This window comes from Spongisporangium articulatum (assembly GCF_044465595.1).
In the GTDB taxonomy this organism is placed as follows: domain Bacteria; phylum Actinomycetota; class Actinomycetes; order Actinomycetales; family Kineosporiaceae; genus Spongisporangium; species Spongisporangium articulatum.
Map to the genome: position 1 here is coordinate 55829 of NZ_JBITLV010000001.1, position 57339 is coordinate 113167.

The 57339-nt window shown below is 71.5% G+C and carries 52 protein-coding genes and 1 pseudogene (2 of these 53 only partly in view); 17 read left to right on the forward strand and 36 right to left on the reverse strand.

The features are described from left to right. Both ACIB24_RS00295 and ACIB24_RS00300 read right to left on the reverse strand, forming a co-directional pair. Positions 1–69, reverse strand: the start of a protein-coding gene (locus ACIB24_RS00295) for a DUF427 domain-containing protein (RefSeq protein ID WP_398273459.1). Its footprint begins 393 nt before the window's first position; only the first 69 of its 462 coding nucleotides appear in the window; the start codon lies at positions 67–69; its stop codon lies beyond the left edge, outside the window. A 16-nt stretch (positions 70–85) separates the two neighbouring features. Beyond that, positions 86–664, reverse strand: coding sequence for a TetR/AcrR family transcriptional regulator (locus ACIB24_RS00300; RefSeq protein WP_398273462.1), 579 nt, complete (start codon positions 662–664; stop codon positions 86–88). A gap of 162 nt (positions 665–826) precedes the next feature. Here ACIB24_RS00300 and ACIB24_RS00305 point away from each other — a divergent pair, with 162 nt between their 5' ends. Next, on the forward strand, positions 827–3109 hold the full coding sequence (locus tag ACIB24_RS00305; protein WP_398273465.1) for an MMPL family transporter: 2283 nt from the start codon (positions 827–829) through the stop codon (positions 3107–3109). Between the two features lie 106 nt (positions 3110–3215). Continuing rightward, a complete protein-coding gene (locus ACIB24_RS00310; protein WP_398273468.1) occupies positions 3216–3782 on the forward strand; it encodes a helix-turn-helix domain-containing protein in 567 nt (188 codons plus the stop codon). Here the strand turns inward: ACIB24_RS00310 and ACIB24_RS00315 are convergent. Genes ACIB24_RS00315 through ACIB24_RS00325 form a run of 3 tightly spaced genes read right to left on the reverse strand, consistent with a single transcriptional unit; the run spans position 3746 to position 7262 of the window. Then, positions 3746–4696 carry an aldo/keto reductase gene (locus ACIB24_RS00315; protein WP_398273471.1) on the reverse strand — a complete coding sequence of 317 codons (951 nt, stop codon included), beginning with the start codon at positions 4694–4696 and terminating at the stop codon, positions 3746–3748. The genes ACIB24_RS00310 and ACIB24_RS00315 overlap by 37 nt on opposite strands. Then, complete coding sequence (locus ACIB24_RS00320; protein WP_398273474.1) at positions 4693–5382, reverse strand: hypothetical protein; 690 nt, start codon at positions 5380–5382, stop codon at positions 4693–4695. Before ACIB24_RS00320 ends, ACIB24_RS00315 begins: the two co-directional genes overlap by 4 nt. Positions 5383–5405: 23 nt before the next feature. Then, entirely contained in the window at positions 5406–7262 is a 1857-nt protein-coding gene (locus ACIB24_RS00325; protein WP_398273476.1) for an aminotransferase class I/II-fold pyridoxal phosphate-dependent enzyme, read from the reverse strand. A 52-nt stretch (positions 7263–7314) separates the two neighbouring features. Between ACIB24_RS00325 and thyA the strand changes: the two genes are divergently transcribed. The 3 genes from thyA to ACIB24_RS00340 are packed head-to-tail and all read left to right on the forward strand — an operon-like array spanning position 7315 to position 9177. After that, positions 7315–8211 (forward strand): thymidylate synthase, encoded by an 897-nt coding sequence (gene thyA, locus ACIB24_RS00330; protein WP_398273479.1) that lies wholly within the window; start codon positions 7315–7317, stop codon positions 8209–8211. 10 nt (positions 8212–8221) lie between these two features. Beyond that, positions 8222–8731 carry a dihydrofolate reductase gene (locus ACIB24_RS00335; protein WP_398273482.1) on the forward strand — a complete coding sequence of 170 codons (510 nt, stop codon included), beginning with the start codon at positions 8222–8224 and terminating at the stop codon, positions 8729–8731. Further along, entirely contained in the window at positions 8728–9177 is a 450-nt protein-coding gene (locus tag ACIB24_RS00340) for an HIT family protein (protein WP_398273485.1), read from the forward strand. The genes ACIB24_RS00335 and ACIB24_RS00340 overlap by 4 nt, the downstream gene beginning before the upstream one ends. Here the strand turns inward: ACIB24_RS00340 and ACIB24_RS00345 are convergent. The 15 genes from ACIB24_RS00345 to ACIB24_RS00415 form a co-directional block, all read right to left on the reverse strand. Then, complete coding sequence (locus tag ACIB24_RS00345) at positions 9155–10009, reverse strand: deoxycytidylate deaminase (protein ID WP_398273488.1); 855 nt, start codon at positions 10007–10009, stop codon at positions 9155–9157. The genes ACIB24_RS00340 and ACIB24_RS00345 overlap by 23 nt on opposite strands. After that, on the reverse strand, positions 10006–10626 hold the full coding sequence (locus ACIB24_RS00350; RefSeq protein ID WP_398273491.1) for an adenylyltransferase/cytidyltransferase family protein: 621 nt from the start codon (positions 10624–10626) through the stop codon (positions 10006–10008). The genes ACIB24_RS00345 and ACIB24_RS00350 overlap by 4 nt, the downstream gene beginning before the upstream one ends. 10 nt (positions 10627–10636) lie before the next feature. Beyond that, a complete protein-coding gene (locus tag ACIB24_RS00355) occupies positions 10637–11875 on the reverse strand; it encodes a hypothetical protein (RefSeq protein WP_398273494.1) in 1239 nt (412 codons plus the stop codon). 74 nt (positions 11876–11949) lie between these two features. Continuing rightward, positions 11950–12738, reverse strand: coding sequence for a phosphate ABC transporter ATP-binding protein (locus ACIB24_RS00360; RefSeq protein WP_398276670.1), 789 nt, complete (start codon positions 12736–12738; stop codon positions 11950–11952). Between the two features lie 256 nt (positions 12739–12994). Further along, positions 12995–13918, reverse strand: a complete 924-nt coding sequence (locus ACIB24_RS00365; RefSeq protein ID WP_398273497.1) for a sortase — start codon at positions 13916–13918, stop codon at positions 12995–12997. Beyond that, a complete protein-coding gene (locus tag ACIB24_RS00370) occupies positions 13915–15741 on the reverse strand; it encodes an Ig-like domain repeat protein (RefSeq protein ID WP_398273500.1) in 1827 nt (608 codons plus the stop codon). The genes ACIB24_RS00365 and ACIB24_RS00370 overlap by 4 nt, the downstream gene beginning before the upstream one ends. Next, a complete protein-coding gene (locus ACIB24_RS00375) occupies positions 15738–18389 on the reverse strand; it encodes a beta strand repeat-containing protein (RefSeq protein WP_398273503.1) in 2652 nt (883 codons plus the stop codon). Before ACIB24_RS00375 ends, ACIB24_RS00370 begins: the two co-directional genes overlap by 4 nt. Continuing rightward, positions 18386–20338 (reverse strand): WxL protein peptidoglycan domain-containing protein, encoded by a 1953-nt coding sequence (locus ACIB24_RS00380; protein WP_398273505.1) that lies wholly within the window; start codon positions 20336–20338, stop codon positions 18386–18388. Before ACIB24_RS00380 ends, ACIB24_RS00375 begins: the two co-directional genes overlap by 4 nt. A gap of 113 nt (positions 20339–20451) precedes the next feature. Next, a complete protein-coding gene (locus ACIB24_RS00385; protein WP_398273508.1) occupies positions 20452–21999 on the reverse strand; it encodes a hypothetical protein in 1548 nt (515 codons plus the stop codon). Positions 22000–22088: 89 nt separating this feature from the next. Beyond that, positions 22089–23192, reverse strand: a complete 1104-nt coding sequence (locus ACIB24_RS00390; protein ID WP_398273511.1) for a hypothetical protein — start codon at positions 23190–23192, stop codon at positions 22089–22091. Between the two features lie 64 nt (positions 23193–23256). Then, positions 23257–25830, reverse strand: a complete 2574-nt coding sequence (locus tag ACIB24_RS00395; RefSeq protein ID WP_398273514.1) for a hypothetical protein — start codon at positions 25828–25830, stop codon at positions 23257–23259. Continuing rightward, the gene (locus tag ACIB24_RS00400; protein WP_398273517.1) at positions 25827–27419 is read right to left on the reverse strand and encodes a phosphate ABC transporter substrate-binding protein PstS; all 1593 of its coding nucleotides are present in this window, start codon (positions 27417–27419) and stop codon (positions 25827–25829) included. The genes ACIB24_RS00395 and ACIB24_RS00400 overlap by 4 nt, the downstream gene beginning before the upstream one ends. Then, on the reverse strand, positions 27416–28600 hold the full coding sequence (pstA, locus tag ACIB24_RS00405; RefSeq protein WP_398273519.1) for a phosphate ABC transporter permease PstA: 1185 nt from the start codon (positions 28598–28600) through the stop codon (positions 27416–27418). The genes ACIB24_RS00400 and pstA overlap by 4 nt, the downstream gene beginning before the upstream one ends. A 4-nt stretch (positions 28601–28604) precedes the next feature. Further along, positions 28605–29648: a phosphate ABC transporter permease subunit PstC gene (gene pstC / locus ACIB24_RS00410; protein WP_398273521.1), complete on the reverse strand. Its 1044-nt coding sequence runs from the start codon at positions 29646–29648 to the stop codon at positions 28605–28607. Further along, entirely contained in the window at positions 29648–30154 is a 507-nt protein-coding gene (locus tag ACIB24_RS00415) for a hypothetical protein (protein ID WP_398273523.1), read from the reverse strand. Before ACIB24_RS00415 ends, pstC begins: the two co-directional genes overlap by 1 nt. A 425-nt stretch (positions 30155–30579) precedes the next feature. On the opposite strand from ACIB24_RS00415, the gene ACIB24_RS00420 reads away from it, so the two are divergent. From ACIB24_RS00420 to ACIB24_RS00430, 3 genes are all read left to right on the forward strand, one after another. After that, positions 30580–30786: a hypothetical protein gene (locus ACIB24_RS00420; protein WP_398273529.1), complete on the forward strand. Its 207-nt coding sequence runs from the start codon at positions 30580–30582 to the stop codon at positions 30784–30786. A 98-nt stretch (positions 30787–30884) separates the two neighbouring features. Continuing rightward, positions 30885–31166: a hypothetical protein gene (locus tag ACIB24_RS00425; RefSeq protein WP_398273532.1), complete on the forward strand. Its 282-nt coding sequence runs from the start codon at positions 30885–30887 to the stop codon at positions 31164–31166. Continuing rightward, positions 31163–31651 carry a DUF3995 domain-containing protein gene (locus tag ACIB24_RS00430; protein ID WP_398273535.1) on the forward strand — a complete coding sequence of 163 codons (489 nt, stop codon included), beginning with the start codon at positions 31163–31165 and terminating at the stop codon, positions 31649–31651. The genes ACIB24_RS00425 and ACIB24_RS00430 overlap by 4 nt, the downstream gene beginning before the upstream one ends. Here the strand turns inward: ACIB24_RS00430 and ACIB24_RS00435 are convergent. Both ACIB24_RS00435 and ACIB24_RS00440 read right to left on the reverse strand, forming a co-directional pair. After that, positions 31589–33067 (reverse strand): amidase, encoded by a 1479-nt coding sequence (locus tag ACIB24_RS00435; RefSeq protein WP_398273538.1) that lies wholly within the window; start codon positions 33065–33067, stop codon positions 31589–31591. The two genes, ACIB24_RS00430 and ACIB24_RS00435, sit on opposite strands and share 63 nt — an antisense overlap. 27 nt (positions 33068–33094) lie before the next feature. Then, entirely contained in the window at positions 33095–34678 is a 1584-nt protein-coding gene (locus ACIB24_RS00440) for a GMC oxidoreductase (RefSeq protein ID WP_398273540.1), read from the reverse strand. A gap of 108 nt (positions 34679–34786) precedes the next feature. Between ACIB24_RS00440 and ACIB24_RS00445 the strand changes: the two genes are divergently transcribed. Continuing rightward, positions 34787–35341 carry a TetR/AcrR family transcriptional regulator gene (locus ACIB24_RS00445; RefSeq protein WP_398273543.1) on the forward strand — a complete coding sequence of 185 codons (555 nt, stop codon included), beginning with the start codon at positions 34787–34789 and terminating at the stop codon, positions 35339–35341. Here the strand turns inward: ACIB24_RS00445 and ACIB24_RS00450 are convergent, their stop codons facing one another. From ACIB24_RS00450 to ACIB24_RS00465, 4 genes are all read right to left on the reverse strand, one after another. Next, a complete protein-coding gene (locus ACIB24_RS00450; protein WP_398273546.1) occupies positions 35342–35941 on the reverse strand; it encodes a hypothetical protein in 600 nt (199 codons plus the stop codon). A 10-nt stretch (positions 35942–35951) separates the two neighbouring features. Beyond that, the gene (locus ACIB24_RS00455) at positions 35952–36728 is read right to left on the reverse strand and encodes an isocitrate lyase/phosphoenolpyruvate mutase family protein (RefSeq protein WP_398273549.1); all 777 of its coding nucleotides are present in this window, start codon (positions 36726–36728) and stop codon (positions 35952–35954) included. A gap of 20 nt (positions 36729–36748) precedes the next feature. After that, positions 36749–38455 (reverse strand): aldehyde dehydrogenase family protein, encoded by a 1707-nt coding sequence (locus ACIB24_RS00460; RefSeq protein ID WP_398273552.1) that lies wholly within the window; start codon positions 38453–38455, stop codon positions 36749–36751. A gap of 71 nt (positions 38456–38526) precedes the next feature. Continuing rightward, complete coding sequence (locus ACIB24_RS00465; RefSeq protein WP_398273555.1) at positions 38527–39465, reverse strand: hypothetical protein; 939 nt, start codon at positions 39463–39465, stop codon at positions 38527–38529. A 68-nt stretch (positions 39466–39533) separates the two neighbouring features. On the opposite strand from ACIB24_RS00465, the gene ACIB24_RS00470 reads away from it, so the two are divergent. The 3 genes and pseudogenes from ACIB24_RS00470 to ACIB24_RS00480 all read left to right on the forward strand — a co-directional run bounded on the left by ACIB24_RS00470 (position 39534) and on the right by ACIB24_RS00480 (position 42013). Next, positions 39534–40520 (forward strand): CHAP domain-containing protein, encoded by a 987-nt coding sequence (locus ACIB24_RS00470; RefSeq protein WP_398273558.1) that lies wholly within the window; start codon positions 39534–39536, stop codon positions 40518–40520. A 16-nt stretch (positions 40521–40536) separates the two neighbouring features. Beyond that, a pseudogene (locus tag ACIB24_RS00475) lies at positions 40537–40764 on the forward strand (hypothetical protein); the annotation flags it as partial. Between the two features lie 142 nt (positions 40765–40906). Further along, positions 40907–42013 carry an HNH endonuclease gene (locus tag ACIB24_RS00480; RefSeq protein WP_398273561.1) on the forward strand — a complete coding sequence of 369 codons (1107 nt, stop codon included), beginning with the start codon at positions 40907–40909 and terminating at the stop codon, positions 42011–42013. On the opposite strand, the gene ACIB24_RS00485 is transcribed toward ACIB24_RS00480, so the two are convergent. The 5 genes from ACIB24_RS00485 to ACIB24_RS00505 are packed head-to-tail and all read right to left on the reverse strand — an operon-like array spanning position 42014 to position 48410. After that, positions 42014–42451, reverse strand: a complete 438-nt coding sequence (locus tag ACIB24_RS00485) for a hypothetical protein (protein WP_398273564.1) — start codon at positions 42449–42451, stop codon at positions 42014–42016. It lies immediately after the preceding gene. Between the two features lie 3 nt (positions 42452–42454). Beyond that, on the reverse strand, positions 42455–43513 hold the full coding sequence (locus ACIB24_RS00490) for an aldo/keto reductase (RefSeq protein ID WP_398273567.1): 1059 nt from the start codon (positions 43511–43513) through the stop codon (positions 42455–42457). Between the two features lie 10 nt (positions 43514–43523). Next, entirely contained in the window at positions 43524–45044 is a 1521-nt protein-coding gene (locus ACIB24_RS00495; protein WP_398273570.1) for a S41 family peptidase, read from the reverse strand. Beyond that, the gene (locus tag ACIB24_RS00500; RefSeq protein ID WP_398273573.1) at positions 45041–46633 is read right to left on the reverse strand and encodes a hypothetical protein; all 1593 of its coding nucleotides are present in this window, start codon (positions 46631–46633) and stop codon (positions 45041–45043) included. The genes ACIB24_RS00495 and ACIB24_RS00500 overlap by 4 nt, the downstream gene beginning before the upstream one ends. Positions 46634–46640: 7 nt before the next feature. Further along, positions 46641–48410, reverse strand: a complete 1770-nt coding sequence (locus tag ACIB24_RS00505; protein WP_398273575.1) for a uracil-DNA glycosylase family protein — start codon at positions 48408–48410, stop codon at positions 46641–46643. A 94-nt stretch (positions 48411–48504) separates the two neighbouring features. Here ACIB24_RS00505 and ACIB24_RS00510 point away from each other — a divergent pair, with 94 nt between their 5' ends. Beyond that, on the forward strand, positions 48505–49530 hold the full coding sequence (locus ACIB24_RS00510) for a YihY/virulence factor BrkB family protein (RefSeq protein ID WP_398273578.1): 1026 nt from the start codon (positions 48505–48507) through the stop codon (positions 49528–49530). Here ACIB24_RS00510 and ACIB24_RS00515 read toward each other — a convergent pair. Beyond that, a complete protein-coding gene (locus tag ACIB24_RS00515; protein ID WP_398273581.1) occupies positions 49505–50353 on the reverse strand; it encodes a ketose-bisphosphate aldolase in 849 nt (282 codons plus the stop codon). The genes ACIB24_RS00510 and ACIB24_RS00515 overlap by 26 nt on opposite strands. 78 nt (positions 50354–50431) lie before the next feature. Between ACIB24_RS00515 and ACIB24_RS00520 the strand changes: the two genes are divergently transcribed. From ACIB24_RS00520 to ACIB24_RS00535, 4 genes are read left to right on the forward strand one after another with little or no spacing between them, the layout of a single operon-like run. After that, positions 50432–51712: an FGGY family carbohydrate kinase gene (locus ACIB24_RS00520; RefSeq protein ID WP_398273584.1), complete on the forward strand. Its 1281-nt coding sequence runs from the start codon at positions 50432–50434 to the stop codon at positions 51710–51712. Next, on the forward strand, positions 51712–52521 hold the full coding sequence (locus tag ACIB24_RS00525; RefSeq protein ID WP_398273587.1) for a DeoR/GlpR family DNA-binding transcription regulator: 810 nt from the start codon (positions 51712–51714) through the stop codon (positions 52519–52521). The genes ACIB24_RS00520 and ACIB24_RS00525 overlap by 1 nt, the downstream gene beginning before the upstream one ends. Further along, positions 52518–53498, forward strand: coding sequence for a 1-phosphofructokinase family hexose kinase (locus ACIB24_RS00530; RefSeq protein WP_398273590.1), 981 nt, complete (start codon positions 52518–52520; stop codon positions 53496–53498). The genes ACIB24_RS00525 and ACIB24_RS00530 overlap by 4 nt, the downstream gene beginning before the upstream one ends. Continuing rightward, positions 53495–54541, forward strand: a complete 1047-nt coding sequence (locus ACIB24_RS00535; protein ID WP_398273593.1) for a zinc-binding dehydrogenase — start codon at positions 53495–53497, stop codon at positions 54539–54541. Before ACIB24_RS00530 ends, ACIB24_RS00535 begins: the two co-directional genes overlap by 4 nt. Here ACIB24_RS00535 and ACIB24_RS00540 read toward each other — a convergent pair. From ACIB24_RS00540 to ACIB24_RS00555, 4 genes are all read right to left on the reverse strand, one after another. Then, positions 54507–54755 (reverse strand): hypothetical protein, encoded by a 249-nt coding sequence (locus ACIB24_RS00540; RefSeq protein WP_398273596.1) that lies wholly within the window; start codon positions 54753–54755, stop codon positions 54507–54509. The two genes, ACIB24_RS00535 and ACIB24_RS00540, sit on opposite strands and share 35 nt — an antisense overlap. 10 nt (positions 54756–54765) lie before the next feature. After that, positions 54766–56475, reverse strand: coding sequence for a sodium:solute symporter family protein (locus tag ACIB24_RS00545; protein WP_398276673.1), 1710 nt, complete (start codon positions 56473–56475; stop codon positions 54766–54768). Between the two features lie 75 nt (positions 56476–56550). Next, positions 56551–56970, reverse strand: coding sequence for an SRPBCC family protein (locus tag ACIB24_RS00550; RefSeq protein ID WP_398273599.1), 420 nt, complete (start codon positions 56968–56970; stop codon positions 56551–56553). Between the two features lie 80 nt (positions 56971–57050). Beyond that, positions 57051–57339, reverse strand: partial view of a DNA topoisomerase IB gene (locus ACIB24_RS00555; protein WP_398273601.1) — the 3' portion only. 734 nt of this gene lie beyond the right edge of the window; only the last 289 of its 1023 coding nucleotides appear in the window; its start codon lies off the right edge, out of view; its stop codon occupies positions 57051–57053.

Here is a 57339-nt window from a genome sequence, read left to right on the forward strand (position 1 = left end):
CTCGACGACGACGTGCTCACCGGAGGGGTCGAGCGACGGGGGGCGGGGATAGTCCCAGACGGACTCCACGCCGGGTCGATGGGGTTCAGGGGACACGTGCGACCTCCTCGGTGAACAGCAGGCGTTCGGCCGCACCGCGCAGCTCACGGCGCAAAGTGCCGTCGTCCAGGCCGGCCAGGTTCGGATCGCCGCCCACCGACACGAGCCCACCGCCGAAGACTGCGACCGACACCAGGTCGGTCGGGCTCGGTGTCTCACCGACCACGAGCACGGTCAGTCGGTCGGTGTGGCCGCTGGTCTCGACATGCGACTTCAGCAGTGCGTCGACGTACGGGTCCCCGAACAGGACGCCGAGCAGCCGCCGGTGCGCCAGCACCAGGTCGATCAGCCCGTGGACGACGAACCGTCGGCGCTCCTGCGAAGCCGGCCGGGCGCCGGCCTCCTCGAGCAGGACGAGGAGCCGTTCCATCACCGGACGGACCACTTCGAGGACGATGTCGTCCTTCGTCCGGAACTGGTGGTATACGGCCGCTTTCGTCACCCCGAGCCGGTCGGCGATCATCTGCAGCGAGGTGCCGCTGACCCCCTGCTCGGCGAACAGCTCGAGCGCCGTGGCGAGCACCCGCTCCCGGGTCTCCCCACGCCGCCCCACGGGCTTCGCCATCGAAACCGCCTCCGACTCAATCTCCGCCGCCTGGGCGCCGACGCACATCGTGACGTCGACCACGACGCCGTTGCCAGATGCTAGCCGATCGGCTAACTTCTGCATGGCTAGCCGATCGGCTAGCTATGAAGAACCGGCTCACCGCCCGGAGGCACTCTCCTCATGGCCACCTTCCTGTACCGCGTCGGCCGTTTCTCCTACCGCCGTCGCGGCCTCGTCGCCGGCGTGTGGCTGCTGCTGCTCGTCGCCACCGGGATCGCGGCGGCCACCCTGTCGGGCCCGACGTCGTCGACGTTCTCGATCCCCGGCACCGAGTCGCAGAAGGCGCTCGACCTGATCACCGAGCGCAACCCGGGCGCGAACGCCGACGGCGCTTCGGTGCGGGTCGTGTTCGTGGCCGGAGGCAACGGCACGCTGACCTCCGACGCCTCGAAGGCGGCCGTCGAGAAGGCGATCACCCAGCTGAAGGCGGTCGACGACGTCGCAGCCGTGAGTGATCCCTATCGATCACAGGCCGTCTCGCAGGACGGCACCACCGCCTACGCCACCGTGAGCTACTCCGTCCCGGCCACCCAACTGACCTCGGCGACCAACGAAACCCTGCAGACCGCGGCCCGTTCCGCGGTCGGGCCGGGGATCACCGTCGAGTTCGGCGGTGACGTCGTCAGCAGTGACGGGCCGGCCGGAGCCACGGAAGGCATCGGCATCGTGATCGGGGCGATCGTCCTCGTCATCACCTTCGGGTCGTTGCTGGCCGCCGGGCTGCCGCTGCTGACGGCGCTGATCGGCGTCGGGTTCGGCACGCTCGGCGTAGCGGTCGCCACCGGTTTCACCGACATCTCCGACACCACCAGCGTTCTCGCCACCATGCTCGGCCTGGCGGTGGGCATCGACTACGCGCTCTTCATCGTGTCCCGGTACCGGCACGAACTGCTCGTGGGTCGCGACGGCGAGGAGGCAGCCGGGCGGGCCATCGGCACCGCCGGGTCGGCGGTCGTCTTCGCCGGGGCGACCGTCGTCATCGCCCTCGCCGCGCTCCTGGTGGCCGGTATCCCGTTCCTGTCGTCCATGGGGCTGGCGGCCGCGGGCACCGTGGCGATGGCCGTGGTCATCGCCCTCACGCTGGTCCCGGCCCTGCTCGGGTTCCTGGGACGTCGGGTGCTGGGTCGCAGGGGCCGCGCGGCGCTGGACCCCGAGGCTCCCGGCGGCGGGGACGGCAATCTCGTCCACGGTGAGCCGATGGGTGCTCGCTGGGCCCGGCTCGTGGTCCGGGGCCGGGTGCCGGTCTTCATCGTGCTGGTGCTCGCCCTCGGGGCGATCGCGCTGCCGACCCTCGACCTGCGCCTCGGTATGCCGACCGACGAGACCGCGTCGCCCAGCACCACCCAGCGCCGGGCGTACGACGCGCTGGCCGCCGGGTTCGGACCCGGCTTCAACGGCCCGCTGATCGTGGCCGTCGATCTGGCCGGGATCACCGGCGAGGACAGCGGTTTCGCGCGGGACGCCGCGACCACGGACATCCAGGCCGACCTGGCGAAGGTGCCCGGGGTGGCCGCCGTCGCGCCGGCCACCCCGAACGCCGCCGGTGACCTCGCCCTGATCACCGTCATCCCGACCACCGGCCCCTCGACCGATGCCACCGAGACGTTGGTGCACACCATCCGCGCCGACGCGCAGAAGTGGCGGGCGGAGCGCGGGGCCCGGGCCTACGTCACCGGGACAACGGCCATCGGCATCGACATCTCCGAGAAGCTCGGCGCCGCCCTGGCCCCGTACCTGATCGTCGTGGTGGGGCTCGCGTTCCTGCTGCTGATGCTGGTGTTCCGCAGTCTCGTCGTGCCGCTGAAGGCGACGCTCGGCTTCCTGCTCAGCCTGGCCGCCACGTTCGGCGCGCTGGTCGCGGTGTTCCAGAAGAGTTGGGGCGCAGGCCTGGTCGGGCTCGACTCGTCGGGGCCGATCCTGAGCTTCCTGCCCATCCTGGTGATCGGCATCCTGTTCGGCCTGGCGATGGACTACGAGGTGTTCCTCGTGACCCGGATGCGCGAGGAGTTCGTGCACGGGGCCGACGCCCAGTCGGCCGTGGTCAGCGGATTCCGACACGGCGCACGGGTCGTCACCGCCGCCGCCGTCATCATGACCAGCGTGTTCGCGGGCTTCGTCATCACGGACGACCCGATCGTGAAGTCCATCGGCTTCGCCCTGTCGGTGGGCATCGTGTTCGACGCCTTCGTCGTCCGGATGACGCTCGTCCCCGCGATCATGTCGCTCCTGGGCCGCAGCGCCTGGTGGTTCCCGAGCTGGCTCGACCGCCTCCTGCCCGACGTCGACGTGGAGGGCGAAGGGCTCACCGCCGCGCTCGCCACCGCGCAGACGCCGTCCGCGCGCGTCCCGGCCCAGGGTTCGCTGTCGGAAGCCGACGCAGCCACGCACTCCTCCAGCAACTGACCGCGCCGCGGGGCACACCAACAATCGTTGATGTGCGCCGTGAGTCGCGGCCGGGGCTGTGGACAACTCAGGAAGATGCACTCCCGCCGCACCTACGATCGTTGATGTGCGTCGCAAAGATGCCGTCCGGAGGGACAGCCAGGGGCGAGAGATCGAAGGCCCGCCCGACACCCGCGCCGCCCGACTACTGGCGGCAGCCCGCCGCCGGACTCTCCAGTACCAGTCGGAGGTGGCCGAGAAGGCCGGCATCGCGCCGAGCGCGATCAGCGCCTACGAGACCGGCACCCGCCAGCCGACGCTGCCGATGCTCAGCAAGCTGCTCGAGGCGACGGGGCACGAGCTGGTCCTGGACATCCGGCCGCTGCCGAGCGAGTTCCGGCTGGTGACCTCGGAGTTCGGCGACGCGATCCGCCGACAACGGGAGGCGATCGTCACGCTCGCCGGGCGGTACGGACTGCGCGACCTTCACGTCAACCGCAACGGGAGGGAACTGTTCGTCGACGTGAGTGTCGCGACCATGATGGAACGGCGCCTGTTCGCGGCCGAACTCGAGGCGCTGCTCGGATTCCCGGTGCGAGTCACACCCGTCGCACCCGAGCAACGGGACGAGTTGCGGGGCTGGACGGTTCGGCTCGGTCAGGACCAGGGGCGAGCGGAGCGCTCGGACCAGTAGACCTCGGGCGGCTGCGCCAGAGCGGCCAGGGACTCGACGAAACCGGTTGGCAGGGTGAGCTTCTCGCCCTGCAGATTGAACGCGAGTTGGTCGGGGGTGACGGCGCCGGAGAGCACCTGCCAGGCCCACGGCTGTTCGAGGGCGGCCGCGTAGGCGACGGCGTCCAGGCTCGCGCCGAGCGACTCGGCCACCCGGCTCGCCTCGGCCACGACCGGCGACGCGTCCCCGCTGCCGGGGGCGAGCCGCCCGTTGGCCACGACCTCCTTGACGATCACGGTCGCGCCGACGACCGCGGCCTCGGTGAGCGCCTCGGCGGCCGACGGTTCGAGCAGGTTCCAGGTCGACTCGACCGACGAGAAGAGCGGCTCGCCACCGGCGCGCACCGCCAGAGCCGCGCGCACGACGTCCGCCTGGGCCGGGCCGGACGTCGAGAACCCCACCCGCACACCGGAGTCCCGCAGCTTCGCGAGCGCCCGGTGCAGCTTCTGGTCGGTCAGGGCCGGTGAATCGGGGGTGAGCGAGTGGATGTGGTAGATCGCCAGCCGGTCGCCCAGCAGCGAACGCGACTGCGTCGACTGCTCACGGAAGGCTTTCACCGTATGGTCTTTCACCTCGTGCACCGGGGCGTCGAGGGCCCAGTCGCCGACGTAGCGGTAGCCCCACTTCGAGCCGACGACGACGCGGGCGTCGGGGTGCTGCTCGAGCCAGCCGGCCAGGAACTCCTCGGCCCGCCCGTACGAGCGGGCGACGTCCACGTACCGCACACCGGCCGCGTAGGCGGCGTCCAGCAGCTCCTCGCACCGCGACCGCAGGTCGTCCACCGAGCGGCCGCCGGCGAAGGCGGCCGCCCGCCCGGTGGTGATGTACGCGGGACGCCCCGCCGCGGCCAGCCCCAGCCCGATGCGCGAAGTCATGCGGCCCGCACCCGGTCGACGGCGGCGCGGACGGCCTTCTCGAGATCGGCCTGGGTGAGCGAGTTCCCGAGGCTGATCGAGTCGAAGCGCAGCAACTGCGGCCCGACGGCGACCTGGACGACGAGGTCGCTGACCGCCATCATCGCGCCGCTGTACTGCAGCAGGACGGCGTACGTGCCGTCGCCGACGGCCGGGAACGTGGTCGTCGACGTCTTCACCTTCGTGACGACGTCCCCGCGCGTCACCTGGTAGCTCGCACAGTCGCTGACCGCCGAACGCATCGCCGCCAGCGCCTCGGCGGGCGTGCGGCCCGCGGGCCGGTACGTGGTCTGCACCAGCGAACCGCTCCGGTCCCCGCTCTGCGTGAAACCGACCCGGGCCAGGGGCAAGGCGCCCGCGCCCAGGGCGAGCACGGCGCAGGTCTTCGGGTCGTAACGGTCGTGCGTGGCGTCGTCCAGCGTGTCGGCGCTGACCGCCCAGCCCGCGGGCAGGGCGTCCGCCCCGATCAGGGCCCGCTCGGCCTGCGCGGCGGTCAGCCGCGGGGCCGGGACGGTGGGCGACGACGCGGACGACTGGTCAGCGGACGGCGCGACGGACGGGGTGCCGGTGGGCGCGGCGGCGCCGCTCGACCCACCGCTGCAGCCGGCCAGCAGGACGGCGGTCAGCGCCAGCGCAAGGGTCCTCACCCGAGCATCCTGCCGTAGGACCGTCAGAGCGTGCCCAGCCGGGACGCCCGGGCGGCGAGGATCCGCTCGCGCAGGGCGGGGGCGACGTCCATCAGGCGCAGCAGGTCCTCGGCCGGGACGACGATCAGCTGGGTCGGTTCCTCGGCCACCACGTCGGCGGTGCGCACGTAGCCGTACCCGCTGCCCCAGTCGGTGGCCGCGATCTCGCCGAAGAACTCCCCCGGCCCGAGCCGGCGCACCACCACCCCGTCGATCAGCACCCGCACCGCGCCCGAGACGATCGCGTAGAAGTCCCGGTCACCGGCCCACCGGGACACGACGGTCGCCCCGGCCGGCGCGACCAGGCGGGTCGAGCAGCGGGCCAGCTCCCGCCGTCCGGCCTCGTCGAGCAGGTCGAGCAACGGCCCCGCCGGCACGGCGGCGTCGGGGACGGCGGCCGCGAGCACCTCGGGTGGGACCGGCGTGCGGGCCAGGAAGTCGAGCACGAACCGCACGTCCTCCTCCCGCGAGCGGTGGTTCAGGACGCACAGCCGCAGGGCGTACCGGCCGTGCAGCCGCGTCGAGGAGACCATCGCCCGGCCCGTCGCCTCCAGCGCCGCGGCCAACCAGGCGTTCGCGGCCGCGAGTTCCGGCTCGCCCAGCCCGGGCAGGGTGCGGCGGAAGCAGACGATGCCGAGCCGGGCCGCGCTGAGCAGCTCGAGGTGAGGGTCGTCGTCCACCAGCGTCGAGGCGAGCGCAGCGAGGTCGAGTCCGGAGTCGATCGCGGCGCGGAAGGCGTCGGTGCCGAACGTGGCGACCGATGCCCACAGCGAGACCGAACGGGCCCGGCGGGTCAGCTGGAGGCCGCGGTCGCTGAAGTTGACCTCGCCGCCGTGCGTGGCGGAGTCGGCCAGGTAGTCGGGCAGCACGGTGAAGGCGCGTTCGAGGGCGCCGGACTCGCGGACCAGGAGGGCGCCGCATTCCATCGGCTGGAAGAACCACTTGTGCGGGTCGAGGGTCACCGAGTCGGCCCGGCCGATCCCGGCCAGGGCCCGGGCCCCGCGGGCCGTGACGGTGGCGAACCCGCCGTAGGCGGCGTCGACGTGCAGCCAGAGGTCGTGCTCGGCGCACAGGTCGGCGATGTCGTCGAGCGGGTCGACGGCGCCAGTGTTGGTGGCCCCGCCGGACGCCGAGACCAGCAGCGGCACGCGGCCGGCGACCCGGTCGGCGGCCACGGCGGCGGCCAGCGCGTCGACGCGCAGCCGGAACCCGTCGTCCGAGGGGATGACGTGCACCTGGTCGGAGCGGAAGCCGAGCACCCGCGCGGCCCGGCCGACCGAGGAGTGGGCCTGGTCGGAGCAGTAGATCATCGCATCGGCGTGCATCGCCCCCAGCAGCTGCTCGCGGGCCACCGCGAAGGCCATCAGGTTGGCCGCCGAACCGCCCGACGTGAGCACCCCCTCGGCCCCCTCGGGCAGGCCGAGCCAGGCCCGGAACCAGTCGAGGACGACGAGCTCCAGCCGGCTGGGCCCCGCCGACTCCGCCCACGACCCGGCGTAGACGTTCGCGACACTCGACATGAAGTCGACCAGCGCCGCGGGCCACGTGGTGGAGCCGGGGATGTAGGCGAAGTAGCCGGGGTGCGCGACCCGGCTGGCGTGCGGGTACACGTCGTCGACGAGCGTGCCGAGGACGGCGTCGAGGCCGAGCGGTGCCTTGGGCTCGTCGCCGGGCAGCAGGTCGGCCATGGCCTGCGGCGTCGCACGGCGGATGACGGGCCCCGGCTCGGCCATCCACGCGACCATGCGGTCGACCACGGCGTAGCCGGTACGGCGCATCTCTTCGGGCGTCATGCTCAGGTCCACGAAGATCAGGATGCCGACGGCGTCGGTCAGATACATGCCTGCTGGCTCACCCCGGATACCCCGTGCTGGCTCACCTAGAATCCGTGACGTGGAGTACTTACCGTTCGAGCGGCGCACGGCCTCGACCGCGTACCGGCAGGTGCTGGAGAACATCCGCACCTCCGGCATCCGGGTACCGACCCGGCAGGGTGTCGAGGCGCTCACGCTGATGCAGCAGACGATGGCGTTCCCGCTCGAGCAGGGTTTCCCGGTGATCACCGAGCGCAGCATCGGCTCGTTCTGGTCGAAGGCCATCGGCGAGCTGTGCGCCTTCATCAACGGCGCCACCACGTTGAAGGAGTTCGAGGAGTTCGGCTGCGACTGGTGGGGGCCCTGGGCCACGCCGGAGAAGACGCTGAAGAAGGGCATCGAGCCGGGCGGCATCGGGCCCGGGTCGTACGGCGGCGCGTTCCACGACTTCCCGACCAGCGAGGGCCCGGGCTTCGACCAGTTCGCCCACCTGGTCGAGCAGCTGCGCGAACTGCCCCGCGACCGCACGCATTTCGTCTCCCCGTGGATCCCGCAGTGGAACGTCCGGGGCGAGGGCAAGACGCCCCGGACGACGATCGCCCCCTGCCACGGCTGGGTGCACGTGCGCGTGCTGGACGGCCGGTTGCACCTGCACATGTTCCAGCGCTCGGGGGACGTGCCGGTGGGGGTGCCGTCGAACATCGTCCAGTACGCGGCGCTCACGCTGATGTTGGAGCACCTCACCGGTTTTCCCGCCGCCGGGTACTACCACACGATCTCCGACGCCCACATCTACGTCGACCAGCTCGACGCCGTCGGCACGATGCTGGAGCGTGAGCCGCTGCCCTACCCGACGGTGCAGCTGACGGAGGCCGGGCGCGCCGTCACCGACATCCACGGGTTCCGGGCCGAGCACTTCGAGCTGTCCGACTACCACCCGCACAAGGGCATCCCACGCATCCCGGTGGCGACCTGATGGCGGCCCGGTGAGCGTGCGCCTGCTGGTCGCCGCAGCCGAGAACGACGTGATCGGCCTCGACGGCGACCTGCCCTGGCACCTGAGCGCCGACCTGAAGCGGTTCGCGGCGCTGACCCGCGGGCACGTGGTCGTGATGGGCCGGCTGACCCACGAATCGATCGTGGCCCGGCTCGGGAAACCGCTGCCCGGGCGGCATGCGGTGGTCGTCACCTCGCGCGCGCTCGAACCGCACCCGGACGTCGAGCCGGTCGCCACGGTCGAGGCGGCGCTCGAGCGGGCCGCCAAGGCCACCGCGGCGCGCGGGCTGGACGACTGGTTCGTGATCGGCGGCGCGCAGCTCTACACCGCGTTGCTGCCGGTGGTGGACGTGGTCGACCTGACCCGCGTGCACGCCGAGGTGGCCGGGGATGCCGCCCTGCCCCCCGGCTGGCTCGACCCGTTCGAAAGAGTCTCGGCGGAGAGGCATAGCGACGCCTCGGGCCTGGAGTTCTCGTTCGAACGCTGGGTGCGGCGGTGAGCCTGTACTTCGTCGGCAACGCCCGGCACGCGGAACAGGCCGAGCGCATGCGCGCCCTCGAAGCGGCCGGCGTGTGCCTCTTCTGCCCCGAGCAGCTCGACGCCGAGCCGGCCGCCGGTCTCGTGGCGAGCACCGACGAATGGACGGTGCGGCGCAACGACTTCCCGTACGCGGGGACGAAGCTGCACCTGCTCGTCGTCCCCCGGCGGCACGTGACCGACCTCGTCGACCTGCCCGACGCCGTCCTGGCGCAGTTCTGGCCGCTGGTGCGGTCCCTGCGTGAGGAGTTCGACCTGACCTACTACGGGTTGGGTGCCCGTTGCGGCGACCCGGCGTGCACCGGCGGGACCATCGCACACGTGCACGTGCACCTGCTGGTCGGCGACGTCGACGACCCGGGGCACGAGCCGGTGCGGCTGAAACTCAGCTCTCGTCGTTCGAACTGAGGTCGACGGCGATCAGCTCGACCCCGGCGCCGCGCATCACCTCGGCCCCCGCCAACACCGAGTAGCCGCCCGCGAAGTAGCAGCGCGCGAAACCGACCTCGGCGATCAGCCGTGAGCAGGCCGGGCACGGGAACGTCGTCACGTGCAGGTCGGCACCGGCCAGGCTGAACCCCTCGCGCGCGGCCCGGGCGATCAGGGCCTGCTCGGCGTGCACCGCTGTGCTGCGGTCGAGCTCGACGCCGCGCCGGAAGTCGTTGCGGGGGTCGCCGTCGACGTAGGGCGAGTACTCGGTGGGCAGGTGCCGGTTGTGCTCGACGGCCAGCACCGTCTCGCCGCGGGCGGCGACGGCCCCGACCTGCCGCCACCAGTCGGAGCTGCGGCCGGCGGCCTCGAAGGCGAGACCCTGCATGTGGCGTGCGTATTCGGCCTCCGACACGGCGCCGTCCCACTCGGCCGGGACCCCGGCGCGGCTCCACTCCCGGTCCCAGCGCAGGAAGGTGCGCTGCCAGACCACTCGCGCCCGCGCGTCCAACCCGAAGTCGGCCACGAGCGAGCGCATCAGGTCCTCGTCCGGGACGATCAGCTCACCCCCGGGTTCCACGGCCGACGGCAGGTCGGCCGGGGCCAGCACCCGCCCCCGGGGGACGAGCCCGAGCTTCAGCAGCCACTCGAGGGTCTCGGCGGCGTCCAGCGCCCGGATCTCCTTGCGCACCACCGGGTACTCGGACGCGAAATCCGGCCCGACGAGCAGGATCTCGGCGTCGGGGCGCTGCGCGAGGAGGCGCCGGTAGCCGGCGTGCAGCACCGGCAGGAAGAGCAGGAGTTGACTCATCGCTCCCCGGCGACTTCCGACACGATGCCGCTGATGAAGCTGGGCAGCCGCTCGGTGACCAGGTTGGCGATCTCGAAGTACGCGTTGCGCAGCCGGGCGCTCGTGCTGACCGTGGCCATCCGCTGCAGCACCTCGACCCGGCCGCACCAGTTGGCCTCGAGCTCGTCGATCTCGGCCTGCGAGTACGTCTCCTCGGTGGCCACCAGGACGTCGGGGCGGACCGCCTTGATCAGCGCCCACCGCGCGTCCTCGGGGTGCTTGAGCGCGACCAGGCCGACCCCGCGCTGGTGGGTGACCATGCGCAGCCGCTCCAGCTCGGGCACGGCCGGGCGGGTCTTGCCCTTGCGCTCGCGCACCTTGGCGTCGCTGTCGACGCCGACCACCAGGAAGTCGCCCATCTCCCGGGCCGCCTCCAGGTACATCGAGTGCCCCTCGTGGATCACGTCGAACGAGCCGCTGGTGAGCACGATCCGGCTGTCCTCGCGGGCCCGGATGGCCGTGACCAGCCGTTCCAGCTCGGCGAGCTCCTTGATGAACCGGTGGTCGAAGTGCGACCGGTCCTCCGCGAGGAGGTCGATCAGGGCGTCGTACCCCTGCGTCTCGGTGTCCGTTCCCACCTGCGAAAGGCTACTCGACCGCCGGGCAGCTCGCGGTGGGCGACGGCTGCGGGGCGACGGTCGCCGACGGGGTGGCCGAGGCGCTCGCACACGTCGTCGACGGGGTGGACGACGGCTGCGGGGTGGCGGGGGCCGACGTGCTCGGCGGCGCCGTCGTCGGCTTCGTCGTCGGTGACGTCGGGGCGCTGGGCGAGGACGTCGCCGACGGGATGCCGGTCGGCGAGGCGGTCGGGGTGCTCGTCGGTTTCGTCGTCGGTTTGGTGGTCGGCGTCGGGTCGGGGTCGGCGGCCGGCGGCTTGCCGCCCGGCGTGGCCTCCTCGCCCTTGTCGTCGGTCTTCGTGTCGTTCGGCCGGGTCGGGAACGTGACGACGTGGCCCGAGGCGTAAGAGTCGGCGATCGACAGGACCAGGGACACGTAGCTGTCGGAGTGGTTGTACCGGTAGACCGCGGCCCAACGCCCCTTCTGCGTGAGCATGTTCGAGCCGCCGGCGCACAGGTACTTCCCGGCGGCGAGCGCGGCCGCGTTCATGTCCTGCGGGTTCTTGCCGCCCCCGTAGGCCTTCCAGGTGCCGGGGATGAACTGCATCGGCCCGACCGCCCGGTCGAACTGCGTGTCCCCGTCGTACTTCCCGTCGTCCGAGTCGGTGATCCGCGCGGAACGCGACCCGTCGAGCCGGATGCCGAGGATCGGCGGGCGCACGACGCCGTCGATGCCGATCGTGGAGCCGCCGAACCGGCCGTGGTTGCTCTCCACCCGGCCGATGCCGCCGAGCACCGACCAGTTGATGCCGCACGTCGGGTCGGACTTCGCCAGCTCGTTCGCGGCGTTGACGTAGGCCCGGTAGGCGGCCTGCGGGATGCCCGAGGCGGTCAGCGTGGACGCCGACCCGACGCCGTAGGGGGTGTCGGCCGGGTTCTGGGCCGTGGGCACCGTGCCCGAGGGCGGCAGGTTGGACCCGCCGGACCACAGCCCGTCGTAGTAGAAACTCTCGTTCTCGACGGTCGACGCCGGTGCGGCCGGTGCGGCGACCACGGGCAGCAGGTGCTGCGACGCCGACAGCGAGAGGACGGCGAGCGGGAAGAGGGTGAGCAGCAGGTAGCGCTGGCGGTGGATGGTCCAGCGCCCGACTCGGCGGATGACGCCGGGATGCATGGACGCGGGCAAGGGAACGTTCCCGGTCCAGGCCCGGACCGGGAATTTCGTGATGTCACGCCACAGCCGCGTCGCGGTGGCTCCCCCTCGCCTCACCCGATCCATGGTGCCATTTGTGGACATAGGTGTCTCGACCAGGACCAAATCGTCGGTACGACCTCGCGTCCCGTTCACCCGAACCGCCCGTTCACGTAGTCGGAGGTCCGCTGGTCCTGGGGGCGACTGAACATGGCGTCGGTGAGGCCGTGCTCGACGATCCCGCCCGGGGTACCGGCCTCGGCGAGGAAGAAGGCGCACCGGTCGGAGACGCGGGCCGCCTGCTGCATGTTGTGGGTGACGATCACGATCGTCACCTCGTCGACGAGTTCCCGGATGGTCTGCTCGATCCGCCGGGTGGACGTCGGGTCGAGCGCCGAACACGGCTCGTCCATCAGCAGCACCTTGGGCTTGATGGCCAGCGACCGGGCGATGCACAACCGCTGCTGCTGTCCGCCGGACAGGGCGCCACCGGGTGAGCGCAGCCGGTCGCGGACCTCCTTCCACAGACCCGCCTTGCTCAGGCACTCCTCGACCAGATCGTCCTTGGTGTCTCGGCTCGCCTTCAGGCCGGTCAGCTTCAGTCCGGCCAGGACGTTGTCGTAGATCGACATCGTCGGGAACGGGTTGGGCTTCTGGAAGACCATCCCGACCTGGCGCCGGGCCTCGGTCAACCGCCGGTCGCGGGCGTAGAGGTCCTCCCCGGCCAGCAGCACCTCGCCGGCCAGCGAGGCGCTGGGGATCAGCTCGTGCATCCGGTTGAGGATCCGCAGGAAGGTCGACTTGCCGCACCCCGAGGGCCCGATCAGGGCTGTCACCTCACCGGCCCGCATGTGCAGGGAGACGTCCTGGAGCACCTTGTGTTCGCCGAACCAGGCCGAGATGTGCCGCGCGTCCAGTCCGACCAGGTCGGGCGACGGCATCCGCGCGCCCCGGGCGCCGGCCACGAGCGGCTCGGGGCGGGCGGGGGCGACGGGCGGCAGCACCTCGGTGTCCCCGGGCCCGGCGATCGCGGCGGTCACGAAGGCGTCCGGGACGGCTGCGGGCGCAGCCGGGACATCCGGTTGACCGCCGGTCATCTGCGCGTGCAGCGCCCAGAGCTCGCGCTTCAGCTCGTCGAAGCTGGGTTGCGGGGTCTCGTCGGGCTCGGTCATCTCGGGTCCTTCCGTGGAGTACACGTCACATCAGGTTCGGCAGGAGGCGGGCAACCTGCTGGGAGAGCCCGACGGCCAGGGCGAGCACGGCGGGCAGCCCGACCAGCCAGACCTGGGCGGCCCCCCACCGGGTCCGCAACCAGGTCAGCAGCAGGGCGGCCAGCAGCAGGCCCTGGGCCAGCAGCAGGATCGGAACCCACGCGGAATCGTCCGATTGCAGGGGCTTCTCGGCCTCAGGGAGGCTCGACGTGGTGATCGGCCGGAGCGGGTTCTCCTGCACCTTGGAGACCAGCTGCGCGTCGACGTAGAGGAGGCCCTCGGGAACGAACATCGGCCCGGTCGCCGTGACGAGCCGCAGCCGCCCGGTCCCGGCGGCCGGGGCCGCGGGCATGGGGTCGCCGGCCCGCCGGACCGCGATGACCCGGTACGAGTGCCTGCCCTGCCCGGTGGTCACCTGGAGGACGGCGCCGCGGCGCAGCTGGTCGAGGTGGGCGAAGGGGGCGCCGAACGCCCCGTGCCGGGCGTAGATCAGCGCGATCCCCGCCTGTCCGGGGAGCGCGGTGTCGCGGCGGTGCCCGGGCCCGGACTGCAGAACCCCCGACGTCGTTCCCTCGAAGACGATCTCGTTGACCCCGATCTGGGGAATGGTCAGCGTCGCGACCGGGGTGCCCAGCTTGAGCGGCTTCCCGTCGGACCCGAGCTGCCCGACGGGGGCCGTCGCGTTGGCCAGCGCGCTGCGGAAGGCGTCGTAGGCCACCTGCTGGTCGCGGACGTGCTTGACCGTTCCGAGCCCGGAGAGCGTGGCGACGAAGGTGAACATCAGGATGCCGAGGATCACCAGGGCGGTGCCGGCCACGTCGCCGTAGCCGAGCCGCGTGGTCACGGCCACGCGGGCCGCTGTCCGGGGCCGGGCGACGGTCGTCGCGGACCGCTCGACGACGACCGTCACCTGGCCACCGCCTTCCACACGCTGTACCGGTACGTCGTCCCGCCCTTGTTCGTGGCCAGGGCCTGGCAGCGCAGCTTCTTCTTCGCGTCGGCCTTGGCAGGCCGGTAGCTGCTCTTCGTCGAGACCTGGGTGGCCCCGACGTACCAGGCGTACGACCGCGTCTCGGCCCCCGAGAAGCTCGCCGAGCAGGTCAGCTTCGATCCCACCTCGACCGTCCCCTTGATCGTGGCCGAACTCGACTTGGGCAGCGGCGGAATCGGTTTGGCGACGACGAAGACCACCTCCGGGGACGTGGAGGTCGTGTAACGCTCCGGGCTGCTCGGTGTGAAGACGGCCGAGAGGTAGTAGAGACCGAACGGCAGCGTGCCGGTCTTCAGGGTGGCCCTGCCGTTGCTGGTGGTGACCGCCGAGCCGATGGTGGCGAAGGTGCCGTTCTGCTCGTTCTGGAACTGGAGCTTCCCCGCGACGGGCGGGGTGACGGTGGCCGAGAGGGTCACGGCGGCACCGAGATCGACGCGATCGGCCGGATTCGTGCTGACCACCGTCGCGGTCTGGATCTGAGACGTGGCCGGGTCGGTGCTCTGGAAGTTGGTGGCGTCGGTGAACCAGATGCTGCCGGTGAACCGTCCCAGGCTGTCCGACGTCGTGTCGTCGATGCAGTCCAGCGCGATGTCGTACCGCCCGGCGAGGACGGTCAGCCCGTTGGACGCCGCGAGGTTCGAGAAGGTGTCGGAGACCTCGACGACGAAGTCCTTCGTGGTCGACAGGTTGTTCGCCGACGACTGGACGAACAGGACGCCGACGGACCAGCCACCCGGACCCACGACGGTGCCCGTGTAGGAGGTCGTGCCCGTCGGGCAACCCAGGTCGGTTCGCCCCGCGGCGCTGACGGTGCGGGCCCGCAGCGGATCGATCGCGGTCCCGGTGGCCGGTTGGAGGACCAGGCCGCCGAGCGCCGCCGGCCCACCCGTGGCCGCCGTCACCGTGTAGGCGACGGCGCCGGAGGTGGACGCGCTGAAGGCCGCAGTCGACGTGGGGGCGAAGCTCGCGGTCAACGAATGGCTGCCCACCCCCAGGCCCACCGTGGTGATCGAGGCCTGGCCACCGGCCACCGCGGCCTGGCCGATGGCCGAGTTGGTCGCGGAGTCGCGGAAGGTCACCGTGCCCGCCGCGGTCGCCGGGGTGACCGTCGCCGTCAGGGTCACCGCCGCGCCGATGGCGGCCGAGGCTGACGGGCTGACCCCCAGACTCGTGGCCGTGGCCGTGGCCGCCCCGGTGGTCGGCGTCGGGCCGGTGGTGGGCTGCGCCGAGGGGGCGGTGGTCTGGTACACCGACGCCGAGGTGAACCGCAACGACCCCGAGAACGTCCCGTGGTCGTCCGACGCCTCGTCCGTGCACCGCACCGCGATCGTGTACTTGCCCACCAGCACGGTCAGACCGTTGGCCGCCGCGATGTTCGAGAACGTGTCCGACAGATCGACGGTGAAGTCCTTCGTGTTCGACACCCCCACGGCCGTGGCGGAGATCGCCGGCACACCGGCAGCCCAACCGCCCGGCCCCGTGATCGTCCCGTCGACCACACCCGAACCGACCGGGCACCCCTTCGAGGCCCCCGACGACACCGTCGTCAACGTGATCGGGCTGATGGCCTGACCCGTCTCCGGGCTGATCGTCAACGACCCCAGACTGGTGGCCGCCCGCACCGGCGCGGCCACCAGCCCGGTGATCGCCGCGCCCACGAGGGCGAGCACGACGACCACCGGCACCCAGCGGGTGGGCGGCACGGGGCGCGACCAGGTCGGTCGCGGGATGCGCCAGGTCATCCGCGACCACCGTCGACCGCGACGCCGTTGGAGACCGAGGGCTGGTAGGCCTTGGGGTCGGCCGGAGCGAAGACCGCGCCGCCCAGGTGCTTACCCGGGCTGACCGCCGTCCAGAAGAGGGCGTACCCCTTGTAGACCTTCACCGGCCCACCCACCGGGACGGTCCGGCCGTCACGGGTGTCGGTGAACTGGACGGCGCCGGCGGCCTGGTACGGCTGGACCTCGGCAACCAGGATGGCCACGTTGCCCAGGATCGGCACCCGCACGACGGAGAGCTTGACCGCCGTCGGCTTGGCCTGGGGGGTGGTGGCCGGGTTCACCTGGTAGGCCAGCGCCGCCGAGGTCGACCCGAGGTACGCCTTGGGGTCGGCCGGGCTGAACACCGCGGTCAGGGAGTGCGCCCCGGCGGCGGCGAAAGTCGCCTCCAGAGTGGCTTTCCCACCGGTCACGGTCGCGGTTCCGAGCGGAGCCGTGGTGCCGGACAGGGCGTCGAGGAACTGCACTGAACCGGTCGCCGCGGGGGCGACGGTGGCGGTCAGCGCGACCTTCGTCCCGACCGCGATCGGCCCCGCGGGCGCACCCGTGAGCGTGGTCGTGGTCCTGACCGGGTCGGTGCTCGGCGCGGTGACCGTGTACGCCAGCGGCGCGGCGGTCGAGGCCTGGTAGGCCGTCGCGTCGGCCGGGGCGAAGCTCGCACCGATCGAGTAGGCGCCGGCGGTCAGCGTGGAGATGCTCACCGTCGCCTGGCCGCCGGTCACCGCGACCGGCGAGCCGATCGGCGAGGACGTGCCCCCGGACGGCGTGCGGGTGAAGGTCACCGTGCCGGCGGCGGCCGGGGCGACCGTCGCGGTGAAGGCCACCGAGGAGCCCGCGGGCGCCGACGTGGCGGGCGAGGCACTGAGCGTCAGCGTGGTCACCACCGGGCCGGCCTTGGGGCTGACCGTGTAGGTGACGGTGCTGGACGTCGAGGTGGCGTAGGCCGCGTCGGTCGGCGTGAAGACCGCCTTCAGCGGGTGGGCCCCGGCGGCGAGCGACGTGCTGTTCAGCACGGCCTGGCCGGCGGTGACCACCACCGCCGAGCCGAGAGTGTCGCTGCCGTCGAGGAACTGGACCGTGCCGGTCGCGGTGGCCGGGGTGAGGGACGCGGTCAGCGCGACCGGGTCACCCACGCTCGAGCCACCCGCCGGCGTGACCGCCAGTCCGGTGCTGGTGCTGGTCGGCGGGTTCGGTGCCGCGGTCACGGTGTAGGCCAGCGCGGGGGACGTGGACGCCGCGTACGCGGTCGGGCTCGACGAGGTGAAGACGGCTTTCACCGAGTGCCCACCCGCCGCCAGCGCGGTCGTGGTGAGAGACGCCGTCCCGGCCGAGACGGCCGCCGGGGAGCCGAGGTTCGTCGTAGTGCCCCCGACGGTGTCGGTGAACTGCACCGAACCTCCGGCCGCCGCCGGGGTGACCGAAGCGGTGAACGTGACCGGCTTCCCGGCCTGGACCGGCGACGCCGGGTCGGCGGCGATCGTCGTACTGGTGACCGTCGGCGGCTGCGGGGCGGTCGTGACGGAGTAGGCCAGGTCGGCCGAGGTCGAGGCCGTGTACTTGGTGGCGTCGGCCGACGTGAACGTGGCCTTCAGGGTGTGCGCGCCGGCGGCGAGCGTGGTCGTGCTGACGCTGGCCACCCCGCTCGAGACCGCCACGGGGGAGCCGATGTTCGTCGAGCCGTCGACGAACTGAACCGTGCCGGCGGCAGCGGCCGGGGCGATCGTCGCGGTCAGCGTGACCTTGGCCCCTGCCTCGGCCGAACCGGTCGGCGAGGCCGTCAACGTGGTGTTCGTGGTGGTCGCCGGGGCCGCCGTGACAGAGAGACTGACAGCGGTCGACGCCGAACCGGTGTAGGTGGCCGACAACGGCGTGAAGACGCCGGTCAAGGAGTGTGAACCCTGGCCCAGCGCAGTCGTCTTGAGCGTCGCCTTCCCGGCGGAGACGGCGACCGCGGCACCCAGATTCGCGGTGCCGTCCTTGAACTGGACGGTGCCGGCGGCCGCCGCGGGGGCGACGGTCGCGGTCAGCGTGACCTCGGCACCGGCCTGCGCGCTGCCCGCCGGGGCGACGGCCACCGTGGTCGTCGTGGCGATCGGCGCCGGGGCGTCCGGGTCGGTGGTCTGGTAGTTCGTCGTTGACGTGAACCAGACCGGCGCGGAGAACGTCCCGTGGTCGTCCGACGCGTCGTCGGTGCACCGCACCGAGATCGTGTACTTGCCCACCAGGACGGTCAGGCTGTTGGCCGCCGCGATGTTCGAGAACGTGTCCGACAGGTTGACCGTGAAGTCCTTCGTGTTCGACACCCCCACGGCCGTGGCGGAGATCGCCGGCACACCGGCAGCCCAACCGCCCGGCCCCGTGATCGTCCCGTCGACCACACCCGAACCGACCGGGCACCCCTTCGAGGCCCCCGACGACACCGTCGTCAACGTGATCGGGCTGATGGCCTGACCCGTCTCCGGGCTGATCTTCAACGACCCCAGACTCACCGCGGCCTGCGCCTGTCCGCGGGCCACGACGGCCGACAGCAGGGCGGCGGTCAGGACCGCGACCACCATCAGGCCGGTTCGGCGCCGGGCGCGCCCGGCGCGGTAAGAATCCCTGGTGCTCATGCGCTTTCTCCCCTCGAGGTGGTCGCGGAAGCGACCGTGGCTTCGGACGTCTCATCGGTAGTGCTTGCGGCGTCGACCTTCTCGGCCCGCGCGGGGGGCGCCTGCGAGGTCGATCTCGGAGTCGGGGTGGTCTCCTCGTCCGCCCACTGGACCTTGGGCACCGGCCCACCCGTCGACGGCGTGACCTGCCACCGGCGGGCGTAGGCCAGGGCGAGGCCACCCAGCAGGGCGGCGAAGATGATCACCAGGAAGAACGGCAGGATCGGGGTGCTCGTCGAGGCGACCACGGGCCGGGCCTGGGGGACGGCGGACCGGCCGGCTCCCTGCGGCGCCACGGAACTGCCCGCTGAGGGGCCCGGGCCCTGCTTGAACTCGGGGAACGTCTGGGCCAGGAAGCCCATCGGGACGCCCTCGTTCGGGGGGACCTTCGGAGTGGGCGCGGTGAAGTGGGTCGCGTCCCCGAACGTGACGACGCCGGTGAACTCCTTGAACACGTCCATCGCCTCGTCGACGCACTGCAACGAGAGCGTGTAGGGCCCGTCGAGCTTGATGCCGGCGGTCGAGGCGAAGGCGTTCAAGGTGTCACCCAGCGGGACCCCGAAGGCGCCGTTGTGCGAGATGGTTGCGGAGCTGTTCTGGATGACCACCTCGCCCTCCTTCGTGAAGCCCTTCCCACGGATCGTCCCGATGACGCTCGTGGCCTGCTTCGGGCAGGCCGCGTCCGCCACCGCGTACATCGGGGAGATGTCGAGCCCCTTGCCGGGGATGAACGTCAGAGCGCCGTGGTCCACCGCCTGGGCCGGTGCGGCGCCGAACAGCCCTCCGAGCGTGAGGATTCCGGCCACGAACAGGGCCGCGGGGACACGCGACGAGGAGGACGGCGACAGGTCACCCCCTGGGCCGGCGGGCCCGGGGGCGCCCGGGGCGCCGGGGGTCGGGTTGCGCCGGGCGCGCCGGCGCAGCCGGAGGGCGACCCAGACGGCCAGCCCGATCAGGATCGCGACCAAGGGCCAGTAGACCGCCCCGAACCACGAACCGGCGTTGACCTGTGCGGTGGCCGGGTCGACGTTGCCGGTGACCGAGCGCGGGTCGATCGTGACGTGGGAGTTGACCAGGAAGGTCGGCAGCACGGTCTTGGCGGTGGCGGTGTACGAGTACGAGCCCCCGGGGAGGATTTCCGGTACGGCCGGCAGGTTCCTCGCCTGGCGCGACGTGCCCAGCAGCGTGCTCACCCGCACCGATTGGTCGCCGATCAGCCGGACGTTCCCGTCGTTGCGCACGGTGTAGGTGACCCGGCCGCCGCCGACGCCGAACCCGAAGAACTTCTGCAGGTAGGACCCGTGAGGCTTCTCGAGCGTCAGATGGGGGCGCAGGTCTCCGGCGACGCGGATGTAGAAGCGGGTGGCGACCCGGGAGTCGACGGTCACCGAGTTGCCCCGCGCGTCCTTGGTCTGAGTCTTCAGGGACGCGACGATGCCGCCGGCGTGGTCGCCCGGCTCGGCGTTCTTCGGGATCGTCACCGTGATGGGTGTGACCCACGAGGACCGGGCGGGGACGGTCACCTTGTTGCGGATCAGGCTGACCCACGCGCCCACGTCGTCGGACTTCTGGTCGGGCTTCTTCAGGTCGAACGCACCGGTGGCGGTGTTGAAGGCGTCGGCGGCGTAGACCGAGAGCGTCACGGGCCGGTCGCTGATGTTCACGAACGACACGTGGTCGTAGAAGCGCGCACCCGGTTTGACGTCCCGGTAGGTGAAATTGGGCCGGGTGTCCGGTTTCTGGGGACCGGCGGGCTGCACGCCGAAGCTGCGGCGACCGTCGTCCGAGGCGGCCGAGGCGGGAGCCGCAGCGAGGGCGGCCGCGGGCGCGGCGAGGGCCGTGGCAGCGACCAGCGCGATGACCACCGACCTGAGGGCGGCCCGGCGAGGGCGGGGGGCGTGCTGCGACATGTCCGTGTCCGTTCGGGTGCGTCCGTGCGGAAAGAGAGGGGGTGGGGCGGGGAGGCCGGCTCTGACCTCCCCGCCCCGGTGACCTCAGATGCGGTCACCTGCAGTCACTCTGATCAGACAGCGGTCAGGGTGAGGACCGAGTTGTACTGACCCGGCTTGGTCGTGGTGGGAGCCTGCATGAGCAGACCCGCCGTGACCGTAGCCGTGCCGACGCTCGCGCCCGCGGGCGACGAGGCGAGGGACTTGGCCGTCTGCAGGCCGGCGGTGCTGGTGGCACCGACGGCGACGCCGGCGGCCGGAGCCGTGGCGGCGGCGGGGGTGACGGTCTGACCGGTGTTGGTGGTCAGGACCCGTGGCGTCCACCCGAGGTTGGCGCTGTTGATCTTGTCGCCGGCCGCATTGGAGAACTCACCGACGATGCCGTTGACGTTCCAGCCGAGGCTGCCGGCGCGGGTGTCGGTGACGGTCACCGTGTTGAGGTCCGTGGTGCCGGACGCCAGCAGGGTGTTGCTGGAGTTGAGGGCCAGCGTGCCGAGGTCGACCGTCTGGCCGCCCGCGGTGATGGTGAGCGTGCCCGCCGCGACCGCGACCGTGATGTTCTCGGTGGCCGTGGGCACGGTCGGAGCACCGACGACGACGACCTCGTCGGCGGTGGTGCTCGACGGGTTGTAGGCCGACGGGTCGGACGGCACGAAGGACGCACTGTAGGTGTGCGTGGCCTGCGTGGCGCCCACGATCGAGGCCGTGGCCTCACCCGTGGTGGTGTTGACGACGCCTGAACCCACGGTCGTCGACCCCTCCTTGAAGGTCACCGTGCCGGCCGCGGCCGGCGAGACGACGGCCTTCAGGACGATGGTCTGACCGTAGGTCGGGCTCGCCGGGGTGGTGGCGCCGAACGCGATCGAGGTGTTCACCGCGGGGGTGATGATCGTGTACGACGTCGGCGTGGCCGACGTGGCCGTGGTGTACCCGGCCGCGTCCGTCGGGGTGAAGACGGCCGTGAGCGAGTGCGACGGACCGGTCAGCGTGACGCCCGTCAGCGACGCCGCCGTGGCGTTCGCGGCGACCGCCACGGCGCTGCCGAGGTCGTTGCCGTTGTCCTTGAACTGGACCGAGCCGGCCGGGTTGCCGGAGAAGGCCACCGACACGTTGACCGGCGTGCCCACGTTCTGCGGGCTCGGCGGGGTGACGCTCACGTTGCCGATCGAGGTGGCCAGCTTGTTGAACAGGTAGTTGGCACCCGAACCGGACACCACGAACGAGCCGACGAACTGGCCCGTCGCGTCCGCGTTGCCGTCCTCACAGATGATCGTGAGGGTGTAGTTGCCGTCGGCCAGCGTGACGCCGTTCGCCTGGGCGAGGCCGGTCAGGTTGTCGGCCATGTTGATGGACGAGGTCATGCCCGACGTCGGGACGTCGGCCCCGATGGCGGGAACGGCGTTCCAGCCGGCAGCGTCGATGACGCCGTAGCGGTTGGTGGAACCCGCCGGGCAGGCCGCGGTGGTCCGGACCGAGAACGGGGTCCCGGTGGAACCCTGCACGGCCGGGCCGATGACGGAGCCGACAGTGGTGGCCGCCTGAGCGGTCCCCATGCCGACGGCCAGCGAGCCGACCAGTGCCACGGCGGCTACGGCGGCCGTGCGCTTCAGATCGATCTTCATGATCGTTCGAAACCCTTCTGGGGTCGAGTGAATGACTCGGTGAGTGAGTGGGTTGCGTGCACAGACGAGCGGAATGTCCCGGCTCACCGTCAGTTGGTGAGGGTGGTCGAACCGCACTGGGCGTACGTGGCCAGGCCGTAGGCCTGGATCGTCGCCGTCGCCTGGCAGACGTCGGAGCCGCCCCCGACGAAGGCCTCGGAGACCTTCGCGTCGCCCAGACGGCTGGTCTGGACCACGTTGTAGAGCTGACGGGTGCCCTGACCGAAGCTGGTCTGGAGCAGCACCGGGGAGGTGGCCTTGGCCGCGAGAGCGGTGTCGGTCCAGTCGATGGAGCCCAGCGTGGCCCGGCCCCGGATGTCGGAGATCTGGGAGCTCTGCTGCGCGATGTACTGCGAGACGGAGAACGGCACCAGCTGCTGGCTGTCGGTCAGGAACCGGCCGTCGTGCTCCTGGATCGGGGTGCCGGCGGCGTTGGTGTCGCGCACGCAGGTGCCCCAGCCACCGGTCGCGCCGATGGTGTCGCTGGTGATGCCCAGCATGGTCCGGAAGAAGTTGCGGGTGCCCGAACCCGAGGCCGGCAGCAGCGGCTTCGCGCCGCGGCAGCCCGCGGAACCGGCGGAGCCGGGGGTGCCGTTGGAGGTGTAGTAGGCCTTCAGCGCGGCCAGGGTGAGGCGGTGCTGGATGCCGCTGACGTTGGTGGTCGCGAAGCTCACCGAGTCGGTGGCGAACGGGATCAGCGTCAGGTTGCCGGCGCCCGGGTTCGGGGACGGCGAGATCGTGGCGGAGGAGGAGCGGGCGACGTCGACGCAGCCGGTCATGTTGGGCGAGGTCACGGGGGTGGTGGCGCCGCCTCCGTTGAACGCCGTCCCGGCGATCGAGGCGGCGAGCGCGTTGACGCCCTCGCCGGAGCTGCGAGCCACCGTGAAGGTGCAGTTGGCGGCGTTCGCGGTGCGGGTGGTGACGGTGCGGCCCACCGGGGTCGCCTTGTAGTTCGACAGCAGCGGGTTGCCCGCGCCGTTCACGACGACCTGGGACAGGCCCTCCATCACGTCCTGCGACGTGTCGGAACCGACCATCACGAGCGTCGAGTCGCTGCCCTCGTTGGTGTCGGCCAGCGCGGAGTTCTGGGTCGCGAGCACGGCCAGCAGGCCGGTCGCCGCCGCCACGAGGGCGAGCGTCTTCTTTCTGGTCACAGCGGAGTTCCCTTCCGGATGGTGCGGCCCCGGCTGATGCCGGGACCGGTGCTGCGACGCGGTGTTACGGTGAGTTTTGGCTCCCCACCGGAACGCCGCTGTCTTGCTCTTGCCTGGAGCCGGTGTGCAGTTGTTCTTCCGTGGAGCTGGCTGGCGCGGCGCCCTGTTGGCGAGGGCGTCGCGCCAGCCTCGGCAGCACGAGCCCCGCGATCAGGGCGCAGCTGCCGAGCGTGAGGGCGATCAACAGGCCGTAGCGCCCGAAGACCGCAGCCACCCCGGGGGTGTAGGAGGTGGGCACCGCTGACGCGGTCGCGACCGGCGTCGCGGGCGGGGTCGGGCTGGCGCTCGCCGACGGCGTGCTCGCGGGAGACGACGATCCGCCCGTCCCGCTGGTTTTCCCGCTCCCAGACGTGTTCGAGTCGTCCGTCGTGGCGGTCTTCTTCGGCCCCTTGCGGGCCTTGATCTCGGCCGCCGCGGCCAGCGCCTGGGCCTTCAGCTTCGCGGTCAGAGGCAGGTAGCCGGGCGGGAGTTCGCCGACCCCGGCCCCCTCCTTCTGCCCCGAGCCCACGGCGTACTTGATGAAGGTCGCGTAGTCGTTCGCCGCCGCCTGGTCGAGGATGTTCGGGGCGGTGACACCGTACGTGACCTCGGTCAGCGGGTAGGCCCCCTTGCGGGTGGACCCCGGGTTCGGCGCCAGGACGCCGGACACGCTCGAAGAGCCCATCGCGGCCAGGCCTTCCGACAGGCCCTTCGCATCGGGACCGACGAACCGGCCCGCCCCGTTCTGCAGCTTGGCCGGGATGATGCCGTAGCGGGCAGCGGTGGCCGTATCGGTCACCCCGAACAGGGCACGCAGGCCGTCGAGCTGAGGTGGCAGCTTCTTCCACGCCGGCGGGACGGCGAATACGTCCCAGCTGACCCGCGACAGGGCGTCCCCGCGGCCGACCGACCGGCCGGTGTCGTGGAAGTCCTGCGCGTAGGGGTGCCGATCGAGCGTGCACAGCGCCGGTGCGCCGGCGACAACCTTCTCGCACAGCGGGTCGAGCTTCGCGAAGTCCTCCCGAGGGACGTCGAGGCCCTGGTAGAAGGGGTTGACCCGCATTCCGTACTCGTCGGGGAGGCCGGCGACGAAGTCCACCGCCTTCTGGTCGCTCGTGATCCAGTTCCAGATCAGGGCGTTGGACCTGGAGAGGCCGATCGGCACCAGGGTCTCGATGGTGTCCCGGAAGCTCAGGTCCGCGAAGACCGGGTTCAGCTTGAGGAACTCGGGGTCCTTGGTGATGTTGTCGGGGTTCTTCCCGAGGTACCTCGCCGTCGCGGACACATCCTGGACGTACGACTGGGTGAGCAGCTTCGCGGCCAACCGAGGCGTCAGCTTGATGTCGCTGATCCGGCCGCCGTCAAGGTCTTTGACGGCCGCCGGGGCATCGACGGCACTACGCCGCTCGATCAGGAACGAGATCGAGATCCCCGAGACGGTCAGCGGTGCGTAGACGTAGCGCCGGTCGGACGGTGGTGGGCTCGTGGTCGGCCCGTTGAGCAGGGCCATGTCCGGAGACTCGCTGGCCAAGCCGCGCTCGACGACGCTCTCGGCGATGGTCGCGTAGCTGAACACGGGCCCGTTGTCGGCGCACAGAGCCGGCTGCCAGCGCAGCACCGCCTCGGCGGACGTCTCGGCCCCGGCCACGGGGCGCTGCTTGGCCTCGATCGGGCAGACGGACGACGTCGCGGCGAACTTCAGCGGGACGACGATGCGCCGGGCCCAGTTGGTGGCGCTGAAGGGGGAGCTGTTCAGCCGGTGCGAACTCTGGTTCAGCACGGTGTCGAGCGGGGTGCCGTCGACCTCGGTGTCGCCGCGGGGGACGACGACCAGCCAGCAGTTGCGGGTCTTACCCTGCAGCGCCCCGTCGGTGATCCTGTCGCCGCAGCCGAGCCCGGATGCCTCGCGGAACGTCTGCACCTCGAAGCTCGCGTATCCCTTGCCGTCGCCCCGGGTGAGCGCGAAGGGGATCTCGTTGGTCGTGTACCGGTCGAAGTAGGAGTTCTCCGCCACCTCGGCCCCCGTCACGAGGTCGCCCTGGACGGGCTGGAACGGCTCCCACGTCCGGACCTGCAGCGGCCCGCCGTCGAGCCCCTTCTGATCGGGGTCGACGTAGAGGTCTTGGTCCAGGCGTCGCGAGGCCGCGTTGAACCCACCACGGGTGTCGGTGGCCACCTTGCCGCCGAACTGGCAGGTGGTCGGGTCCGGGGCCACGTCACCCCAGCACTGCATGAGCTGCATGTAGTTGGCGGCGTAGTTCGGGAGGCCGACCGTGGGCGCGGCCCCCGACCAGGTGACGTCTACATTCTGGTTCACCAGGTTGGCGGTCTGGCTGACCGTGACCTTGATCCCGGCCACCGGACCGGTCCCCGCCACCGTGGTCGAGCTGTTCGACGGCGCGGCCGTCGCGGTGACCGCCACGGTCGAGTTCTCAACGCCGAGCGCGCCGGCCATCGACGTGCGCAGCCACGACACGGTAGGGGCCTGACCACCCGGGGTCGAGGCGATCACGAAGATGCCCAGCAGAGCGACCACGACGGCCAGCGCCACCTGCGGTCGCCGCACGACGGCACCCGAACGGGTCCGGAAGTCCTTCATGAGGAACGCCTTCCGCCCAGCGCCCGGGTCAGCAGCGGCGGCCCGAAGGCGACCCCGACCAGGGCGAAGGCGGCCAGCCCGATCAGCGCAAAGCGCACCGGTGAGTCCGCGTAGCCGGTCGGGCTCTGCACGGCGAGGGCGTTCACGTCGGTGCTGCCGGACGTGAGGGAACCGTCGATGGGCAGTCCGGTGTCCGGGTCGATGGCCGCGCCCGTCCCCGCGCCGGTACCCGCGCCGGTGGTGGCGTTCGGCGTGGTCCCACCCGAGCCGTTGCCGGAGCCGTTGCCGGAGCCGTTGCCGGAGCCGCCGCCCGACGTGGCGGTCTTCCCGTCCGCGCCGCACTGGGTCGAACCCTTCTTGTCGCAGGCCGGCGGATAGGGGGCGGTCCTGGCCAGCGTGTTCGTGCCGTCGGAGGAGAACGTCGGGTTGTTGCACTTCTTGATGTCGATGTTCTGGTCGGTCCGGCCGGGGATCTTGTCCACCTGGGTCAGCCCGGCCTTGACCAGGTTGATCGGCAGCGGCGAGTAGCCGAGTTTCGGCGCCTGTTGCTGGCCTTCGCACAGGAAGTAGTAGGCGAAGGCGCCCAGCGTCTTGCCCTTGGCCTCGGTGAACGACCCCTCGGCCTTGGTCGGAATGATCATGTAGCTGTAGCTGGACAGCGGGTAGGTCCGGCGGTCGCCGTTGCCGTAGACGCCGTCGAGGTTCTGCGTCAGGTCGGAGTTGATCGTCGCCTTCAGCAGGCCTACGGCCACGTTGCTGGCCGTCGGCAACGTGTAGTAGCCGGAATCGTTGAGCAGCTTGGCAACCGGGAAGTTCTGGTTCAGCGGGTAGGAGTACTCGACATACGTGATGGAACCGACGCTGCTCTTCTGCGCCACGTACCCCGAGACGCCCAGCGAACCGTTCTGCGCGGTGAACCCGGACCCGGGCACCACGGGATAGTTGGACGTCTCACCGCACGGGTTGGACTTGCGACCCGCCTTCTTGCAGTAGGCGTTCCACAGCGACGGGTACCGCTTGCTCATCCAGAGGCTGAACTGGGCCGTGGTCCCCGAGCCGTCGGAACGCACGACCGGGACGACCTGCAGCGCGGGCAACGACAGGCCAGGGTTGTCGGCCTTGATCGCCGGATCGTCCCACTTCTTGATGACCCCGGTGAACATCTTCGTCACCGTCTCCCCCGAGAGCCGGAGGTTCTCGACCCGCTTCCCGCCCGCCACGAGGTTGTACATGAACGAGGTGCCACCGGCGACGATCGGCATGTACGCGAACTTGCGCGCCGGCGGGCTGTCCACGACGCCGTTGTCGGAGCGGCCGTAGGGAATCTCGGAGACACCGAAATCGACTGTGCCGTTGCCGAACTGATTACGACCGTCCGAGGAACCGCTGGCCTGGAAGTTCACCTTCATGCCGAACTGCGCGACGTTCGCGCGCCAGGCGTCGATGGCGTTCGAGGACCAGGTGGAACCCGCTCCGCTGATCGGCACGTAGGTGGTGGCCGCCTCGGCGGGCGTCACGAACACCAGGGCCGCGACGGCGGCCAGGAGAGGCAGGACGAGCGCGCGACGGAGGCGGGCGCGGCGGTTCATCGGGGGGCTCCAGGGGCAGCGTGGGAACGGGAGGCGATCCGGTAGGCGTCGTCGAGCGACTGCTCCGCGCGCCGAGCGGACTGGCGCGGGCTGAGGACGCCCGGGCCGCGTCCACCCAGCCAGCGGGCGACGATGAACAGCACCAGGACGATGACCATCAGCGTGGCCGCGGACCCGAATCCGCGGGCGATCAGGCCGGGTTGGGGAAAGCTGCGCAACGTGTAGGCGGCCAGCGGCAGCGACGTCATCGGCCCCGAGAAGGGGTTGAAGTTGTAGGACGTCGCGTAGCCGGCGGTCAGCAGCACCGGCGAGGTCTCCCCGATGCCGCGGGCGGTGCCGAGGATGACCGCGGTGGCCAGGCCCGAGCGCGCGGTCGGCAGCGTGACGTGCCAGACCGTTCGCCAGCGGTCGGCCCCCAGGGCCAGTGAGGCCTCGGTAAGCGACCCCGGCACCAGGCGCAACACCACGTCGGCGGCTCGGATGATGATCGAGAACATCATCACGCTGAGCGCGAGAGCCGCCGCGAAGCCCGACTTCTCGACATGCAGCATCAGGATGAAGACGGTGTAGACGAACAGGCCCGCGACGATGGAGGGCAGGGCGGTCATCGCCTCGACCACCGTGCGCACCGTCCGGGCGAACGGGCCGGGGAACTCGGCCAGGAACACCGCGCAGGTGAGACCGAGCGGCACCGTGATCGCCAGCGACAGCGAGATCATGATCAGCGTGCCCACGATGGCGTGGCCGATGCCGCCCAGCGACAGGGGGTCCAGCGGACCGGTGGTGCTCAGGTCCTTGACGAAGAAGTTCCAGTGCACCATGGCGGTCGCTCCGCGACTGATCACGTAGGCGATCACGAAGACCAGCACGGTCAGCAGCAGCAGAGCGAGGCTGTGCACGACGACCGACGCAACCCGGTCGCGGACGGCCTGGCCGTCCTCGTCGAGCGAGACCAGCAGGCCGTAGATGACGACGAACAGGACCCAACCGACCGCCAGGGCGCCGACCTTGCCGTTGAAGGGCGCGATCTGGGTGAACAGCAGCCACGTGAGGCCGGCGGCCGAGAAGAACGCCCCCACGAGGGCGAGGACATCGGACTCCCGATACCGCGCGAGGACCCGCTTCGGACGCTCTTCCATGCTGAGAGGCGCCACCTGCAGCGGCGTTTCGGTGGTGCTCATGACCTCAGGCCTCGCTCGCTGCGCCGGATCGACTGCGGCTCACGAACGTGGCCGCCAGGAAGTTGACCGCCATGGTCATCAGGAAGAGGACGAAACCCGCTGCGAACAGCGCGGATATCGCGAAGGGGCTGGCCGTCCCGTACTGCAGGGCGATCAGGGACGAGACCGAGATCCCGCCCTTGTAGAGGACGTGGGGCTGGATCACGAAGACGGGCGAGATGATCATCGCCACGGTGATGGTCTCGCCGAGCGCCCGGCCGAGACCGAGCATGGTGCCGCCGATGATGGCCCCACGACCGTAGGGCAGGACGACCGAGCGGATCATGCCCCAGCGCGTGGCGCCCAAGGCCAGAGCCCCCTCGCGTTCACCGACCGGAGCCTGGGCGAAGGCCTCTCGCATGATGGAGCAGGCGATCGGCGTGACCATCATGCCGACGACCATGGCCGCCATGAACGTCGACGACTTGAGGTCGGTCAACGTCCGCAGCGGGTCGTGCGGGTCCTCCCGCGCGGGCACGTCGAACAGAGGGATCCAGCGGAAGTAGGTGGTGAACCAGTCCAGCGCGCTGACGGCGTGCTCCTGCAGGAAGAACACACCCCAGAGCCCGAAGACGACGCTGGGCACCGCGGCCATCAGGTCGACGGCGCTGATGAAGGTCCGCTTGAGGCGGGCCGGCGCGTACTCCGAGATGTAGAGCGCGGTGGCCAGCGCCAGGGGCAGAGCCATGCAGATCGCGAGCAGGCCGATCAGGATCGTGCCGACGAGGATGCCGGCCACCCCGAAGTTGCCGGAGTCGGGCTCCCACGCCTGAACCGTGAAGAAGCGGAATCCGGCATCGGACAAGGCCAGCCAGGCCCGACCGGCCAGGAAGACCCCGACCAGGCCCATGATCCCGAGCACCACGGCCCCGCTGAGGCGGGCCACCCAGGCGAAGATCTGGTCGGCCACCGAGAGCCGGCCGTACGGGCGCCAGCCGGGCCCGGAGTCGCCGGCCTCGCCGGATTCGGGGGGAGTCACGACCACGGTGTCCCCGATGTCGATCGTCATCAGGCGACCCCCCGGGCGCCGACCGGCATCATGCGCAGGCCGCGCGCGGATCTTCGCCCCGGCCCCGGCGTGGTACAGCGCCCGTCGGGGCACTCGGCCTCCAGGCCGTCGAGGCCGTCCGCGGTGGCCAACGTCGCGGCGAACATGCCCAGGCTGTATCGACATTCGCGCTGACGCTGGTACCCACGCGCCGCCACCGCGAAGGTGGAGCCGCCGAGGTCGGCCCGCCACCACCACTGGCGGTCCTGGCCGATGACGACGCTCGGCCGCAGGTCGGCGACGTCACGGCGAGCGACCTGGATCGCCTCGAGGCAGGCCTGCGGGGAGACGTAGACCAGCGACCCGCGACCGAGCTCGCGGTTGTTGGTGCCGAGAAGCCGCCAGCTGTACCAGCACTCGCCGTTGACGCCGTCGCGGCGGACCGCGTCGTCGGCGTTCGGCCAGACCGGGCGCGGGGCACCACGGTCCCAGATTCCGTGCAGGAGCAGGAATCGAGGCTGAGACATACCTGCTCCTTCTGAGGGCGCGCGTCGCATCGCCGGGGCTGAGGGGGACCTTGGTGTTTCCTGAGGAACGTGCGGAGCCGGGATGATCGTGTTGAGGACTGGCCAATCGGCGGGCAACCGTCATGAAACGCCGGACATGACCGACGTAAACGGGACCTACCGATCTCGACATTCGGCATGAATCAGACAGTGCACGACGCGGTGTCGACGTCGCCGAATCCGGTCAGAAGTGGCTCAACCCCAGGTCAGGGGCCCAATGGGGCAGGGACCCCGGCATGCCGCTCCTGTCGCGCTCGGTGCGGACTGTCGCGAGCACCCGTTGCGCACGTACGCCCACTCGAGTGACCCTGAGCAGACGCAGCGGGCAGGTTCTCAAAGAGGAGGCGCCGGCCATGACTCTCGCTCACGCACTGAAACAAGTTCTAGTGAGCCTCTCGGCGTTCGTCCTCACCGGCCTGGTCTGCGCGTCGTTCTGCTGGACGTGCGGCTACGCCTTCGAGCACCGGCGTCAGCTGACGGGCTGGATCCCGCGGCCCGCACGCCGCGACCCGGTCGCGCGCGAGGCCGCCCGCGGCGTCCGGGAGATCGAGCGCTACCTGGCCCTCATGCCCCAGCCGCGCCGGCGGTACTGACCCTCCACGCCCACCCCGGCCCCCGTGTCGGTCAGATCACATACACATTCGTATCGAATACATTGACGTATCGAATACAGATTCGTATCGTCTCTGCCATGGCCTCAATCCTTTCCTTCCTGGGGGCCCTCTACATGGCCTCCGTCATCGTCATCCTGAGCTCGCTGACCCAGATCGGCACCGGGATGATCATCATCGCGTTGGTCGCAGGCCTCGCCCTGCTCGTCCACGACCGCAGCAGCCGTCGTGCGACCGCCCCCGAACCCGTCGTCCGGCCCTCCGAGGCCCTCGCCATCGAACTGGCCGAGGAGCCGTCCGAACGGCCGATGCCCACCCAGCGCACGCCGCAGAGCGAGCGCGAACTGGAGCAGGTCCGATGAAGAACCTCCGCGCCGCCCGTGCGACCGCCGTCCTGGCCGCCGTGATCGGGCTCCCCTACGCCACCCTCAACCTCTACTGGGCGCTCGGCGGTCACCGCTGGGTGTCCGACTACGGAACCCACATCATCGGCGGCACAGGCGGTTTCGCCGCCGTGTCCGCCCTCCTGGCCGCGGGCATGCTCGTCGCCGTCGTGGCCGGCCTCGCCGCCACCGGCCGGCGCGAACACTCCGGCTGGACCTGGACGGCGTGGGCGGCCGCCACCGGGATGGCCGCCTACGGCGCGGTCCTGGTCCTGATCGGCGTGCCCGACGCGCTGGACGCGCCCGTGTACCGCTGGCACGCCTACCTCTTCGACCCGTGGTACCTGGTCTGGGGGCTCACTCTCGGGACGGCGCTCCTGCTGGCCGCCCGGGCCCGGGAGTCAGACCCCTGGTCGGCGGTCGGCCCACGGCCGCGCGCCCTCCAGCTGGGCCGCCAGTCGTAACAACATCCCCTCCCGACCCGGACCGGCGACGAGCTGCACCCCCAAGGGCAGCCCGTCGCCGGTCCAGTGCAGCGGGACGCTCATCGCCGGCCGGCCCGTCAGGTTGGCCAGCTGCGTGTAGGGCACCCAGCCGAGGTTCTTGTCGATCACCGTCTGCACGATCCCGATGTGCGGCAGGATCCAGCCGAGCCGCAGGCCCAGCGCCAGCCGGGCTCCGAAGCGCTCCAGCGGCGACGTCGCGAGCGCGCCGATCTTCACGGGCGGCTGCGACAGCGCCGGGGTGAGCAGCAGGTCGTACCGGTCGTGGAACGCGCTCAGCGCGGCCACGTACCCGTGCCACCGGTTCAACGTCTCGGTGAGCGAGGGGGCGCTCGTGGCCCGTCCGATGGCCGCCATCACCCGGGTGTCGAGCTCGGTGCCGCCACGACCCCGGTAGTCGCGCAACGCCTCGCGCTGCTGCACGGCCACCTGCACGAACCAGGGCAGCAGGAAGTCGCGGGCCAGCTCGGCGTCGTCGTAGTCGACCGACGCCTCCTCGACCTCGTGCCCGAGGCCGCTGAGCACCTCGGCCGCGTCCCGCGCGGCGGCCGCCGCCTCCGGGTGCAGGTCGGGATTCAGGGCCGAGGCGGTCTGGACGCCGACCCGCAGCCGCCCCGGCTCGCGCCCCACCTCGGCGAGGTACGGCTGCGCCGGCGGGGCGACGACGTACGGCGGCGCCGGATCGGGCCCGGCCAGGACGTCGAGCATCGCCGCGGAATCCCGCACCGACCGGGAGATCACGCCGTCGGTCGCGATGCCGAACATGTGCTCCGAGTCCTTCGGCCCGGCCGGCACCACCCCGCGACCGGGCTTCAGGCCGAACACGCCGCAGCAGGCGGCCGGGATGCGGATCGACCCGCCCCCGTCGCTGGCCGCGGCCACCGGGACGACGCCGCTCGCCACCGCGGCGGCCGCGCCGCCCGACGAGCCGCCCGGGGTCCGCGACGGGTCCCACGGGTTGCGCGCCGGCCCGAACAGCTCGGGTTCGGTCACGCCCTTGCTGCCGAACTCGGGGGTGTTCGTCTTCCCGAACACCACCACGCCGGCGTCCAGCCAGCGCTGCACGACGGTCTCGTTCCGCGTGGCCGGGGTCCGTGAGAGCGCGCGGCAGCCGCCCGACGTCGGGTAACCCGCCAGGTCCTGCATCAGGTCCTTCAGCAGGAACGGGACCCCGGCGAACGGGCCCGACAGCGGCTCGGTCGCGCGTTTGTCGGCGTACTCGTCGAGGGTCGTGACGACCACGTTGAGCTGCGGGTTCACCGCGGCCAACCGGGCGCGGGCCCAGCCCAGCAGCTCCGTCGCCGTGACCTCACCCTCGGCGACCGCCTGCGCCAGACCCAGGCCGTCCGTGGCCGCGTACTGCTCTGCGCTGAACATGGCCCAGACCCTAGTGAGCGGGGCGGGTCAGAAGACAGACCCGACGTCGGTCTTCACGAGTTCGTCGGTGGCCCGCTCGGCGACGGCGGCGATGGTCATCGACGGGTTGCAGGCGGCCGTCGTCCCGGGCATCAAGGCACCGTCGAGCACGTACAGCCCGCGGTGCCCCTGCACCCGACCCTCGAGGTCGCACACGACGCCCATCGAGGCGCCGCCCAGCGGGTGCCAGGTCGACGGGTAGGCGAAGGTGGTGTCGCCGAGCGCGGCGAACGGGCCCTTGATCCGGTTGGCCCGGGCCGCGATCACCTTGTGCAGCGGCTCGTCGGCGCCCTTCGGCCAGTGCAGCACCGCGTCGTCCTTGGCCGCGTCGTACACGAACCGGCCCCGCCCGGCGCTGACGCCGTAGCCGACCATCATGGTGGTGCGCACGTCGGGGATCGGGCCCAGCGACGCCTGGATGATCGTGTTGGCGTGAGTCGGGTCGGCCCAGTCCTTGGTCCCGTAGATGACGGGACCGCCCTGCGGCGAGCCGAAGTCGGAGGCCAACGACGTCCAGGTGTAGATCCGGTCGCCGTTGGACCCCCAGTTCGTGCCGAGCCCGTCGGGCAGGTCCGGGATCCACCCGTGGGCGGCCGAGCGCATCAGCAGCCGCGTGGTCCCGGCCTGCCCGGCCGCCATCACCAACCCCTTCGTGGTGATGACCTTCTTCTCCAGAACCGTTCCGTCCGTGGCGATCCGGTCGGCCTCGACGACCCATCGACCGTCCTTGGCCAGGGACACCGCCGTCACCTGGTGCAGCACCTCGACCCGCACCCGCCCGGTCGCCTCGGCCTGCGCGAGATAGGTGACGTCTACCGTGTGCTTGCCGCCGTTGTTGACGCCCAGCGCGCCGGCGCCGTTGGTGTACGAGGGCTTCATCTCCCCCTTGAGCTCGCGCAGCGCGTAGGTCCAGTCGATCGGCATCGGGATCTTCTCGACGGGGTACCCGGCCGCCTCCGCGTTGCGCTTGAAGATGCGCGCGGCCTTGTACGTCTTCGACGCGATGAGCTCGTCGGGGGCCGTCTCGACCTGCAGCATCGAGGCCACGCGCGGGTAGTGGACGGCCGCCATCCGGGTGTAGTCCAGCCCGGCGGGCATGGTCGCCTCGAACACGTTCGCCGACGGTTGCAGCGTCATGCCCTGGTAGAGCAGCGAGCCACCGCCGACCCCGGCCGCGCACAGGATGTCCATGTTCTTCCCGGCGACCCGTTCGATCAGCCCGGTGTACTTCCGGAACGGCCACCCCTGGATCCCGAAGATGGACGGCGACGAGCCGAGCCAGAACACCCGCTTGTCGGGCGAGCGGATGTCGGGGAACGTGTTCGCGTTCGGACCGGTCGGCCAACGCAGGCCGCGCTCCAGGACGAGCACCGGGACGCCGGCCTGCGCGAACCGCAACGCGCTCACGCCGCCGCCGAACCCGGAGCCGATCACCACCAGCCGCTCCTCCGAGCGGGTCACGGGGACGGTCTTCACGGCCGCGGCGGCCGGGCGGGCGCCCAGGGTGGTCGCGGCGGCGGCTCCGGCCGCGGCGAGTCCGGACACGAACGTGCGGCGGGTCATCGACGACATGAGCCGAGACCATAGACAGTCGTATAAACAGCTGTCTATACCCATTGGTAGTTTTCGACACGAGCGACCGCAGCGGCCTGACCCGGCCGCTCCCGTACCCTCGGCAGCGTGGCGGAACCGATCCTGCGCAGGCCGATGCCGGACGGCGACCTGCCCGAACGGCTGATCGACGCCGCGGCCACGGAACTGCGGGAGTCGGGCTACCAGGGCCTCACCGTGCGCCTCGTCGCCCGCCGGGCCGGGGTCTCGCCCGCCACCGCCTACAAGGTGTTCTCCTCCAAGGAGCACCTGGTCGCCTCGATCCTGCTGCGCCACGTCAAGACGCTGCCCGACCCGCCGGAGGGGACCACCGGCCAGGTCGGTGAGCGGCTGGCCGCCCTTCTGCAGTCCTTCGCGGACGCCATCGGCGCCGAACCGGAGCTGCGTGGGGCGTTGCAGGCAACCATCCTCGGCAACGACCCCGACTCGACGCGGGTGCGCCAGACCATGGTCGAGGACTTCATGCAGCGGTTCGCGGTGGTGGTCGGCGACGAGCTGAGCGAGGAACAGGCGATGACGGTGCTGCTGGCCTTCGCCGGCACGATGATCATGGCCGGGGCCGGGATGATGCCGTTCGACCAGATCGGCGAGCAGGTCCGCAGCATCGTGCGGACCGTGCAGTAGCTACTCCTCGTCCGGGTCGATCTCCTCGTCGGACTCGCTGACCGACACCTCGTGCCAGCGCGGTTCCAGGTAGTCGACGTCGGCGTCCAGCGCCGCCAGCCCGTGCACGTGCAGGAGTTCACCGACGGCGTTCGTCACCGCCGGGACCTCGGTCTCGGCGTCCTCGTCGCCCGCGTCGGGCCACGCCTCCCGGTAGGCCTCGCGGCCCGCCCGCAGCAGGCCCTCGCGGTCGACGACGGCGAACTGGGCCCGGTACTCCACGGTCAGGAACGACTCGACCGGTTCCTCGCCGTCGAGCTCCGTGCCGAGGTCGTCACCGTCGAAGTCCTCGAACTCTCCCTCGTCGTCCTCGTCGTACCCGGTCAGCACGAACGGGAACGACCCGGTCAGGTCGAACTCGGCCTCGGACAGCCCGTCGAGGGCGGCCCGCAGCTCCTCGGTGGACTCGAAGTACGCGCCGAGTTCGTCGGCCTTGCCCTCGCGCTCGTGGACCCGTTCGGCGTGCGCCCGCAGGGCCTGGACCGCCGCCTCGACCGCCACCACGTAGGCGGCCCGGGCGGGCGTCGTCCACTGCGTCTCTTCGAGTTCTTCGTCTGCCACGTAGTGGAGGCTAGTTCAGGTTCCGGACGTCGCCGGGCAGGCCACCCCCGGCCTGCACGTCCTCGACGAGCTTGGCCAGCGCCGTCAGGGCCACCCGCTGCGCGAACGGACCGTACGAGACGCGCGCGACGCCGAGGTCCTCCTGCCGGCTCAGCGCCACCGAGCCGGGCACCCCGATGGTGGTCAGGCGCTGCGGGCCGAACGCGTCGGCGAGGTGACCGATCTGCGCCTCGGTGAGCAGACCGGGCACGAACACCACGGGCGCCCCGGCGTCCAGGAACGCCTTGCCCCGCGCCGTCGCGTCCTCGAGCACCTCGATCGGGTCCCGGTCGCCCGCCCGCAGGAACACGTCGGTCCGCGCATTCAGCACGAAGTCGGGGACGCCCTCCGCCACAGCGGCTTTCATGATCGCCTCGACCTGGGCGGCCGCCTCCGCGAGCGGCTTCATCTGGTCCTCGATGTTGGCGCCGACGACGCCGACCCCGATCGCCTTGCGGATGGTCTCCGGCGCGTCGCCGTAGCCGCCCTCGAGGTCGGCCGAGACGGGCAGCGACACCGCGGCGACGATGCGCGCCACCTCGGCGATCATCTCGTCGACCGGGATGTTCTCGCCGTCCTCGTAGCCGCGCGAGGCGGCGATCGAGTGGCTCGCGGTGGCGAGCGCCGTCGTCCCCTCGACGTCGGCGACCACCCGGGCGCTGATCACGTCCCACACGTTCACGACGGTCAGCAGCCCGGGGGCCCGGTGCAGTTCCAGCAGGCGCGCGGCGCGCTCGGCAGCAGTCATGCGGCCAGGCTACGTCGCCCTCAGCCGCGCAGGGCGTTGAGCACCACGCGCGGGATGCGCAGGGGGCTCGGCTTCGCCGCGAAGGTGACCAGCGCCCGCCCCGTGTGCGCCGCCGTCCGGTTGTTCACGAACCACGGCGGCTTCGGCGAGATCGACGCCTCTCCGTGCGTGAGCGACCGCTGGATCGGCCGGAACGGGCCGCGGATGACGGTGCGCTCGGGGCCGTCGAGCAGCAGCGCGTTGTGGACGACGCCGATGCCGGACTGCACGTCGTCCGTGGTGTGCCCGGGGAAGGCCCCCCAGCTGCCGCGCGCGGTCAGGAAGCCCAGGCCGGTCCAGGCGTTGACGGCCACGCAGCCGTAGCGCAGGTCGGCGATCGCGTTCTCGAAGGCCACGCCCAGCTGCTTGATGGTCTTGGGGTGCGCCACGACGTTCACCCCGAGCGTGCCGTGGAACTCCTCGTTGGCGCTGCGCACGGCGGCCTGGAGGAACTGCGGCGCGTCCCCCGGGAGCTCGACGATGCCGAGCACCGGAGCGAAGAACTCCGTGTTCAGCAGGTAGTCACGACCCTTGGGGCCGGGGTCCGCGATCAGCACGCGACCGCCCTGGGGCGTGGCCCCCGGGTAGGCGTCGCAGGCCTCGGCGACGCGACGGTCGCTGCCCGGGTAGTAGGGGGTGCGCTGCGGGGCGGCGGCGAAGGCCTTGCGCAGCTCCTTCAGGAACCGTGCCTTCTGCGGCCAGTCGCTCGACAGGACGACGACCTGCGCGGCGATGCAGTTGTACCCGCCGTTGTGCAGGCGCATCGTGGCGATGTGCTGGGCCTGGAACTTCAGGTCGGCCCGCGACCAGCGACCCGGCACCACGACGACGGGCGAGACCCCACCGAGCTCGCTGGTGATGATCTTGTCGAGCAGCGGCGTCTTGGCGGCCTTGCGCCGGGCCGCCTCCTCGCCGCGGCCCCACACGATCGCGTCGTGGGTGATGGCGCTGCCGGTCATGTGGACGTGGTTCACGAGGTCGTGCTGGACCAGGTAGCCACCGACGTCCGCACCCCCGGTGAGCAGCTTCAGCACGCCGAGCTCGATCAGCGGGGCGAGCACCTTGGCGAGGACCGGGTACAGGCCGTCGGTGATCGGGTTCAGCTTCAGGGCGACGACCCGGTTGTGGGCGTAGAGCTCGTAGATCACGTCGAGCGGGGCGATCGACGTGATGTTGCCGGCCCCGAGCACCACGGCGACACCGTGCGTGTTGGTGGGGTCGAGCTCGGACAGCCCCGCCTGGCGGCGCACCGTCTGCGCGTCGACGCCCGGCTTCATCCACACGTCGGCCGTGAAGCCGGACAGCAGCAGCCGGTCGTAGAGGCCGTGCGGCGTGACCCGCACGGTGACCCGCCCCCCGGGGGCGGTGCCCAGCTTGAACCCGTCGACCGGGCTCTTCCCCTTCTCGATCGCCTTCAGCGAGTCGGCCAGGGCGGTCAGGCCGGTGAGCATCGCGTACGGGCCCGACAGCCACTCCTCACCGACCAGGGGCGAGGAGTGCGACAGCCCCTTGACGCCGACGGCCGCGTCGACCCACTCCTGGGCGTGGCGGCCGATCAGCTCGTGCACCTGCTCCAGCAGGGCGCGGCGGGCCCGCAGATCGGTGGCGGCCCACGTGGCCTCGCTCGTGGAGAGCGCGATCAGCGCGGCGTCGAGGGACGACGTCCCGGTCACGGTGGGTGTGCTCATGGTGGTCTTCCTCGGCTCTGAGGGCAGCGGGCGCTGGGTTCCTGCTCACATCGTGCCGCAAAACGATCGGGTTAGCCCAGGCCTTGCCTACCCGCCGTGATCCCCACGTGGATGTGATCGAGGTGCACGGCATCCGTGAAATAGCCCGGACCAGCGCCGTTGTAGTCGAACGGACCACCCACTTCGGTGGCGCCGAGTTCACCCGCTGTGCGCATCACCTCGGACAGGAGGGCCCGGGGAGCCTGGACGACGGGGGTCCCGTCGATCGCCCAGATGTCCACCGCGCGGCCCTGGGTGTGGTTCGAGACCCGGTCGGTGGCGAACACGTTGTGCGGGTGGCCCGTGTGCAGGTCGAGCACGCTCAGCTCGTGCTCCTGCCCGAGCCCGTCCAGGACCCGCAGCAGCCCGTCGTCCAGGCTCCCCGACCGGACGTCGTCCGCGGCCGCCCCGGGCAGCGTCACGTTCTCGTTGCGGAGCAGCTTCCGCGCGGCGGCGCTCAGGGCGCCGCCGTCCGGCACGTCGACCGGCTTCTCGATGCCGGTGACCGTGGCCGAGCCGTCCGGGTGCACGTCCAGCCGGACGTCGACCGTGAAGTCCTTCGTTCTGCGGTGGCCTCTTTCGTCGAGCAGCGCCTGCACCCCGACGACCATCACGCTGGCCTCCGTCGCGGTCAGGCCACCCATCTGCGGATAGGTGACGTCGACGGTCGACGCCGACGCCCCCGGGGCGGCGAACCGGCGCTGGAACCGGGCGGACGGCGTCCCACCGTCCGCGTCCCACGTACCGGCGGCCTCGACGGCCCGGACGGCGGCCCGCTTGACCTTCACGTGCACCTCGCCGCGGACGGGGCGCCAGGCCCGGACCGGCGTCAGTGTCGGTTCGGGGGTCGGTTCGGGGGTGGTCGCGGTGGCCCCTCGTGTGGTCGGGACCGTGGGGGTGGCGGCCGGCGGGGCATGGTCGGCGGGGGCGGTGCACGCGGTCAGGCAGATCGTCACGAGGACGGTCGCCATCGTGATGCGCAAGGTTGCCCTCTCATCTATGGTGTGCACTCCGCGTTACTGCAGTTATACAGAACGTTATGGGTGGAGGCACGGTGCGCCGGGGTTTCGCGTGGGTCAGCGGTCTGGTCCTGATCGTCGGCGGAACGGTGCCGCTGTCGGCGTCCGCCACCCAGAACCTCGGTGCAGCAGCCGAAAGCCCCTACAGCATCGAGAAGATGGTCCACTACTCGTGCGACCGCACGGCGCGGGCCAGCGTCGCCGTCTCCTGGCACTCGGCCACCGAGGCCCGGGTGAACTGGAAGATCGAGAAGAAGAGCGGCGGCCGGAAGGCCGCCCTCAAGATCGTCGGGATCGACTACAACGGCTCGAAGAAGGCCGTGAAGCGGTACATGTTCGCCGACGACCACAAGATCGTGACGAGCGGTTCCGGCAGCCGCTCGGGTGGCCGGTTGTGGGCCCCCGGGCTCGGGCAGCTCGACGAGATCGAGGTGTGGGTCTGGACCCTCGGCTCCACCTGCGGGCCCAACGTGATCAAGCGCCTGAACGACACGGTGCACACCGCGAAACGCACCGACCCGAAGCCCTATTCGAAGAGCTCGGCGCTGCGCAAGAAGATCAAGAAGGTCGCGCTCGCGCAGTACCACGGCGGCAACCACGAGAGCGGCGAGAACTGCTCGAAGTACGTGAACGCCTTCTACGAGCCGAACATCTGCCAGGCCTGGTGCAGCGACTTCGCCTGGTGGGTCTGGATGAAGGCCGGCGTGCCGGGCGCGAAGATGTACAACTCCTCGTACACCAACGACTTCCGGGACGAGTGGCGGGTCAGGTTCAAGCCCATCGGCGGCAAGTACAAGCCCGCGGTCGGCGACGTCATGGTGCAGAAGCACCGGACCAACGGCATCAACGGTCACGTCGGGGTGGTGATCGCCGTGGACGGCTGGAAGGTCAAGGTGGTGCACGGCAACTGGAGCGACGCCGTGCAGTTCCAGGGTTGGACCGACTCGCGCAAGTACACGTCCGACCACGGCGCCAAGAAGGTCATCGGATTCGCCTCGCCCGCGTGAGGTCTAGCCTGGCGTCATGACGGATCCGGATGGTGACGACGGGTCGCGGTGGTCGTACCGGTCGAAGAACTCGTTCCTGTCGATCTGCTCGACCGGGTCGACGCTGTCGATCTTCTCCGTGGGGTCGTTCGCCTCGGTCGCCTCGATCGGGTCCGCGTTCTCGGTGCTGTCCGTCGGGTCGTTCGCGAGCCTGGCCTCGGTCTTGTCGGACCGGTCGACCGCATCGTTGATGTCCACCAAGTCGCGGCGCTCCTAGTCGCGGAAACGCTTCGAAAGCAACGCCTTTCGAATTATCCACAGATCTGTTTGAGGTATTGCGCCGGGCCGGGTGATGGGCAAGAATCGAACAGAGGTTCGAGGGGCTCGGCGGGGAAACGGGGTGCGTGGTGGCTGTTCTTGAGTTCCCACACGCCTTGCCGTCGACGGCTGCCGAGGTCCGTGAGTTCACGGACTGGCTCGTCGGCGCTGCGCTGCCCGCGGATGATGCCGGTCGGCTGGAGCTGATCGAGACCTTGGAGGTCCTGAAGGCGGCGGCGGCGGTGCAGGCCGAGGCCACTGTCGCGTATGCGGTGGGTAAGGAGTCCCGGCGGGTCGTGGCCGACGTGGCCGCGGCGCGGCACGAGTCGCCGCAGAAGACCCGCACCCTGGTCGGGGTCGCGAGGGTGTTGGTCGAGGAGATGCCCTGCACCCTGGCGGCGTTGCGGGCGGGTGAGACGAACGAGTGGCGGGCCACGATCGCCGTGCGCGAGACGGCGTTGCTGTCGCGGGAGAACCGGGCGCTGGTGGATGCCCGGCTGCGGTTGTCGGGGGTCGGGGACGCCGGGGTGGCGCGTCAGGCGCGGAAGCTGGGGTTCGCGCTGGAACCGGGCCTGGCCTACAAGCGGGCGAAGGCCGCGCAGGTGCAGCGGCGGGTCACGCTGCGGCCGGCGCCGGACTGCATGACGATCCTGACCGCGGTCCTGCCGGTCGCCGAAGGGGTCGCGGTCTACGCCGCGTTGACCCGGGCGGCGGATGCGGCGGCGGTCGACCCCGGCGATGGGCGTAGCAAGGGGCAGGTCATGGCCGACACCCTGCGCGAGCGGGTCCTGGGTTCGAGTGAACCGGTGCCGGTCGAGGTGCAGCTGGTGATACCGGCTCGGACGCTGGGCGGGGGTGACGAGCCGGGGCACGTGAACGGGTTCGGGCCGATACCGGCACCGCTGGCCCGGCAGCTGGCCGACCCACCCGATCGAGACGCGCAACGATGGATCCGAAGGTTGTGGGCCGAACCCGAGACCGGGCAACTGGTGGCGATGGAATCGCGAGGCAGGTTCTTCCCTGCCGGACTGCGCCGATTCGTCGTGGCCAGGGACCAGTACTGCACCACGCCCTGGTGCAACGCGCCCATCCGCCAGATCGACCACATCACCCCGGCCGCAGCCGGCGGAAAGACGTGCGCCGACAACGCCCAAGGCCTCTGCCAGGCCTGCAACCTCGCGAAAAGCGCGGGCTGATCAGCCGCGCACGGCGACGGCCGCGAGGGTGATGGCGGCGGCGTCCTCCGCGACGGCCGCCTGCCAGTCCGGCACGCGCTGAGCGGCCCACCGGCGCCAGGCCACCCCGGCGTAGGCGCCACCGGCGGCGGCCCCGGCCGCCACGGCCCCGGCCAGCAACGGGGCGACCACGCCGCCCCGCCGGCGACGAGCCAACGTGAAGCCACCGGCCGCCGCGCTGCCCAACCGGGGCCCGAGCCCGACGGGTTCGGTCCGCGACACGCTCGAGACCTTGTCACCGACGAGTTCCCCGGCCGTGGCCAGCAGCACCAGCGAGCGGCGCGCGCGGCGGCCGAAGCCCGGGGTGGCGCCGTCGCTCAACGTCGTGGCCGTGACCCCCAGTGAACTGCGCGACCCGGAGGCGGCACCGAGCAGGACCGAACGCACCAGAACACCCATACGTCACTCCTTACCCAGGAACGGGCCGATGAGACTCAGGTCGGCGGGGCCGAGCCGGTCGGAGCTCGTGTTGCGCTGGTGCCAGAACGGGTAGCGCAGCGGCTCACCGCTCACCTCGTCGAGCCGCGCGATCTCGTCCGGGGCCAGCTCCAACGACGCCGCGGCGAGGTTGTCCCGCAACTGCTCGGTCGTCCGCGCGCCGATGATCAGCGACGTCACCGCGGGCTTCTGCAGCAGCCAGGCCAGCGACACCTGCGCGGCCGAGACCCCGTGCGCTGCACCGATCTCCACGGCGGCCTCGATCGTGTCGTAGAGCTTGTCCTCGTCGTGCACGGGCGGCTCCGACCACTCGGTCAGGTGCCGCGACCCGGCCGGGGCCTCGACGCCGCGCCGGTACTTGCCCGACAGCAGACCCCCCGCGATCGGGCTCCAGATGAGCAGGCCGACGCCCGAGTCCAGCGACGCCGGGACGATCTCCGACTCGGGGTGCCGCGAGTGCAGCGAGTAGTAGATCTGGTTCGAGACGAACCGCTCCAGCTGCCGGCGTTCCGAGACCCCGAGCGCCTTCATCAGCTGCCAGGCCGCGTAATTCGAGCAGCCGATGTACCGGACCTTCCCCGACCGCACGAGGTCGTCCAGCGCCGCGAGGGTCTCCTCGAGCGGCGTCTGACCGTCCCACTCGTGCACCTGGTACAGGTCGATGTAGTCGGTGTTCAGCCGCCGCAGCGACGCCTCGGCGCCCCGCACGATGTGGTGCCGCGACAACCCGGCATCGTTGGGCCCGTCGCCCATCGGCATGCGGACCTTGGTGGCGATCAGCACCTCGTCGCGCGAGGACCCGAGCGCCTGGCCGATGATCTCCTCCGACAGCCCGGCCGAGTACACGTCGGCGGTGTCGATGAGGTTCACGCCGGCGTCGCGGGCGATCGCGATCTGCTCGCGCGCCCCCTCGACGTCGATCTGCCCGACGGGCGTGGCCCAGCCCGTGCCGCCGAAGCCCATGGTGCCCAGGGTCATGGTCGAGACCCGCAGGCCGGAACGTCCCAGCTGGCGATACTCCATGCCGTCGACCCTACGCCCGGGGCAGCAACCTCACCGCCGCACGGACCAGGGGCTCGTTGGCGCCCAGGACGTCGTCGCGCTGCATCACGTGCACGACCTGAGGTGCGATCCCGAGGTCCTCGATCGGCAGGCCCTCGGACGGCCCGGCCCGCAGAGCCCGGCGGACGGCGAAGCGCAGGTCGAGCCCGGGCGGCAGGGGGAAGTCGGTGGTCCCCTCGGGCAGCCGGGCGAGCAGCTGCGTCACGGTCCACACGTTGGCGCCGCCCGCCCCCGTGGTGTCCGCGGCCCCGACGATCGGCCCGACCCCGTTGTCGGCCCAGCCGGCGGCGAAGATGTCACCGGCGCTGTACGTGGTGGCGTCCGTGATCAGCACGGCCGGCAGGTCGGTGACCGGGACCGCCTCCACCGCAGCGGTTATCGGCAACGCGGCGGAGAACCCGTCGCCGGTCGTGGCGGCCGAGGCCAGCGAGACGCGCCACCCTTCGAGGTCGGCGGAGGCGTCGGCCAGGGCCCGGGTCAGGGGCGTCGCGGCCAGGCTGAACCGGACCCGGCGGACGTCGGGAACCAGCAGCCCCAGCACGTTCTCGGCCAGGGCGATGCTGCCGCCCGGATTGTTCCGGACGTCGACCACGAGGCCCGTGCACCCGTCGTCCGCGAAACCGCGCAGCGCGGCGACCACCTCGTCGAGGGCGGTCGCGAGGTTCGGCGGCAGGAACGAGTAGATCCGCAGGTAACCGACCCTGCGGCGCAGCACGGTGCGGGTCTGCGCCTTGAGGAACGAGCCGGCCGGCTGCGTGTTGGTCGAGAACATGACCTGTTTCGCGGTCTGGTTGGCCAGGCCGTCGTGGTCGAGACCGAGCGCGGTGGACGCGACGGCCCGCTCCTGGTCGCGGGACGGCCGCAGGGCGGCCGCCCCCAGGTACTGCCACTCCATCCGGACGTCGCCCGCCTCGTCGAGCGTGAGGGTCACCCAGTCCTCGTCGGGCTCGAGGTACTCGTCGAGCGGGCGGATGGTCAGGTGCTCCAGGGCGCGGGCCAGCGCGGCGGCCGGGTTGGCACCGCGGGTGCGCCCGGCCAGCCGGGTGACGGCGACCTCGATCGGGACGCCGTTCCAGTGCGTCACGCGCATCCCGCGCGCGACCCGCCGCTCGTCACGGAACGCGCCGCTGGTCTTCGTGATCACGTACGAGGCACGGGTTCCGGCGCCGTACCGCTCGATGTAGACCGGCAGTGCGGCCACCCGTTCCCGACGGCGGGGGTCGGTGAACGTGAGCCCGGTGTGCAGGTCACGCAGGCCGTGCAGCACGGTCAGGTACTCGTCCACGAACAGCCGCTCCGCCGCCGGCCCGCGGCGGGTGTGGTCTCCGGAGTCGAGCATCCGCTGCAGGCGCACGACCGGGTCGGCGCCGTAACGGGCGCGCTTCTGCGGCAGGTGGCAGTAGGCGTCGGTGAGCAGCTTCTGTGTGGCCAGCACCAGGTCACGACGCTGGTCGGGCCGCAACCGCAACGGAGCGGGCAGGTGGGCGGTCACGGGTAGAAGGCTCGCAGGGGTGAGAGCAGCCCGCGGTGGTAGCTGTTCGCGTCGACGGCGTCGAACCAGGCCGCGTCGTGGACGAGCGGATCGATCGGCGGGATGGGCACCGGCTTCGGCTTGACGGCCGCCCCACCCGCGGCGAGTTCCTGTGCCCGGTCGGAGGTTCCGAACGGCATGTCGCCCTCGACCACGAACACCCGGTCGGCCCGCCCCGCGTCGGCCGCGGCGAGCGCGGCGGCGAGCTGCTGGTCGGCGGCGGCCGGGTCGTCCCGTACCTCCTCGAGGCGGCCGGTCACGTGGGACCAGGTGAACGTGGCCGCGGGCCGGGCCGGGTTGCGCAGGACGACGGACCGGGAGTGTTTGGTGCCGCGACTGCGGTAGGTCACCACGTGGGCGTTCTTCGCGCCCGCGGCCTTCATCAGAGAGGCTGTACCGCAGCGGGGTTCGCCGTCGACGAGGACCAGCTCGACGTCGGGCTCGGTGGCGGCGACCAGGTTCTTGTAGGGGTCGTCGTCACGCCTGGCGATCAGCACGAGGTCGGCGAGGTACCCCTGCTGCAGGCGCCCGATCTCCGGCCCGCCGTACACCTGGGCGATCGCGTCTCCCGGGTTGCGGGTCACCAGGTCACACAGGTCGCGGTCGGTGAACACACCCCCCGCCGGCGGCTTCGGCGCCTTCCGCGCCGGGTCGAACCACTTCTGCGGCGCGGAGTTCCACAGCGAGGCGACCTTCAGCTCACCGAGGACGTTGCGCGTGCCGGACGGCGCCCAGTCGGAGCCGAGGCAGATCCGCAGGCCGAGGGCCCGGGCGGTGACGATGTCGGCCGTCGCCCCGTACAGCCACATGTTCGAGAACGGCGACCAGACCAGTGTGGCGCCGACCTTCTGCAGGGCCTTGAGCTCGGCGCGGGCCAGCCCGAGACCGTGAATACCGACGAACGTGTCCTGCACGACGCCGTTGTCGAACGCCATGTCCCACTCGGCGCTCATGGCCTCGCCGCGCAATCCCTCGGCCAGGTGCAGGATGTAGCCGATGCCGTCGTCGGTCATCTGACGGCGCACCGAGTCGAGGTCCGCGGGCCGGAACGGCGGAATGGTCGCCACCCGGAAACGGTCGGCGCTGCCGAAGGTCTCGGTGTCGAGGTTGCGGCACAGCAACCCCAACGGCGGGCGGGCCTTCCCGTTGCCCTGCAGCGTCGTCGTCCCCGCGATCAACGCCTTCGTCTCGACGTAGGTGAGCAGTTCGGGGCCGGCCGCCCAGCCGAGGAACACCTGGGGAGCGGTGATCTGCTCGCTGTACTCGCGGGGTCTCGTCCACGCGTTGTGGTCGACCCACGGCGTCTTCTGCCGCGCCAGCGTCCAGAGCCCGATCGTGTTGTACGGGATGTGGTTGTGCAGGTCGACCAGGCCGGGATAGGCGTAGCCGTCGTAGGTCACCACCCGGGCGTCGGCGAACGCGGCCGGGACGGGCGCCCCCGCGGCCAGTACGTCGACCACCCGGCCGTCGTCCCCGACCAGGATGGCGCCACCCTCGACCACGCGATGGGTGTCGTCGAAGGTCACCACGTCGCAGCGGATCACGAGCACGTATTCCTCACCCCTGCCTGAGTTCGGCCACGGCCCGGGCCTCGGCGGCGGTCATCGGTGGGGGCGGCGCCGCGACCGCCCAGGCGGGCATCGTGATCTTGTAGAAGCCCGGCCGGCTGCCCCGGGCCGCCCGGTCGCCGCTCGTGCCCTGCCAGCGCAGCGTGCCGTAGGGCAGGTCGTCACGGGGGATCTGGCCGCGACGCCCGTTCCAGACGAAGCTCGCCGCAACGTCTCTCGGGTAGCGCACGTCGCGCAGTGCGGTCAGCGCCGTCTGCCAGCCGGCGCGGACCGTCGGGGTGTCGGCCCAGGCGGACATCCGGACGACGGGGACGCCGAGCGGGGTGACGTCGTCCACGATGGAACCGGCGAAGCGGCCGAGCGCGACCACGGCACGAGGTTTCGCGCGACGCACGGTCTCGCGGTGGACGGCCACGACGGCGGGATGGGAGACGGCGGCCTGGACGGCCGCGGAGTCGGCCCCCAGCGAATCCACCGGCAGCGTCCGGAGGATCGCGTAGCTGCGCGTGAGACCTGCAGCGGCGAGCCAGGTCTGGAGCCTCTGCCCGGCCTCCCCGGTCAGCGCCCGGGCCAGGAACAGGTCGTCCTGCGAGGCCTGGTCGGCCAGCACCAGGACCGAGGGCTCGGTGAGCCGCCCGCGGTAGCTCGGGCCGAACCCGAACGACGGGTCGGCGAACAGGCCCATGGTCGAGAAGTCGGGCCAGTCCAGGCCCGGCTCCGAACCCGAGAGCAGGGCGGCGAAATCGCCTGGGCCCGGGTCGAACTCGAGCGGCGAGCGGCGCGGTGGCTCCACGACCACGTCGCCGCGGTCGGCGGAGTACCCGGTGCGGGAGCCCGGTCCGATCGTGTACCTCACACCGCTCGCCTCTCCGGCGCCCTTGGCCGGCAGCTCGATGCTGCGCTGCAGGTCACGGCGCACCCCGGACGACGTCCCGACCCCGAGGCGCCACGACAACCCGAAGGGGAAGTCCCGGTGCGGGACCGGCGCGACACCGAAGGTGTACTTCGAGGCCCGCCGCGCACCGTCGTCCACGGGCAACCAGCCCGCGTCCCGGGCTGCCCAGTCACGCACCGAACCCAGCGCGGCGGTGAAGTCGGCGGTGACCGCCGCGATCGCGGCCTGCTTCTCCGCCTCGGTGGTGGCCGTGCCGATGCTGCCGGGGTGGGTCACGCCGACCATCCGCAGACCGGGGCGGATGACGCTCGCGTCGGCGGCGGAGAGCCGGTTCGGGGCCCCGTGCCCGCCGTGCGCCTGCAGCCACGACACACACGTCTCCTTCGCGGCCCGGCCGACGGCGATCACGAGTCGCAGGTCGAGCGTGGCCGCCGCGTGGTCGAGGATCCGGCCCCGGTGCGCGGCGATCGGGGAGCGCGGATCCTGCGCCAGCGTGGGGAAGTCGCCGTCGTACTGCCCGTTGATCGGGTACACGAAGGTGTTCAGGAACAGGTAGGAGTGCGTGATCCCGATGGTGTGCAGGAAGTCCTGCAGCACCCCGCCGGTCGTGCCCGTGAACGACCGGTGCGCCAGCGACTCGTCCTGGGCCCCCTCCTGGCCGATGACGAGCACCTTGGCCGAGCCCGGCGCCGTCCGGCCGCGGTAGAAGATCGGGCCGAAGTGCCAGCGGAACGGGGCGTCGCCGAAGGCGGCGCCGATCGAGAGGTAGTGCGGCGTCTGCGCGAACAACCGCGCGAACTCGGGGTCGGGCCCCGCGTCGTATTCGGTGAGCGGCCCGCGGCGCCGGTGCGCGTCGTCCCACATCTGAGCTCACCCCTCTCCCCCGGATGCACCAACGAACCACACGGGGTGACGGCTGGCAATGCCTGCCGGGTGATCACCCGTCACACTGGTGATCATGCGAGGAACGGAGCGGCTCGATGCCTTCCAGCAGCGGCACCGGTGGCTGGGCTACCCCCTCGCCGTGATCTACAAGTTCTTCGACGACCTGGGCGGTTTCCTGGCCGCGCTGATCACCTACTACGGCTTCATCTCGATCTTCCCGTTGCTGCTGCTGTTCGCGTCGGTGCTCGGTTTCCTGCTGCAGGGCGACGCGCAGCTGCAGGAGCGCATCCTCGACTCCGCGCTACGGCAGTTCCCGGTGATCGGCGAGCAGCTCGGCGACCCGCAGGGGCTGCGCGGCAGCACGACGGCGGTCGTGATCGGCGGTCTCGGGTCGATCTACGGTGCGCTCGGGGTGGCGCAGGCCGTGCAGAACGCGATGAACACGATCTGGGCGGTGCCGCGCAACCGGCGGGGAAACCCGTTCGTGACCCGCGGACGCAGCGTGGTGATCCTGCTGGTCGGCGGGCTGACCGTGGTGGTCACCGGCGGGCTGAGCGCATTCCCGGCCCTGAACAGCTGGGGCACCACGAGCCGCGTCGCCACGACGGTACTCGCCACCTCGATCACCACCGCCTTCTTCGTGTTCCTGTTCCGGTTCGCGACGGCGCACCCGCTGAGCCGCTCCGACGTGCTGCCCGGCGCGTTCGCCGCGGCGCTGGTGTGGCAGCTGCTGCAGTCCACCGGGGCCGCGTACGTGGGCGGGGTGGTGCGCCGGGCCGACGCCACCAACGGGGTGTTCGCGATCGTGCTCGGCCTGATCGCCTGGATCTACCTGGCCGCCGTCTCGATGCTGCTGTGCGCCGAGGCGAACGTCGTGCACGTGCAGCGCCTGTACCCGCGCACCCTGCTGACCCCCTTCACGGACGACGTCGACCTCACCGACGCCGACCGCCGGGCCTACACCAGCTACGCGAACGCCGCGCGCACCAAGGAGTTCGAGTCGGTGGACGTACGGTTCAAGCACAACGGGCAGAACAAGACCGCCAACCGCCTGCGGAAGCGGTTGAGCGCGCTCAGGGAGCGGTCACGAGATCGATGAGAGCCCGCGCCGTGCCTGTCATCTCGGTGCGGGCGGCCCGCAGGTAGGTGCGCGGGTCGACGCCGTCGTACCCGGCCAGGCTGCTCCGGACCGCCGCGGTGAACGCGACGTTGAGCGCCGTCCCGATGTTGACCTTGACGATGCCGGCCCGGATCGCGGCGCGCAGGCTCTCGTCCGGGACGCCCGACGAGCCGTGCAGGACGAGCGGGACGTCGACGGCGTCGCGGATGCCGCTGATCAGCGCGTGGTCGAGGTCGGCCGTGCGTTCGGTCATGGCGTGCGAGGAACCGACGGCGACCGCGAGGGCGTCGACACCGGTGGCCCGCACGTACTCGGCGGCCTGGGCCGGGTCGGTACGGACGCCGGGCGCGTGGGCGCTGGTCACCTGGGTCGCCTTGCCGCCGACGTAGCCGAGCTCGGCCTCGACGAAGACACCGTGGGCGTGCAGGTATTCGGCGCGGCGCGCGGTCTCGGCGACGTTCTCGTCGTAGGGCAGGCTCCCCGCGTCGACCATCACCGACCGGTAGCCGGCGGCCGGGGCCCGCTCGAGGAGGCCGGCGTCCTCGACGTGGTCGAGGTGCAGGGCCACCGGGACGTCGGCGGCGGTCGCCAGCGCCCGCAGGGCCTGGGTCAGCGGGGTCAGCCACCCGTCGTGGTACTTCACCGCGTTCTCGCTGACCTGCAGGATCACCGGCCGGTCGGCCTGTTCGGCCGCGGTGACGACGGCCTCGCCGTGCTCGAGCGTGATGACGTTGAACGCCGCGACGCCGTGGCCGTCGCGCCCGGCCGCCACCACCAGTTCGCCCGCTCCGACCTCGGCCACGTCGCCTCCCGCCCTTGTGGAATGCACAAGCAAATCCAATAATATCCACGAAGGTACAAGGCTTGGCGAGGTGGCCGGATGCTGGAGCAGGCGTGGGTCGGCCTCGACGTCGGCACGACCTCCAGCAAGGCGGTCGCGTACTCCGCCACCGGGGCGGAGCTGGGCTCGGGGCGGGCCCCGACGGTCTGGCGGACGACGCCCCTCGGGGTGGAACTCGACCCGGCGGTCCTGCTCGACTCGGCCCTGTCGGCGCTGGCGTCGGCGGTGGCCGGACTCCCGCCGGCCGTCACCGTGGCCGGGGTGGGCGTCACGAGCATGGGTGAGACCGGGGTGCTGGTGGACGCGTCCGGCGCGGTGTGCGCGCCGTCCATCGCCTGGCACGACACCCGGGATGCCGTCGAGGTCGCCGAGCTCGGCGCCGACCTGGGCGAGGAGTCGTTCGGCGCCCGGGCGGGAAAGCCGCTGCGCGGCCAGTTCTCGATCACCAAGCACCGCTGGCTGCTGAGACACGTGCGCACGGCGGAGCGGGCCGCCCGCCGGTTCAACGTGGCCGAGTGGGTGGCCCGCGGCCTCGGTGCCGCCCCGGTGTGCGACCGGGCCCTGGCCTGCCGCACCGGCTGGTACGACCTGGCCGGCGACGGCTGGTGGGGCGACGCGCTGGAGTGGAGCGGGGCGACGGAGGACCTGATGCCCGACCTGGTGGACTCCGGAACCCCGCTGGGCTCGGCCACGTCCGGGCATCCCCGGCTGCACGGCGCGGTCGTGACCACGGCCGGTCACGACCACCAGGCGGCCGCGCTCGGGGCCGGCGCGACCGGCGTCGGCGACGAACTCGACTCGTCCGGTACGGCCGAGGCCCTGGTCCGCACCGTCGCCCCCGGGCTGACCGGCGACCAGGTGCTGACCCTGGCCCGCGGCGGGATCACCACGGACGTCAGCATCCAGCCCGGCCGGTGGTCGCTGCTGGGCGGGACCGAGGGCGGGCTGCACCTGCAGCAGGCGCTGGACGCGCTCGGGGTCGATCGGGACGGGCTGCCCGGCCTGGACGCGGAGTCGTTGTCCGGTGAGGGTTCTCGGGGGGCCAGGTGGCGCGCAGCGGCGGAGCAGGCGACCGACGAGGCGGTGATCCTGCACGCCGCGATCAGCGCCGTCGCCGGCCCGCACGCCCGGCTGATCGTGACCGGCGGCTGGCGGCACAGCGCCGCCGTGATGGCCGCCAAACGAGCCGGTTTCGGGGCCCTGGAGGTGTCGCCGGTGGCCGAGGCCGGGACGCTCGGCGCGGCCACCCTGGCCGCCCGGGCCGCGGGTGAGCTGGCCGACGACGAGGTGCTGGGCCACGACGAGGTGCTGGGAGCCTGATGACCGAGAAGGGCGACGACCGGGTGGTGCGGCCCATGTTCGCCGAGCAGCGGCGCCAGTTCATGCTGCGCCGGCTGGCCGCGACCGGGCGGGTCGAGGCCTCGCAACTGGCCGAGGAACTCGGGGTCAGTGGCGAGTCGATCCGTAAGGACCTCGGTGAGCTGGAGGACCGCGGGCTGCTGCGGCGCGTGCACGGTGGCGCCATCCCGGTGCACGAGCTGACCGTCGAGCCGACCGTGCAGCAGCGCGGCATCACCCGGGAGAAGGAGGCGATCGCCCGAGCGGCCCTGGCCCACCTGCCCGCGGGTGGGTCGCTGCTGATCGACGCCGGTTCGACCACGGCCGAGTTCGCCGCGCTGCTGGCCGCTTCGGTGCCCGGTGACCGCGAGCTGACCGTGGTCACCAACGCGCTGCCGATCGCCCTGACGCTCGGTGGGTTGCCCGGCGCCGAGGTGCACAACGTGGGCGGCACGGTGCGCCGCCAGACCCTGGCCGCGGTCGGGCAGCAGGCCCTGGACGCGCTGGCCGAGGTCAACGTCGAGACGGCCTTCCTCGGCACCAACGCCATCTCCTTCAGCCGCGGCCTGACCACGCCGGACCCGGCCGAGGCGGCGGTGAAGGCGGCGATGCTGGCCGCCGCGCAGACCCGGATCGTGCTGGCCGACCACACCAAGTTCGGCCGCACCGCCCGGGCCCGGCACGCGACCCTGGCCGACATCGACCTGCTGATCACCGATTCCGGTGTGTCCACCGCCGACCTGAAGGCGCTCGAGGCCGCCGGGGTGGCCGTGGAGGTGGCCCGGCCGTGATCACCACCGTCACCCCCAACCCGAGCCTCGACCGCACGCTGCACGTGACGAAGCTGCGGCTGGGCGGGGTGAACCGGACGTCGGCTGAGAGCGTCGAACCGTCCGGCAAGGGCGTGAACGTGGCGCTCGCCCTGGCGACGGCGGGCGTACCGGTGACCGCCGTGCTGCCCGCCGGAGGGCCGAGCGGGGTGGAGCTGCTGGCGATGCTGGACGAGGCCGGGCTCGACTCGCTCACGGTCGGGATCGCCGGGTCGGTCCGCAGCAACGTCACCCTGGTCGAGGCCGACGGGCGCACCACGAAGGTGAACGAGCCGGGGCCGACGCTCAGCCGCCGGGAGGTCGAGCTGCTCGTGGACTCCTCACTCAGGCCCGGCACCGAGGGCGACTGGGTGGCCTGGTGCGGCTCGCTGCCGGGCGGTTTCGACCACACGACGTTCGCCGCCGCCCTGGCGGCCGCCCGGTCGGCCGGACGGCGGGTCGCGGTCGACGCCTCGGGCCGGGCGCTGGAGGTGGCGCTGTCCGGCGGTCCGGACGGGCTCCCGCACCTGGTGAAGCCGAACGCCGACGAGTTGGCCGAGCTGACCGGCGCCCGGCTACGCACCCTGGGCGACGTCGTCCGCGCCGCCCGGGTGCTCGTGACCCGCGGCGTGCAGACCGTTCTCGTGAGCCTGGGCGGCGACGGGGCGGTCCTGGTGGACGAGGCGGTCTGCTTGCACGGGGCGGCACCGGTGGAACGGGTGGTGAACACCGTGGGGGCGGGTGACGCCTTCCTGGCCGGCTACCTGGCCGTGGAACAGAACCCGCACGAGCGGCTGGCGAGTGCCCTGCGGTTCGGGGCGGTCGCCGTCCAGCAGGACGGCACCCTGCTGCCCCACGGCCCGCTCGCCGAGCGGAACGAGATCGCCTGCACCGTGGGCGAGGTCGAGGAAGGGCGGGCGCTGAGCGCGCCGGCCGGCCGATCAGGAGGTCGAGGATGACCATGCGCAGGGTGCTGGTGACGGCGGACGGTATCGGGCTGGAGGAGGCCGAGGTGCCGGTGCCCGCCGAGCACGAGGTGCTGGTGAGGGGTCTCGTCGCCGGGGTCTGCGGGTCGGACACGCACGCGGCGCACGGGCGCCACCCGTTCGTCGCGCTGCCCTACCACCCGGGTCACGAGGCGGTCGGCGTGGTCGAGGCGTTGGGGGCCGGTGTGACCTCGGTGCGGGTCGGCGACCGGGTCACAGTCGAGCCCGACCTGCCCTGCTGGCACTGCAAGATGTGCGTCACCGGGCGCGAGAACCTGTGTGAGAACCTGCAGTTCTTCGGCTGCGGCTGGCCGCAGGGCGGGATGGGCGAGCGCTGGACGATCGCGGCGAACCGGCTGCACGTCGTGCCGGGCGACCTGTCCCTGGCCGCGGCCGCGCTGATCGAACCGCTGTCGACGCCGGTGCACGCGGTGCGCGTGGCCGGCGACGTCGCCGGGAAGGCGGTGGCCGTGCTCGGCGCCGGGACCATCGGGCTCCTGGTCCTGCGCGTGCTGAAAGCCCTTGGGGCACATCGGATCGTGGTCACCGATCCCCTCCCGGCCAAGCGGGGCCTGGCCCTGCGGCTGGGCGCCGACGCCGTGGTGGACGCGACCGCCGCGGACGCGGCCGAGCAGGTTCGCCGCGAGCTCGGCGAGAGCGCAGACGTGGTGTTCGACTGCGTGGCCGTGGAACCCACCGTCCGGCAGGCGATCTCGATTGCCGACAAGGGCGGGACCGTGGTGATCGTCGGGGTACCGGCGCGCGAGGTCACGGTGCCGTTGCCGATCATCCAGGACCACCAGATCCGGGTCCAGGGCAGCGCCACGTACCTGCCCGAGGACTACCGCGACGCGGTCCGGCTGCTGCAGGCCGGGGCGGTGCGGCCGGAGGACTTCGTCACGGCGGTCTACCCGATGGAGGAGGCCGCCGCGGCGTTCGACGCGTCGTCGTCCGGCGCGCAGGTGAAGGTGCTGGTCTCCATCACTGCGGAGGCGACGGCTCAGCTGGCACCCTGATCGGGCGCAGCAGGGCCCAGGTGATGAACACGCCCGCCACGACGATCAGCCCGATGCCGACCTCGAGGTTGAGGTTCGAGCCGTCGACCTTCTCCTTCTCGGCCGCCGGCGTGAACCACAGACCCATCACGGTCAGCACCACGCCGTAGAGCCCGAGCAGCCCTCCGATCAGGGTGCGGATGTCGAACGCCCCGGCGGTCTTCTTCTCGGCCACGGCTTTCCTCCTATGCGAAGACGACGTTCAGGGCGACGACCAGGACGGCGGCGATCCCGGCCAGCACCGGGGTCGAGCGCCACCAGACCGCGTCGGCACCTTCGCGATGCTCGGTGCGGTCCTCCTTGGGGGTCAGCGAGTAGACCAGGCCGCGCAGCTCGGAGTCCGGTTTGGGTCGCGTCACCAGCGTGACGAGCACGCTGACCACGATGTCGGCGACGAACGCGACGCCCGCGGCCAGGAAGCTCGCGCCCTGCCCCTCGAGGCTGATCACGTCGTTCTCCGAGAGCACGAAGATCGCGACGGCGGAGGCGGTTCCGGTGACCAGGCCGACCCAGCCGGCGGTCGGCGTCATCCGCTTCCAGAACATCCCGAGGATGAACGTCGCGAACAGCGGTGCGTTGAAGAACGAGAACAGCTGCTGCAGGTAGTCCATCAGGTTCGAGTAGCCCGACGCGAGGACGGCGGTACCGATCGCTCCCACGGTGGCGACGACCGTGATGACCCGCCCGACCCTGAGGTAGTAGTCGTCGTCGCGGTCCTTCACCACATAGGTCTGCCAGAGGTCGTAGCTGAACACCGTGTTGAAAGCGCTGATGTTGGCGGCCATCCCGGCCATGAACGCCGCCAGCAGACCGGTGATCGCCACCCCCAGCAGGCCGTTCGGCAGCAGATCGCGCATCAGCAGCAGGATCGCGTCGTTGTACGTGATGTCGGCGGGCGCCTTGCCGGCCTTGGTCTGCACCATCTCGCTGACCGTCACGGCGGCGACCATGCCGGGGATGACGACGATGAACGGGATGAACATCTTCGGGAAGGCACCGATGATCGGCGTGCGGCGCGCGGCCGACATGTCCTTGCTGGCCAGGGCCCGCTGGACCTCGACGAAGTTCGTCGTCCAGTACCCGAAGGACAGCACGAAGCCGAGACCGAAGACGATCCCGACCACCGACAGGAACGAGTTCGTGAAACCTGACAGGTCGCTGCCCGGCCAGGTCGAGAGCTGTTCCGCGCCACCCGGTCCGGCGGTGACCTTCTCCTTCAGCCCCTCCCAGCCGCCGACCTTGTACAGCCCGGCGATGGTCAGCGGCAGCAGCGCCGCGACGATCACGAAGAACTGCAGCACCTCGTTGTAGATGGCCGCCGACAGGCCACCGAGGGTGGTGTACGCGAGGACGATGGCGGCGGCCACGATGAGCGAGACCCACAGCGGCCAGCCCAGCAGGGCCTCGACGATGCTGCCGAGCAGGAACAGGTTGATGCCCGCGATCAGGATCTGGGCGAGCGCGAAGCTGAGGGCGTTCACCAGATGGGCGGGGGTACCGAACCGGCGCAGCATGAACTCCGGCACGCTGCGAACCTTCGAGCCGTAGTAGAAGGGCATCATCACGACGCCCAGGAACAGCATCGCGGGCACGGCCCCGACCCAGAAGTAGTGCATCGTCGGCAGCCCGTACTGCGCGCCGTTGGCGGACATCCCGATGATCTCGACGGCCCCGAGGTTGGCCGAGATGAAAGCCAGGCCCGTGACCCACGCGGGCAGCGACCGGCCGGACAGGAAGAAGTCGATGCTGCTGCTGACCTGGCGGCGGGCGAGCAGGCCGATGCCCAGCACGACCACGAAATAGACGGCGAGCAGCGCGTAGTCGATGAACTGGGCATCCAGCCTGAGTGCGTTGTCCACGACCTCTGGTGTAACCCCTGCGCAACAAAGGCGCATTTCGGCGCCCCGCCGGCGCGCGAGTGGGGCCACCCCCGGATCGGGAGCGGCCCCACTCGTTGCGGTACGGACAGGTCACCCGCGCTGCTCGATGAACTCCTTGAACCGCTTCGCGTCGGACCTGACCTGACGGTCGTCGATGTTGACCGCCGCACCGACCTTCTCGGCCACCCCGGAGGGTTCCCAGTCGATCGAGACGGTCACCCGCGTGGTGTCCGCATCGATCGGTTCGAAGGTCACGACGCCGGCGTGCCGGGTGTCGCCACCCGTGCTCTCCCAGGCCACGACCTCGTCGGGCCGCTGCTGGGTGATCTCGGCGTCGAACTCACGGTGCACGCCCGCCACACTGGTCACCCAGTGCGTGTGCGTGGCGTCGATCTGACGGATCGACTCGACCCCGTTCATGAACCTCGGGAAGGTCTCGAACTGGGTCCACTGGTCGTAAGCGGTGCGTACCGGTACCTGGACGTCCACGGACTCCTGTACCTGTGCCACGAGAGAACATCTCCTCGGTGCTGATCGACGGTCTTCCTTGCCTCTCCAGCTAAACGCGTCCCGGCCAGGGGACAACTCGATCAATCACCGAGCAGCCCCAGCACGGCCCGCTCGGTGGCCGGCGAGGGGGCGGGCAGTTCCACGAGATCGGCCTCGGTGCCGAAGTCCTCGGGACGGCGGCGCGCGTCGATCGTGCGTCCCTCGCGGTAGCGATCGAGCACCTTCGGGTCGATGTACGAGGCCCGGCAGACGGCGGGCGTGTTCCCCAGGTACTGGGAGACCTGTTTCACCGCCCGGGCGACCTCGCGCCTGCCCGCCGACTCCGAGCGCGGCCGGTCCCGACCGGCGAGGGCCACGGCGGCCAGGACG

Coding starts and splice junctions, on each gene's coding strand:
- ACIB24_RS00300 (WP_398273462.1), bottom strand. CDS start 664: ATGGCGAAGCCCGTGGGGCGGCGTGGGGAGACCCGGGAGCGGGTGCTC.
- ACIB24_RS00305 (WP_398273465.1), top strand. CDS start 827: ATGGCCACCTTCCTGTACCGCGTCGGCCGTTTCTCCTACCGCCGTCGC.
- ACIB24_RS00315 (WP_398273471.1), bottom strand. CDS start 4,696: ATGACTTCGCGCATCGGGCTGGGGCTGGCCGCGGCGGGGCGTCCCGCG.
- ACIB24_RS00325 (WP_398273476.1), bottom strand. CDS start 7,262: ATGTATCTGACCGACGCCGTCGGCATCCTGATCTTCGTGGACCTGAGC.
- ACIB24_RS00345 (WP_398273488.1), bottom strand. CDS start 10,009: ATGAGTCAACTCCTGCTCTTCCTGCCGGTGCTGCACGCCGGCTACCGG.
- ACIB24_RS00360 (WP_398276670.1), bottom strand. CDS start 12,738: ATGCCGTCGCCCGACCTGGTCGGACTGGACGCGCGGCACATCTCGGCC.
- ACIB24_RS00370 (WP_398273500.1), bottom strand. CDS start 15,741: ATGACCTGGCGCATCCCGCGACCGACCTGGTCGCGCCCCGTGCCGCCC.
- ACIB24_RS00375 (WP_398273503.1), bottom strand. CDS start 18,389: ATGAGCACCAGGGATTCTTACCGCGCCGGGCGCGCCCGGCGCCGAACC.
- ACIB24_RS00380 (WP_398273505.1), bottom strand. CDS start 20,338: ATGTCGCAGCACGCCCCCCGCCCTCGCCGGGCCGCCCTCAGGTCGGTG.
- ACIB24_RS00385 (WP_398273508.1), bottom strand. CDS start 21,999: ATGAAGATCGATCTGAAGCGCACGGCCGCCGTAGCCGCCGTGGCACTG.
- ACIB24_RS00395 (WP_398273514.1), bottom strand. CDS start 25,830: ATGAAGGACTTCCGGACCCGTTCGGGTGCCGTCGTGCGGCGACCGCAG.
- ACIB24_RS00400 (WP_398273517.1), bottom strand. CDS start 27,419: ATGAACCGCCGCGCCCGCCTCCGTCGCGCGCTCGTCCTGCCTCTCCTG.
- pstA (WP_398273519.1), bottom strand. CDS start 28,600: ATGAGCACCACCGAAACGCCGCTGCAGGTGGCGCCTCTCAGCATGGAA.
- pstC (WP_398273521.1), bottom strand. CDS start 29,648: ATGACGATCGACATCGGGGACACCGTGGTCGTGACTCCCCCCGAATCC.
- ACIB24_RS00415 (WP_398273523.1), bottom strand. CDS start 30,154: ATGTCTCAGCCTCGATTCCTGCTCCTGCACGGAATCTGGGACCGTGGT.
- ACIB24_RS00425 (WP_398273532.1), top strand. CDS start 30,885: ATGGCCTCAATCCTTTCCTTCCTGGGGGCCCTCTACATGGCCTCCGTC.
- ACIB24_RS00430 (WP_398273535.1), top strand. CDS start 31,163: ATGAAGAACCTCCGCGCCGCCCGTGCGACCGCCGTCCTGGCCGCCGTG.
- ACIB24_RS00435 (WP_398273538.1), bottom strand. CDS start 33,067: ATGTTCAGCGCAGAGCAGTACGCGGCCACGGACGGCCTGGGTCTGGCG.
- ACIB24_RS00440 (WP_398273540.1), bottom strand. CDS start 34,678: ATGTCGTCGATGACCCGCCGCACGTTCGTGTCCGGACTCGCCGCGGCC.
- ACIB24_RS00455 (WP_398273549.1), bottom strand. CDS start 36,728: ATGACTGCTGCCGAGCGCGCCGCGCGCCTGCTGGAACTGCACCGGGCC.
- ACIB24_RS00460 (WP_398273552.1), bottom strand. CDS start 38,455: ATGAGCACACCCACCGTGACCGGGACGTCGTCCCTCGACGCCGCGCTG.
- ACIB24_RS00465 (WP_398273555.1), bottom strand. CDS start 39,465: ATGGCGACCGTCCTCGTGACGATCTGCCTGACCGCGTGCACCGCCCCC.
- ACIB24_RS00470 (WP_398273558.1), top strand. CDS start 39,534: ATGGGTGGAGGCACGGTGCGCCGGGGTTTCGCGTGGGTCAGCGGTCTG.
- ACIB24_RS00485 (WP_398273564.1), bottom strand. CDS start 42,451: ATGGGTGTTCTGGTGCGTTCGGTCCTGCTCGGTGCCGCCTCCGGGTCG.
- ACIB24_RS00490 (WP_398273567.1), bottom strand. CDS start 43,513: ATGGAGTATCGCCAGCTGGGACGTTCCGGCCTGCGGGTCTCGACCATG.
- ACIB24_RS00505 (WP_398273575.1), bottom strand. CDS start 48,410: ATGTGGGACGACGCGCACCGGCGCCGCGGGCCGCTCACCGAATACGAC.
- ACIB24_RS00510 (WP_398273578.1), top strand. CDS start 48,505: ATGCGAGGAACGGAGCGGCTCGATGCCTTCCAGCAGCGGCACCGGTGG.
- ACIB24_RS00520 (WP_398273584.1), top strand. CDS start 50,432: ATGCTGGAGCAGGCGTGGGTCGGCCTCGACGTCGGCACGACCTCCAGC.
- ACIB24_RS00525 (WP_398273587.1), top strand. CDS start 51,712: ATGACCGAGAAGGGCGACGACCGGGTGGTGCGGCCCATGTTCGCCGAG.
- ACIB24_RS00535 (WP_398273593.1), top strand. CDS start 53,495: ATGACCATGCGCAGGGTGCTGGTGACGGCGGACGGTATCGGGCTGGAG.
- ACIB24_RS00545 (WP_398276673.1), bottom strand. CDS start 56,475: ATGCGCCTTTGTTGCGCAGGGGTTACACCAGAGGTCGTGGACAACGCA.